Source organism: Pseudomonas sp. BP6 (genome assembly GCF_017875935.1).
Classification (GTDB): Bacteria; Pseudomonadota; Gammaproteobacteria; order Pseudomonadales; family Pseudomonadaceae; genus Aquipseudomonas; species Aquipseudomonas putida_Y.
Map to the genome: position 1 here is coordinate 2,215,715 of NZ_JAGINI010000001.1, position 56,267 is coordinate 2,271,981.

Consider the following 56,267-nt stretch of genomic DNA (forward strand, 5'->3'; position numbering starts at 1 on the left):
ATTGGTCACAAACCCGATAAAGGGTGGATTATCACGGACTCGGGTTGGATGGCCATGAGTCGTGACCGAGGTACTCAAGCTCAGCAATGCGACTTCGGGTACGGCTTGGTATGTGATTCGAACGGAACCCTCATTGACGGCCTGCTGTTGCGCTCTGCCAACCAAGAGCACGGAGTGGCATCCTTTGAAGAGGGTATGACTGTAGACGTAGAGAAGCTGTATCCAATCGGCACTCAGCTGCGCGTCCTTCCTAATCATGCTTGCGCAACTGGTGCCCAGTACCCGGCCTATGGGGCGCTGCAACCAAACGGTGAAGTGGCCCAATGGTCTCGTGTGAATGGCTGGTAATGGATCGTCGAGGGGCTAAGGATTGAATGGCCTCTCGTGAACGGCGAGTAAGGTTCGGAAAGGATTCTGATCCACCTCACCTTCGGCAATGTCCTGTACAAGCGGAAACTCCGGTATCCAGCTGGCCATACCAGTCCCGTAAAGCAGGATTTTTTCACTGGCCAGATTCGCCAAAATCGAAGACTTGCGAGCCTCAACTATCTGATTTTGCATTTCCTCATTTCTTCGATAATGCTCTAGTTGGCGCTCACGTTCCGAAGGCTGCATCTCGCGGATGTGCTCGTCTCCAAGGCCATCCAGATACACCTTCAGTTCTCCCAATGCTTTCTGGACTGCCACCGACACTGGGTCAGAGGAGTGTGCTGCGATTGCATCCAGGTAATCTGCTCGCAAACCCTGAGTAGTTGATCAGCACTGGATCGAACAGCAGGCCCCTCAGTGCACTTGATGTTGTATGCGTGGCATTGCGCATCAGGCTGACGATGAGGGAGGCAACGAAGACTTGCTTCGAGAAGAAGACGCCTACCCGGTACCAACTGAATATGGGCTCAACACAATAGCGGGTGTTGGCATGTGAGGTCAGGCAGTTCTTGCGTCCGACCCAATCAAACGAGGGCCACAGGGCCCTCAAATTCGCTTCTGAATGTCGCACAGTGAGCGAGCCAGCTGTGAGAGTGGAATACACCCTTTCCGAGCGACGAACGCTGTGTCTTCAGCCTCCTCCGGCACCATGTACAAGATGTCGAGCGGGAGCTCAGCGCCAGCGGCTCTCAACTCGCTTTTCAGTCGAACCAATAGCGCGCCAGAAGGGCCCACTACCAAGATGTCGTAATCGCTGCCGACGCCGCGGAGCGATGAGCCAAACATGAAGGCCTTGTAGTACTGCATTGTCGGGCAGGTTTTGAGGAGAAAGCCTGCCACTTCCGCAGCTGTCATCAGCCCTTCAGCAAAATAGGTCTCAGCTCGTCCCATTTCAATACCTTACATCCCAGCTGCCGCCCTGCCTCAATGGCGCTTGGAGCGGGCGATCCATTGGGGTTGGTATTCCACGCAACGTCCACAGCACCACAACTGTCCCAGAGGCTGCGAACAGCATCAGCTGTCGGCTCATACTCCCAGATCATACCTACCCTGAGTGAGCGGCCCCGCGAAAGGGTCAGAGAGAATACACGATCGAACTCACGGCGGACATTCGAAACGTAACCTAGCTGCAGAATCAAGCGGTAAGGGAACATGTAGTTTTTATGGGACGCCTTCCTCGCCGAGCCTTTTGGAATTGCTGTCCCAAGTGATCCGTAGTTTCCCCATCCTACGGTCTTGTCTTCTAGGAAGGCGATCGCACTACCATCCCATAAGCACTCTTTGCGATAGCCGCAGAGGAAATCCATTTCTGGGCATTGCTCGTAGTATCGAGCAGCCAACTCGGCGTCCATTTTGTAGGCGTCACTGATGACAGCCAAAACGTCAGGCTGCTCACGAACCGAGATGCGAATAGCATCGCCCCCAGCGTGTTCTACCGAGATGACTCCGCTTTCACGCCGGGCATTCTCCAACGCATATTTCACTTGCCACTTCATGCAAAGATTCCGTCTAGCTGTACTGGATAGCGAATAGCACGGCCGGAGACACCACAGACGTGTCGTTCGACCAGCCCTCGGACATGCTCCTTGTACTGGGCAAAGGCCTCGTGCTCGGCCTCGCTCATGTGCTGCTGGTTCGCCATGATGATGCGTTGGATACGGAGGTGATTGGGCAGGATGACATTACGCATCCTGTGCGACCAGGTTTTCGCGGATTCTGACTCAGGGTCGTACTCAAAATCTGTACCTTCGCAAGGCGCGAGCCTTTTCCAGATCGCCTTGTTCTCCGCCATGGCTGCGGTAATGGCGTCTCTAACCTGCGGGCGCTCCTCGTAGGCGCATACGCCTTGCTTATGGGCCAGTGCCGCTAGGTGGTTGCTCTTCCACATCAACAGCGTGGTTCGATTGTACGAAGGGGAGTTCTTGTCGATCTTCGTATGGCAGGTCGGGCACAGGAGCAGGAGGTTCTCGAAAGAATCGGCTTCGAATTCGCCATCAGGGCGCTCCTCGTGACGTGGCCCTTTTTCACCATGGGGAATCACGTGGGCCATCTCAGCGATATGCTTGTCACCCCCCATTTCAGCGGGGAATAGGGGTTGTAGGCAGTCCGGGTGCTGGCAATGGCCTGCGGCCTCTGAGAAAAGCCGGAGCTTGGTTTCCTGTGGAATGTGCTTTCGATCTGCCATGGTCGCGCCCTGATTTTGAGGTGCGTAGAGTAGCGGCAGACAGCGCAGAGTCATAGACCAACCTTGGGCGAGTCCGACATCAAATGACGCAGTCTGAAGGGATTTTTCCGGACGCTGACAACTGGTGCGGAATCAGCGCTGTTAGCCTGCATGACCTGCGCATAGCCAAGCGTCGGAATCCGTGCGGTAGCGACAGCCATGGATTCAGTAAGGTGCTGCTCATTGCGCACCTTGTCAGCAGTGATGCCCTTCACACACTTATCGCGGAACCTGTCTGAACGGGCTCAAACTCTATCAGGGTGGGATGTGCTTCTGGTTTTCGAATTGGCAGCAATCCTACCGGCCAATTTGCAGCTCAGATCCCCGTTTCCCCACAGCCAGTCCCGCAAAGGAAGCGCTTGCGTCGATGTAGCGCAACGCCGATTGCATATCCTTCCACCCCACGTAGCTCATCAGCGCTTTGATGTCCCACCCATTCGCCGATGCCCATGTTGCGAAGCCTCTCCGAAGCGAATGGCTGCTGTACATGGCAGCAGGCAAACCCGCCTCTGCAAGGATTCTGCGCAACATCGGAATCAGGCTGTGAGGATTGATTCTCTCTGTTGAAAGATTGCCCCAGCGATCAATCCCCCTGAACACCGGCCCGCTGGCCAGGCCAGCAACTGTGATCCAATTCATGTAGGCCTCCACAGGGCAGAGCATCTTTAGCGCCGGTGTGTGGTAGGTCGCACCCTGATGCTCGCGATCGCCCTTGGTGTACGGAAGAAAAAACGAAATACCTTCACCAGACGCCGCCTGGGTGTGCTCGATCTCCAGACGAGCGAGCTCGTCGCCTCGGAAGCCACGCCAGAATCCAATCAAGACCAGGGCGATTGATCTTCTGTGCCGAACCTCACACTTGTGATCACCTCGATGGTGAGCGCCATTTGCTTCGGTCTCTAACCAGCCCACAACTTGCTGAAGCTGGCTCAATTGAAGAGGGGCAGCTTGCTTTGTCTTGGCAGGATGAACAGCTCGAATACCTTTGAGCACCCGTCGCACGTCTGGCGTCTTCGTTGGATCTGGAAAGCCCTGAGTGATGTGCCATTGGGATAGCGCCGCGAGCCGCTGCTTGAGTGTATTGATCGAGTGATGCCCGGCGTAGTTGGCCAGGTAGCGGACGATGCCATCACACGTGGTAGGGAGGTAGCCACCCCAGTCCATCTCGAAGTGCTCAATGGCTGCTCGGTAGCTTTTCCGAGTGTTCTCCCGGGTGCCAGCCTTCAGGTACAGATCGGCTTTGTCCATGGGATGACCTCCAGATCGGGGGAATTTGGCATTCGTACTGCCTGGGTGTACAAACAACCGATCTTACCGAACTGGGAAGCCATAATTCTGTATTACTTCATACCAGTTGTCGGCTTTTTAGCTGCACGTTCAAGTATTTTCGTATCATGTAATTTCATGACATGTGACATGACACGAAATAGTACGGAGGGCGTATGGCCCGGGGCGGCGTTAACCTGGCGGTGGTGCAGAAAGCGCGGAACAGCCTGCTGATGCGTGGGGTGTACCCCAGCATTGATGCGGTGCGGGTCGAGATGGGAAATACAGGCTCTAAAACCACGATTGCTCGTTATCTGAAACAGCTGGAAACGCCCGGGCCAGATGCAACCACGCGTGATCGCATGAGCGGTGCACTGCGCGGGGTGGTCGAGAACTTGTTGGATCAGGTGCAGGAGGAGGGTAATCAGGTCTTTCTTGAGGCACGGGCAGAGTTCGAGCATGAGCGCAAACAGTTGACCGCCCGCACAGAAACCCTTGAGAACGAGCTTGCAGAACTTCAGCGCCGTCATGAGGCGCAGGCGTCCGCACTGGCGATCCAAGCTAAGGAGCTCAAGACCACTCATGCTTCGCTGCAAGCTGAGCTCACACGCAACGCCGGCATATCCCAGCAATGCGCAGACCTTAAGGTTCGCCTAGGCGAGCGGGACGCCCAGATCCAATCCATCGAAGAAAAACTGCTTCATAACCGCAACGCTCTGGAGCATTACCGTGAGTCGGTGAAGGAGCAGCGCGATCAGGAGCTGCGTCGCCACGAGGCACAGCTTCACCAGCAGCAGGTTGAACAGCGCAAGCTGCAGGAGACAGTCTCGGTCAAGCAGGATGAGTCAACTCGGCTCAATCGAGATAACGAGCGCCTGCTGGGTGAGGCTAGGCAGCATGCCAGGAAGTCCGCCGACCTGGCGGACACTGTTCAACGCATGACCTCCGATGCTCAGTTTATCCAGGTGGCGCTGGCGCGAGCGGAAGGTGTTCAGGAAGCGCTCAAGGAACAACTACTTGATCAGAAGCAGGACACTGAGGCATTGCGCCAAGCCCTAATGGCAAGCAGCACCGCTGTCACCGCGCTGCAGCAACAGATAGGGGCAGTGGAAGCTGAGAACGCCACTCTCCGGCAAGCCCTAGAGCAGGCAGTGGATGCATCAGAGTCAGCAGATCATTCGAGCGAGACGGGCGGGTGAGGGTGGTCACCCAGGGCCCACCCTGTGACTTTGCGAATTTCTAGCACACCCCTTGGGCAGTCGCAGCCTCCTCGTCAGCCATCAGGGCCTCGGCCAGCGCCTCGAGCGCATCTGCCAAGCGTGCGTCCTCCCTGGCATCGCCACTTGCCGGCACGAACTCCTTGCAGTGGCGAAGCAGTGCTTCCCTGTCATTGTGGTTAAGGTTAAACGAGATGTGCATGCACGAACTACGAGAAGGTAATAGGGGTCGCTGCGTTCAAGGCGCTAAGGGTGGTCATTGATCGCGAACATTTCAATCCGTCGACGACCGGATATCTCATGATCCGGGAACGCCTGCGCTTCCATCTTCGAAATGAGCTGCTCCGCCGCCTGATGGAAAAAGGTGTGGTCAACGCAATGCTCCAAGATGCACTGATAGCGGTTGATTTGGGGATTTGAGCTCTGTAATCCTGATAGATTGCAGCCCAAATATTTGTAAAGATCGGGGAAGCGCCGCGCTCGAGAGAATGGCATTCCCTATCGACAGAAGCACTTTCAAAGGAGTGACTACGTGATAGACCGGGACTTATTAAACGAGTGGCAGTGCAATTTTGTTGCCGAATTCTCCTCTTCTACCAGTCCCCGCAACACCCTAATTGCAGGCCCCGGCCAAGGAAAAACGGTAGCATGCCTGCACGCGGCTGCCGAAAAAATGAAGAGCGGAAATACAAAAAATATAGCCTTCCTTTCAGGCTATAGATTCACTGCCGACCTATGGGCCAAAAGTCATTTTCCCAATTCTCCTATTATCGTTGATCAACAGTCACCAACTTTGTTCAGCGAGTCCAGCAATAGCGTAGCTCTAACATTCAAATCATTGGAGCAGCGCGAAACCCATGATTCACTCCTCAAACAAGCTTCATCCGGCGAGCTTCTGTTGATCGTCGAAAGACACGGATTTAACGAGTCCTGCATTTTCGAAATAAGCGAAGAGATCTTAGGTCTGAACGCTACGAATCAAATATTACTCATATCGGATACGCCGGGCACCTACCCCAGTAGCTGGAAACACCTGGGCCCTTCGCACAGTTTCGGCAGGGAATTCATTTTTGAGCCTGAAACACTAATTCTTCCAAGCACACAAATTCTCCTTGCGGAGTATTCTCCGAGCCTGACCATTCTGTCCAAATTGCAAAAAAGAATCCAAACCCTTGATCAACTAGATTGGCGCGAATTTGAGATTCTTATATCTGAGCTTTTGGCGTCTGATGGTTATGAAATAGAGCTCATGCGCGGAACCAAGGATGGAGGCATGGATGTCGTCGCGACGAAGGATCTGGGAGAAACGGGCATGTTCAAAGCTTTGTGGCAGGCCAAAAAAAATAACATAACTAGGAAAGTCGGACTTTCCACGATCAGAGAGCTGGCTGATGTCCGAAACGAAGAGAAAGCCAATAAAGGCATTATCGTTACCACAAGCTTTCTCACACGCGATGCCTTGAAGCGTGTCGCACGTGACCGCTATTGGCTGGGCAAGGTCGACAACAATGATTTGAAGGTTTGGATTGATAGAAAGCTTCGTGAGTAGTGCCTGCAGTAAGTAGGGCCGTGAGCGATGCTCCGGCCCGAGCACTTGTGTCCACGCCGTAGGCCTTCTCGCCGCGTTGGGTCGCGCTCATGGTCGGTACCCACCATCCTCGCAAGCCAAGCCTGGGTGCTGAGATTGCTCGGGCTATGCCGTAATGCCACTATCACACGATCAGTTTGCGTGAACCTGCAGGCCAGATACGCCCGGCCGTCACGTCATTTTCGTTGGTAACCTGCCACTAGAAGGGATTCGCATGTATCTACGGCAATTGGATGTCACTGGATTCAAATGCTTTGGTGAGCCGTTCACCATCGAATTTCGAGACGGGCTGAACGTGCTCGTGGGAGAGAATGGGGCCGGCAAGACTGGCGTGGTCAGTGCAGTGCGCCAGCTCTTCAACGACTCGGAGTCAGGCAAGCGAATCATTAGTGAGCGCGATTTTTACCGGGGTTTTGAGCCGGGCGCGGTCGCTGCTGAAAGCATCCAGATTCAGGCGACGTTTTCAGGTCTGGATGATCAGGACGCCATTGCGTTCGAATCCTGGTGTGGAAATCACGACGAGGCCAAGCTGACTTTTGAGGCCCGCAATCAAGAGTCTCGCGGGCGCTTCAGGCACCACACCTACGCGGGTCACGAGCATGCCAAACCGTTTGAGTCCGAGACGCTGGACTACATCCATTGCATCTACCTGCCTCCGCTGCGTGACGCCGAGAACAAACTTCGCGAAGGACGCCAATCCCGCCTTGCCCGACTAATGAAGGCCCTCTGCCGCAAAGAGCTCGCTGAGGCCAGGAAGGCACAGACACTCCACCCACTGGAAGAGCATGTCGGGAACTTCAACCGCGAGCTTTCTCAGAGCGACGAATTTGCGATCAAACAAGCCAATCAGCGAATCGGAGACAACCTGAAGGCAGCGCTGGGGCTCAATCTCTCTCAGGGCACCATGATTCAGTTCTCCGAGGTCAGCTTCTCCCGGATCGTGGAGGGATTGCGGCTTCTGTACTTCCCTAATCTCAGCGAGGCTGACACGACCCAGTTCCGATCGCTGGAGGAGAACAGCCTTGGCTACAACAACCTCCTGTACATCGCATCGATCCTGGCTGAACTGATCCTAGAGGAAGAGGAGGATCGAGGCGAAGAGACCTATCTGCGGCTCCTGTTGATCGAGGAGCCAGAGGCGCATCTTCATCCTCAGCTGCAATTGCGCCTGCTTCGACATTTGAAGACGGTGGCTGAAGAACGTGGCATCCAGGTCATCATCACCACGCACTCAACGGTCATCTCTGCCGCCGTCTCCCTGGATCACCTCATCCACATTTCAAATGACGCAAGGCCAGTAGCAATACCGCTCAGCGCGTGCGGCCTTCCTGAAAACAGTCGCCGCTTTGTGGATCGCTGGTTGGACGTCACAAAATCCAACCTCCTTTTCTCCAAAGGGGCACTGCTCGTGGAAGGAATCGCTGAGGCCATGGTGCTGCCAGAGCTGGCGCGTATTGTCCTGCGCTCCTACGGCGAGGGGAAGAACTGCCTGGACGATTACGGCGTCTCCGTGATCAACCTCGGCGGCATCTACTTCAATCATTTCATGCAGCTGTTTTGCGATGTCACAGGTGACCAGCCGGGCGAGAATGTCCCGATCAGGTGTGCAGGGCTTACCGACAATGACCCTCCGAAATCTATCCGGTCGGTTGCGGGGGAGGACGGTAAAGAAGCTCCTGTTCCGTTCCTTCCTCATGATGAAGACCTCCAGGTAGGGGACAATCCGGCCTTGGCGTTGATAGCGCCGATCAGTCAATCGCAGTTCGGCAGATTGTTTGCGGGTAAGTACAAGACCTTTGAGTACGACATCGCGATGGAGGGTAACAACCTCAGATTGATGTCGACAGCTGCGGCCAGTCTCTGGCCTGTGCAAGGTGGGGGAGTGGTGAGGGAGCTGACAAGGCGGGCTGGACTGGACTACTCGACCATGAGCTCAGCGGAGAGGGCGCCGTACGCGAATGACATGCTTGATCGAATCGAAACCAAAGAAATTGGCAAGGGGTTCTATGCGCAGGCGTTTGCAGACGCGCTGGCGAACGTGAGGGATGACTTTATCGTGCCGGAATACATCCGCTTAGCCGTCCTCTGGGCTTGTGGGATCGAGGAACAAGCCGAATGACCCGGGTCAGGCCTGAAGGCTCGAGGCCGAAGGATACCGGGCGATGAACTTCACCAAGGAGCAGTTGGAATACATCGCGGCGCCGCTTGATCAGCACAGCTACCTGAAAGCATGCCCAGGTAGTGGCAAGACCGAGGTGGTGGCCGCCCTGGTGTCGCAAACCATTCAAACGTGGTCTGGCTCCCCCTCCGGCATCGCTGTTCTCACGTTTTCTAACAGTGCGACCGACGAGCTCCGGAGTAGGGTGCACAAGTACTTGGGCGGGCCTATCGGCTTACCCCACAGTATCTCTACCTTCGACAGCTTTGTTCTCAATAGGTTGGTGGCCAGCATCGCCAGCGAGCTGACGGGCTATCCAGGCAAGGGTGGCGATTTCCGTATCCGTATCCTTGAGAAGGAAGCGAATATCTTCCAGACCCAGCAACGGATTTGTGGTCGCCGCATCTCAGCCTGTCGGTACAACTATGACTTGGAGGCGGGGCGCTTCAAGTTTTCGACCGGCGATCGAGCGCTCGATCATCAGCTCAACGCCGTGGGGGTTACTGACAATATGCATCGGGATCTCGTAGCCACGAAGAGGCGGTTCTGGCTCGGTGGCTACGCTACCCATGGTGACATCGATATGCTGGCGCTTATGGCCTTCAAAGACCACCAGTTTGACCACTACTTCTCCCGAGTTGCCCGTCGGTTTCCCGTTGTGATCGTGGATGAGTGCCAGGATCTCTCCGCTGAACAACTGCAAATAGTGAGCAAACTCAGCGGCTTTGGGATCAAGTTTCACTTCGTCGGTGACCTGAACCAATCGATTTATGGGTTCCGCAAATCGAACCCGGCCAACGTCAACAAGCTCATGGGCGTACTGCAGTTCAAGCAGTACGAACTGACCACCAATTGGCGCAGCGGCCAGGCCATAGTCGACCTCTGCAGTAACATCGTCGGTACCGGGAAGGTTTCGGGGAATCCTGAAATCGCATCCATCCAGCCCAAAATTCTCGAGTACGAAAGTTGTCCATCCGAGCTGCTGCCTACGATCCGAAACCTGACAGCTGCATACAATGAGGTGGTACTGGTTGCCCGAGGGCATGCAACCCTTCAGCGCCTGCGCAACGGGAAGACCTTTGAAGGCATTGAGCTGCTTGCAGTCGCCTGCATTGGCGCCAGCTCAGGAAGTCTGAGCGATCTCAAAGTGAGTCTCAGGACATTCGCCCAGTGGCTGGCAGAGAAGCTAAAGCTGGAGGTCACCAAGACGGGGCCCTATTGCCCAACCTCAATGGAGTCGAAACTGGCCTGGCGTAAATTCATCCACCAAAGCCTGAGGTTCATGGTTGCCAGCGGCGCCGGCAACTCCGATCAAAATTGGTCAGCGTGGGTACGCTGCGCAAAACTCGCACTGCGACAACTCCCTGACCAGGCGTTCGTGCCCGATGAAATTCTTAATGAATTGCAGGAATTGAGAGGACTCAACCTCGTCACCAAGCGTGGTCAAGGTGATAAGCCAGTGTCGATCCGTCTCTTGAGTCAGGATATCCAGGATGGCGAATCGGAGACATTGCGTTTCGAGACGATTCACCAAGTCAAAGGTGAGACTCACGATGTCACTGTGGTTGTGTCCTCTCGTAAACGCGGCAAAGGTGAATCACACTGGGCCGACTGGCTACAGAACCGTGAGTCTGAGGCCGCCCGTTTTGCCTACGTCGCGAGCTCAAGACCTCGGCACATGCTCATTTGGGCAGTCAAAACACTGAAACCTCGAGAGCGTCCAACCCTGGTCGATTTGGGCTTCCAACTGCCGTGAAGGACTTGAGCGCGCCTTCAAAGATCGGAAACCTGTTCAATCCCACGGGCAACGAGCGCCCTATCATCGACGATTCAAAACAACTGATTGAGTGGATCTGATTTCAATGACGTTATCGAGCGCGGTGTGCTTTAAGTGCGTACACGACACTTTTCTCAGTAGATGGGTCACTGAAAACGGGGCTCTCCACCACTGTAGCCTCTGTGGTGATATGGCCCAAAGCGTCGCACTCGTCGAGATCACTGCGCGAGCGCGTGCCGTTCTCGATCCATACATCTGGGAGGCGCGGAATCATCGCTATTGGGGCTCCGACGGTTCAAGACTGGAATCACCCGGCGAGCCATTGAAATATTGGGTCGCCGAAGTCTTCGCTTGTCCCCCTGGGGCACCTATCGTTCAGGCAGTTTGTGGTGGACTGAGTGAGGAGGGCGGAGCAATGCCCGTTTTTTCCACCACCATCCGCTACAGCATCCGTCCTGCTGGGGTTCGCAGTGCGCTTGATCGGTGGTGCGACATTCAGGAGGCCATGCGCCACAGCAGTCGATTCTTCAACGACGATGCCAGGCAGCTTCTCAGCTGGCTGTTCGACGACCTAGACCAGTACGCAGAGTCAGCCGAGGCTGACCAGGTCGTGCAAATCCTAACGCCGGATGATTGCCCCGCAATCTACCGCGCGCGACGCAGTAGTGCTGAAAAAGTCGAGAAGATTCGTGACAACCCCAACACTGAATTAGGTTCACCACCTAAAGAGGTATCGGGCGAGGGCAGAATGAACCCTGCTGGAATCCCGGCGTTCTACGGTGCATTCGATCGTCAGACATGCATCGCAGAACTGCGCCCGCATCCACAGGACAGCTTCATCAGTGGGCGATTCCAGCTCACCCGCGCTGTTCGAGTACTCGACTTCGAACGCTTCGAAGGCGCTAATCTAGGGCCGGTTCCAAGCTTCTTCGACCCAGAGTACTTCAAGCACGTTGATCGCCAAGGCTTTCTTCGCAAGATTCACGAGGGAATCAGAATTCCAGTCGATGAGGAAGAAAAACGAAACTACCTGATCACCCAGGCTGTTGCCGAATACTTGGCCCTCAAGTGCACGCCACGCTTTGACGGCGTCATCTTTCGCTCTGCTCAACGCGCGGAGGGACGGAACCTTGTGTTGTTCTCGCATGCCGCCGTCAAGCCAACCTCATCCACGGTGCGCTTTGCAACCGGATACCGGGTAAGCGGCCCAAAGGCGAGCGATCCATTGAGTATCGAGTACGTGGCCGGCAGCATGATTCTTCACACCATCGATGAAGACAATGTCGGCACGATGGATGAGGTACTGGAAGAAATCGAATCTGCCAACGCCAATCGAGAGATTGATGCTTCGGAGACACCTCTCATGGACTTACCCCGCCAACACCCTACTGGCGCATAGACCTTTTGCTGCAGACGCATCGCTGAAATGGACTAGCTGTGTGAACCTTGAGGGTGAGACCTAGTAAGCCCTCAAAATGAAGTGTCAGGTACAATGTGGCCCATACGTCAACGAAACTGAAGGGAATCATGGCTGAACAACGTCCAAATGTGTGGGTCGACGCAAGTTCGTTCGATGAGCGTTGGGATATCCAAGGGAAGCCGGTTGGGAAGGGTGGGCAAGGCACTGGATACCGAGCCACTCGGCGCTCGGACGGTAAGGTTGCGTTTATCAAAGAGATGGACAGCGACGATAGTGAACGACGCGCCAGAGGTTACATAGAAGCTTGCGCATACGAGAGCCTGGTAGGCTTGGACGTCCCACAGCTTATAGAGTCGAATGCCCATCAGCATGGAGATAAATCTGTCCAGCTGTACATCGCAACTGAGTTTGTCGAGGGGCCGACACTAAGGCGATGGCGGGACAAGACTAAGAAAGTAAGCCTCACCGAAGCAGTTGATATTACCCTGCACCTTCTCGGCACGGTGGCTCAAGCCCATGAGGCGGGTATCCTGCATCGAGACATCAAGCCCGAAAACATCATCATGCGTGGAGGTGACGTGGCTCACCCCGTATTAGTGGATTTTGGCATATCGTTCCACCGACTGAACATACTTAGCAAAGCTTTGACGAGCGATGGTTCTCAGTTGGGTAATCGCTTCCTGTGGCTCCCGGAATTTTCCCCTGGCAGTCGAAAAAAACGCTGTCCGACCGCAGATCTAACGATGGTTTCGGGCATTTTTCTTTACCTGATCACAGGGATCAATCCAGTACTTCCCAGAGACGGGGACGGCAACCTTCCTCACCAGAGGGATAGGATCAGATCAAGGATGAGCGACGCTGAAAAGAGTGGCGTTCTTTCCTTCTTTGACAGAGCTTTTCAATTCGAAACAGCAGCGCGGTTCCAGTCAGTCGAGGAGGTGAAACGGGCGCTGCTGAAAATTCGGCAACGCATTGCAAACCCAGGCCCCGTCGATGACCTACCTGGCTTACAGGAAACCCTTTACAACCCTATTTTTCAAAGTCGCGGCGTTGTATCCGCACAGTTGCGTATGGCACTGGGTTGGGCGATGGACTGTTACGGAACCGTGAAACAGACGACATCTGGGAACCTGCTAGCCCAGCAGGTCGATTTAAGTGGCGGTGTAAGCCCTGGCCACATCAGCGTCCGCTGGGATCTGTACGGGAACTATGCTGCGTGTACTCATGTTTGGGTAGAAATTGTAGGCAGTGAATTCGTCTGGCATACGGTGAAGGGCGAAGTATTCCGCGCGCCTACTAATAGCCCCTTGGCCGAAGAAGCGAAAGCAGAATTCATCAACCGGTCGGTTCTGCCGGACATCAGAAGAGTTCTAGCGAACGACTCATCTGAATTTTCAGTGGACTTCAGTGGTTACTTCTCTCTGCGCGATCACTTCGCGCTTTCACTAGGCGAGGCCGAGCAAAGGGCGCAAGCGCAACAGTTGCCTGTCTACGTTTTGGCTTACGACGAGAGTCAAACCATCAAGGACATCCAATTCTTGTGTGAGCGGGTGCTGGGTGATGCTCGAGTCCAGGCGATCATTCTTACCAGCTTTATTGTCCTTGTCATTGGTCGCTCGAAGCTGCCCTCGACTATCAACGCGCCTCAAAATTGTGATTTTCGGGCGATCTTTCACAAAGGTAATTGGCTGCACGTTCACCACCTGGCAGCTAACAGGGGGGCTGCCGTAATGGATTTTGGAGCTCTCCAGCAGCAGTTCGACGCTGAGCCTTGAGCAAGCCAAGCACTTGCATCTCAAAGGAGCCCAAGCCTTACAGAGCGGACGGTCGGTAGCTTACAAGCTACCGACCTCAAAATTACGCATCAGCGATGAAGCCGCGCGTTCTCCACGTAGCACGGACATAGTCCGAGAATTTGTAATCGTCACCGAGAGACAGGCGGTCTGCGTGATCGGAGACGATGATCTGTGGGGTGACCCCGGTTTGCTCGCCAGTTTCATCACAGAATTTAGCCAGTTGGGTGAACATGTTGGTCACCGCAGCCATGTCCGCATCAACTGCCTCTTCACGCTTGGCCTGTTTTGCCAGCTCCTTGGCGTCAAAGGTTTCTGCGTCGTCCAGAGACGCGGGGAAATAGACTTGAGTAGGCTGGTCAAGGAACAGGATCGGAGGAATCTTGCATCCTTTGTCCGAAAGCGCTGCGAATTGGTAGTGGAGCGACATGAACAACGCCAGGTGCGAGTAGAGCCAGTTTGCACCACTGCCCATGGAGCGAAGATACACCCTGGTGCTGGGGTTCTGCTGGTACCAGAGGTCGAATGATTCGACGTCAAAACGGAGCTTCGATGGCTTGTAGGTTTCCTCGAAGTCGAATTCGCTGCCAATCTCGCACATCTTGGCATCAATATCATTGCTCAGGGTTTTCAGCCTGTCCTTGATATTGTATTTCGCCAACTCGCCCGCCAGACGTTCGACTTCAGCGCGCAAAGTTTTTTCCAGGGCGAGGAGCTCTGACTCCGGCTTGTCCACCTGCTCTTGAATGGCGATTTCAAGACGCAGCTTAGCCTTCATGGCCTGTTCATCGATCGACTTGGACGTCTTGAGCTTGGCAATTTCTTCATCAAGAGGCTGGATGTCGGCCTGGATACGGCGCAACTCAGCGTTCACCTTGTCGAGCGACTCCTGGATGGTTCGGCGCTCGGCTGCAAAACTTTCCCTGGCATAGGCAGACAGCTTGAGCTCGTCATTCAACCAATCGATAGCGCTTACAAGCTTGTTGGCCTCCATGGCAGGGGTGCTTGTGGGGGCCTCACAAAGGGGGCAGTGGGCTTCGGACAGCTCGATGGAGTCAGGCAACGATTCAGCCGTCATGCTCAGGCTGAACTGTGTCGCAGAGGACAGGGACTCGTTGACCAGCCTCATCTGCCCCTGCAGCTGCCGCTTATCGATGAGCTGAACGATTCGTTGCGCATGGAGCTCAGTCCGGCGTGTTTCGACCTGGTCTGAGAGCACATCGATTTTGACAGCCCGGCCAGAAATCATCTTCAGCATGGTGGCGGGTTTGCTGTAGATCTCTTCAGCCGTGGCATCAATCAGAGGGATGCCCGCCAGCGACTTGAACTCAGTCAAAAAACGGTTGTATCGAGCGATAGCAGCTTCTTTTCGCTGCTCCTGCTTCGGAATTTGAGCCTGGATTTTCTTCAGCTCGTACTTGGCGACCTCATGATCCCGATACAGATCAAAATAGGCCTCATCGACGAGCCCCATCAGGACTTTGAAATGGTTAATCGCCTGGTCACGTTTCTCCTTCTGATCGAAACGGTAGAAAATGGCGTGTTTGTTGGCTACCAGGTTCTGATGCTGAAGCATGAAGGAGGAGAAGCTGCGAACTGACGGGGTCGCGGATTTGTTGCGACCTGCTGCTTTCAGGTACGGGTCTTCATCGACGTTTTCAAGCGTGATGGCAAAGTAACGACCGAGGCTTTTTTTGAAGTCGGCCAGGGGCATGTAGTGCTTGGGGTCGAAGAAGGCCTTGGGTTGCTCAATGAGCTTAAGCAGCCGCTCCGGATCAGATCCCTGCACTTCAAGCAGGAAGCATCGATCGGATTTCTTCTTCCGTGCCGCTACGACAAAATAGCTGGGGAACTGCAACGCGATGAAGAACGTCTCAGCCCGCTCGGTGATCGTACCAACCGGAATGGTGTCTTCGGTGCTGCCAAGGCAATAGTCGAAGATCTCCAGAATCGCGCTTTTCCCCGTGGACGATTTCCCAGTGATGACGTTGAGTCCAGGCTCCAAACGCACCTGGTGAATCTTGTCTTGGGTGTCAACTACGCCGATGTACCGCAGAAAGCATTTCATAGCGACTTGAATCCTAACGTCCTGTAGATGGTGACGACGTCTGCCTCTGCGCAGACCATGGAAAGCCGCCGTGCGGCTTCGAGGTGTTTGGGATTGGCATTCGAGGCCCTGACATCCTTGATGGACTTCACAGTCAAGTCGTCGGTGAGTTCGATGCATTGTTCGGCCTGAAGGATCAGCAGGGCCGCATTGGTGAGCGGTTTGAATTGCTGGGTGTTGTGGGTGAGCCCAACCAGTCTCGACTGATCCTTGCAGAGTGTACGCAGGTTACTGGTCTTCCTTACGCCCAGCAGGGCTGTCTGCATGGCCGGGTAAAGCACCATGGGCAGTACCAGGTAGCTCAACAGCAGGTCACGCTCTCGAGGCAACGAATTGGCAAAGAAATTGTGGATCACCGGCGCCAGGGCGATGGGGGAGCGCTGAAGGGTGAACAGGTGTTCGATGGGCTTCTTGACCACTCTCTCAGGCACTTTTTCGACCTCTTCCCCAATCATTTCCACAGCCTCCAGTGAAATTCCTTCGTCGGGCTTGCAGGAACCTCTTCCGCGAGCATGTGGTAGATGCCATTACGGAATTCTGCTGGCGTATCTTCGTAGCTACCCAAGCCAACGACATCCATGCCGCAACGTGAATGGTAAAATTTGAGGGATGCTCGCTTGGTCTTTTCCTCCGACCAGGTTTCGTCAATATCAGCCATGAGCGCTGACCTGCTAGCGCTATGGGTACGCATATGGCTTTTGCTGTAGCTTTCCACGTCATCTTGTGACGTGGTGCAGTCCTTGATCAGCTCGACGATGTATTTGTGGGCGTGAAGCAAGTCTACGGTAGCCTCAAGGATTACGTCCTCATCGCCGCCGATTTCATCCAGCTTTTTGGCATAGGTACGATCACGCACGTTCAGTGCCCCAGCATCACGCTCGATTTCGTCGGCGTTGACCCGAGGAAACTTCACCGAGCCTTTCATGTAGCGCGCCGTCAGCTCCGTGAATTTCCTGTCGAACTCTGCCGTGGTGAAACGCCAGCCCTCCGTAACCTTCACCGCACTGGTCATGAAACCAAAAAGGTCATTCAGAAAGTCGTCCATGCGATGCTCATGGATACTTTTGAGGTGCGCTCTTTTGTACCTGGCGATCAAGCCGACCAGGTCAGGCTGCTCGGTGATGATCTTGACCTTCGGCAGCGCATCGATCAGGGATTCGCGCATGGCTTGCGCCATTACCTTGCGCTGCAAGGTCAACGCTTTCGAGGGCCCGGAAACCTTAGCCCCGCTTTCATCGCTTTGATCAGCGGCCGCTTCTTTTTTGAGTGCAGCGGCCTCGAAGCGAGCCTCGCTATCCTTCAAAATGGCCTGAAGCGCAGCCAAGCGCTGATCAGCGTTCCACTGATCCCAATCCTTGATAGCCGCCCGCTCACCATAGGCCTGAGTAGTCAAGAGAATCAGGTTTGCGTACTGGCGGTGGTTGAAATCAGCCTTAAGCCAATTATTGAGGGTGTTCCAGAAGTTTTCATGGCTGTCGGTGAGGCTGTCGCTGTACTCCTTGACCTCAATCTGGTCACGCCCTTCGACGGTGACATCACCGAAGACCTCGATCCAAAGGACATCGTCCTTCTCAAGGGTGTGGCAGTACTCCATTGCGACATGGATCTGGTACTTGAGGGCTTCGTAGAGCTTTGTTGCGTCAAAATCGAGCTTGGCGTTCACAGCTACTCCAATCTTGGGAAAGCAAGATCGGCCAGTGAGTAGCTAACGTCGCCATCCTGGCCGGGAATATCCACGATACTGTATGAATATACAGGCTAAATATGTTCAGCCGGCAATAGTACCAACCACCGGTGGCCAAGCGCCATCCAAGGCGTGTCACGTCTTGAGTTCAGTTAATGGAACGCTTGCCAAAGGGTCGCCTTGAGCCGATCTACCGCTCATCGACAAAACCTACATGTTGGGTTTTTAATATATTGAAAGCACTACATATTGGGCTAGATTGTGTTTGGGAGCCTATATCTGGTGTTTTGCCATGAACGAAGCCCATATTGAGAAAGCAGCGACAGACCTGCTCATGCAGATATACCGTGATCGCCGGTACCTCTGGCCTGATCAAGAGATGCCGCCGATGATGATGCGCAGCCCTCGAATCGCTGCCTTGGTCTGTGGCTACGATTACCATGTGCATCCCACGCTTGGGGACACCCAGTTCAACCGGCACAACACCGGCACTCGCATCGCGGGGTTGATTGATCGTCAATCAAACAAGATCGCGGTGGCCATTGAGTTTGGTGACAAAGTGGAGCTCTTTACTGGAGCTCATGAGATCGGCCACCTCGTGCTTCACGAAGAGACCGTAATGCACCGTGACCGGGCCTTTGACGGCAGTCCTTTGCAGACACCTCGGCCACCTGTGGAACGTGAGGCCGATCGCTTCGCGGCCTGTTTCCTCATGCCCCAAAAGCTGTTGAGAGAACGGTTCGAGTTTATGTTCTGCTGTAAGGGTCAATTGCGTTTCAGCGATGCGATTGCCTTCCACCTCGACCCCATCAACCCTGATCGCCTGCTGTATGCCTCCAAGGACTCAGGGGAGCGCGAGCTCGCCCTGGCGAGGTGCACCCGGTTCAATAATCGCAACCTGGTGTCGCTGGCCCAGCAGTTTGGGGTCTCGGACTCGGCGATGTGTATTCGAATCAAAGAGCTGGACTTGGCGCGCTGGCCTTGAGCAGAAGGTCAGTGGCTACCCCATCAGAGCTTTAAATCATCCGGGTACTCGGACACAGGGAGCTCCACCACAATTCGTTCGTATTCGTCATCGTTCTCATCCTGCGAACCGGATTGTGATTCCTGATGGTGCATGGCCAGGCAGAGATAAACCAACGTAGCTCGGGCCAATCCCATGATCAGCAGAGACTTGGCGGCGAGTTCCTCTCGGTCGATCACGACTGCTAATTGATCAGCGTCGAACTCCGATGCCGGGCCGCGCCAATGGAATGCCTCAACGACCTTGGCATGCTTGTGTTCAAGGTGGTTTCTCAACTCATCCAGGGCCTTTGCATCAGGTCGTGCGACGCTCTCGAGCACCTCGGAGAAGATGTCTTGGGAAAGCCAATAGAGTGCGCGGAGCGGGAGGTTGTCGGTCGACAGGAACTCATGCCGCACTGTCCATTCCCGCACTGGAGCACCTTTTTTTCGCGGTTCAAACCAGAGCGTTCGAAAGCTGACGGCTCGTTCGGGAATCCCTAACTGCCAATAGCCGTTGATGAAGTAGGCCACCTTGTCGAGCAATGAGTAGGCGCTTCTGTACGCAGTCTTGATCTGCTCCAGCCCCATCGAGTACAGGGCATAGTCGCAGTTGAAGGCGAGCGAGACCTTCTTGTCTGCATAGTGGACGGAGCGAGCATGCGTGCCTTGGAACAAGCAGTGGCGCGCATACGCATACTCCTGCTTCATCTGATTGAAGAAGGCGGAGTAAGTGATGCCTACCCGGGCGTCATGGTTGGGCAGCCTCAGTGTGTCACGACTTGCGACGGGTAGGGCTCCCAGGTCGTTCATAGGATTCAGGAAAAGCTGGTGACTCAGGCACCATTGACGGTACTCACGCTCCGCCTTGGACTTCCCTAGACCATGCTTGTACAGCTCAGCGTCACCAACGAGCTCGACATGCTGTTCAAGCTTCCCCAGATACCACTTGAATGCTTCTATGGCGTCAGTGGTGGTCGCGCCATCCCGGCCGATACCGCCCTCAATGGCGGATGCGAGATGCCGCCGTGCATGGATAAAAAACCAATACCTGTTCTCCAGGTCGTAAAGTGATCCGCCATAACGTGTCAGTCCAATCCCTAAATTTCCAAGTGCCATGCCGAGTATGGGCTGCTCCCTCAGTGCCTTTCGCCACTCGGCGAATGCCTCGATAAAGCGCCCGCAAGCACTGAGGGCATTGCCGAGATTGCAGTGGATCTTGGCTCGTTGCTGAGCAGTGATAACGGCGAAACCCTCATGCTGGATGGAAGCACGTAGGAAATACAACTCGTTGAGCAGAGCAGGGTGGTTAACAATGGTCGCCTGCTTGTCTTGATGCTCGATGCCATGCAGGTGTGACCAAGCATTGGCGCATGAATACAAGACCAAGCAGGCAGGAGCGGGGGGGCTTAGCGCCACAACCTCACTTGCAAGCTCAGTCGCTCGCTTCAACAGCGCGGCATCCTTCGCATCCCCGGACGAGTCCACGAGGCAGTCATAGGCATTCTGCAAACGGTCGTGGTGTTCGGCTGATCCGACAAGCGCTTCTACCGCCTTAAGCCAAGCATACCGATCCTCGGCTTGAGGCTGGTAACTCTTTGATGCCAGGCGTTTGCTGAGGTCTTCCATTGAGGCCGTCCAGGTGCGTTGGGATGATCGAAGATTACGATTTTCCACAGTCACTGTGCGCTGCGCTCGACTGCTCGCAGGCTAGCGTTTTTAGGCTACTTACTCGTCCGGCGGAGCGCGGCGTTTGGGGGCGTACGCGGGAGGAGCAGAGGGCATTGAATGTGCGGTTGCCGGGAGCGCTTGAGGCAAAATCTTGCGCTGAGCACAGCCGGTACTTTGAGAACCTTTGCCACAAAGCCGAGGTTGTGTAGCACGGCCATTACATGGCGTTCAAGAGCTTCTCAAGCTGGGCATGCTCCCATGTGCTTAGGAGCTCGATGGGGTCGATACCGTACTGTTGAATCGAAGTGAAAATGTTCGCGGATAGCTACCAGCAACGTTGCATTTTTTGACCAGGTTTCACTGCTGCAAAACCGATTAGTAAACCTTGGTTTGATGATGTCCCACGTTCAGTTGAAGGCGGATTCTCACAAGTACGCCCGACAAAGCCTGACGGAGCTTGCCACCGACATCGCCAGCCTCAACGCTTCACGGGTAAAGGCTCTGTCCAACGATCGCCGTATTGCGTCAACGAACACTCATGAGCAATTCGCGGGTCTGACTCGTTTCCTGCAGGACGGAACACAGATGACGCCATCTCTGACCTACCAAGCTGATCTCATTGAGCTTGAAGTGAAACATCCTGGGCTGCTCCAGCATGCGACCGAGGCGCGGGAAATTTTGCTGATAGCCGCATGAGCTATTAATCCGGTCGCCGCCAACGAAACGCGATGCCCGAAGCTGCCAATGCCGGGGAGGGCAGTTGCGAGCGGAGCGCGCAGGCCTTTGGCCGTAGGCACGAGGATGGAAGCCCGCAGGGCCAAAACCCCGACTCAGTCGGGGCTTGGTTCACAACAGCCGTGACGCAGGCCGTGCCCAGCCTGGGTTCCTGCGTGTGATGTCACAGGTGTTGCTTGGTCGCAGTCAGAGCGACGGCCCACCTGCATGCTTACGCAGCCACTGGGACGCCGGCATATGCTTTCGGATTCCAATGTCCGGCCAAACATCTTCATCATGATGTGGCATAGCGATACTCACTGCTTTGGAGGCCCACCCGGTCTTTTTGGCCGATTCCCTCAACTCAAGGAATGTGATCGAGGCTCCAGCCTTAAGATGACCGCAGTCGCGCCAGTGGGCCTTCGCAGACAACGGACTTTGCTGCAGTCGCGTCAAAATGGTGGTCGTGAACCTGCTGAATAGATCGATCATTGTATGGCTCGCGTAACCAGCACTACCATCCATCAAAGGCAGCAGCAAGCTTTGCGGGGAAAGATCCGAATTCTGGCTGTGCCTGAACTTGGCATAACGGCGGAAATAGGCAGCGAACTCAGAAGCCAGCGGATAGCGTAGGCGAGGGTAGTGAGGGCTTTCAAACCATGCTGGGGAAGTCTGACTTGAGCCTGCCTCTAGAGAGCTGGCCTCGTCGGCTTTGAAGCTTGAAAATCTCAATTTAAGGGCCGATGTTGACCCTAGCGCACGCAGTGGAACGTCAGAGTAGATGGCCACGGCCGCGACGAGGAGCCATGGCTGCCACTGATTATCATTCTGTGCCAAAGACGTGGCTATTGACATCAGATCAGCCAGTTGTACCGGTGTGAAAGTCGTCCGGGTTATCCCTTGGCGAACCTCGAAATCTCTAGGCTTTAGGGCACCGAACGGATTAATTGGGATTGTAGTCCGCAGGGCACATAGGTAGTCGAAAAAATCCCTCCCACCATGCAGGAAGATAGTGCGGTGCTGATCAGTTCCGACTGCGAAAGTCGACGCGGAATTGTCCGCCAGCTGCTTTCTAACTATCGGACGCCAATTGCCATTAATTGGCTTAACAGCGAATTCCGTCTTGGTCTTCAGCAGGTAACGTGACCCGCCAGTCTTCGAGATCCACAACATCGGTAGGCGCATGACGAAGTCCATGAACTTCCTAGCATCCGTTTCTTGCCATTCTTGGATCCGCTTGCGCCGAATAGACCAGCTCCAATGCATCATCGTCTCGAGCACCGGACACACCATCTTGTAGTGCCTAGGGGTGAACTCCGGCCGTTGGCACTGCTTGGCCAGAAAGTCGATGCCGAAGCGCCAGGTTTGAAATACTTCCAGTGCGGGGTCTAGGGTATCGAGCCGCGCGCGGACATCATTATTGATTGGGCGCTCCAGGCCAAGGTGGTCGGTTAGGAGCACAATCGGCGGGAATAACGGATACGGCACGAAGGAATCCGTGGGGTCGGCTGGCTCTGGCGATTTGCACGCCGGGCTCGACGCAGGCTTAGGGCGTGGTTTGCGCGCCGGGTTCTTAATCGATGTCCGCGCTGACTTCATCATGGCGCAAAGCTCCTCAGCCGCCGGTTGAGCGACTGGTAAAAGACGGCCTTAATCGTGGTGGTGGCCGTAAACACGCTGAGGCCACCAGGCACGCAACGTGGTCAGGGCACCGGCTGCGGCTGCCTGCAGGCGATCTAATCGGCAGCATAGCCAAAGCTGAATAGACAAGACGCCAGAGCTCGGCCGTGGAGTGCCAGCGCATGGATGTAAATTGTAGACGGCGAAGGATGTTGACGGATGCGGAATCAGATGAAGGCCGCTTGAGGCGCGGGGATCAATAGCGAATAGGCTTGGGCTGACTTGAGCGCTGGCTTACGCGGGAGCGCCGATCGTCGAGCAAAGCACCGGAATGACAGGAGAAGACTAAAATGGGACAATCGTCGGCTCAGTTTCAGTGAAGCTTCAGTTTCACCCGTAGATCGAGAGCGTTGGCTGAACTAGACGATAGAATTTCCGATGGGATCTCTAGCTGCTGGATTATGGTTTTCAAACCGGCCGATTAGGGATGGTGGGGCTGGTGAAGCTGAGGAAGTACTGGAGAGATGGAACGTAACGGGTTGATTCGAGGGGTGTTGTGCCCGTCGCGTAAATATGAGAAAAGCCCTATGGTAGATGTGGCGCGCCTCCTGAAGATGCCCTGCGATATAATGAGAATTACCTAGGGTTTTTCTCATAATTAAGCATTATTTACATGGCATTTCTCATAATTACTGCACATGCACCAATAAGCTACGACCGCTCAGGACGTCCTCCCGCAGTACCTCTCTCTGCTAATTAAGTCCGCGTTAACTCAAGGCGCTAGGCTCTGTACGAAATCCCGAAAAACCTAATCGCCGCTTCTCCAGCGCTGAGATGTTGTGGAGTCACGCGCCATTAATGGAAGGAATTCTGTGATGGCAAGGCGCCTCAAACTCACGGGCGAAGCCTGGGATGTGGTCTCCGATCTCTTCATCGAAACCCATGACCGGGGCTGGCCCCGACTGAGCGACCGACTGATGCTCGATGGCGTGCCGTGGGTTTTCTGCTCGTGTGCTGCATGGCGAGATGCCGCCATGGTCTCACTGCTTGCTCCATGCGGTGTTTGCGACATCTTTTTTCGTACAGAGCCTAGGTAACAAACCATTGGCAGCCTTGTATAGGTGAGCTGCATGGCTGCTTCAAGGCTGGGCCGATGAAGAGTCGACTCGATGGGAGAAGATCCCAAAGGACTGAAGGCATCGAAATATTTTTTGGCTAGCTAAAAATCAATTATTTCGATAAATCTTCGTTGTGATCTCACGGAACCGATAGATTTTCCTTCTCAAATTACCATTTTCATTATGGCGCTTTGGATGGCTGTTCTCACATTGTGGACTATTCTTCGCACGCCGAAAGTGCCATAACGCCATGCGACGTTCAGTTTTTGACAGACAAGTCAGAATGGTTGTGAATGAAGAAACCTGAGTTCAGCTTTATGATCTATCAAAAGCAAGGGGTCGTTTTGGTTTGCACTGTACTCAAAAACCCGAGGCGGGTGCGCTAAAAAAAGAAATTGACAGAGCGTGAAAATGGAAGTTAAAAATGGAAATAGATTTAAGGTCAGAGGCTTTCGGCTCAATGAAGATCGTCTTTAAATTTGTATTGGAAAGTTCAATGATGAGTGTTCTTATGTAGATAAAAGTGAGGGATGGATTTGGTTGAAGTTGACGGTTCTAGCACCCAAAATGAAATAAATAGGCATAAAATTGGAAGTGAGCGTTTTGCCATAGCATCTCGCTTCCTGAAAAAAGAAATATCGGCAATTGATGGGGCAGAGGCTTTAGGCTTGAGTTTGCCTCAGTTTTACAGAATAGCTGCGAATTGTCGTGGAGCGTGCGAATACACGAAATTAGTTCCGGAAAAGCGCGGTCGTAAGGTCGGACATGCTGCATTGGAACGAGCGGTTGAGCAGCTGATTGAAGATATGTTCCACGAGCATTACCAAGGGCCAGCGGCGACTTATGCGACGGTGTGGCTAGCTTGTCAAGCTGAAGCAGATGCAAGGAAAATTTTTAGGCCTAGCTACTACAGCGTCCGGCGCAGAATTATGGCAAAGGATGCAAGGCAATTATTCGCACTGAAGTACGGAGGCGAGGCCGCGAACCAGAGGTTTGGCGTTAGACCTGGACACAAAAAAACACACAGGCCACTGGAATGGGTCCAATTCGATCACACTGTTGTGGATATTTTGGTAGTCGATCATCGGGATAGAACGAAGATAATCGGGCGGCCTTGGATCAGTCTTGCAATATGTTTACATACTAGAGTGGTGTTGGGCTTTTACCTATCGCTACTACCACCAAGCGCCGTGAGCGTAGCAATGCTTATCGAGAATTGCGTGATGCCAAAGGAGGATATGTTAATTAGGTTGGGCTTGGATAAAAACCTATGGCCGGTCCATGGTTTAATGGAAACAATTCATACAGATAATGCTAAAGAGTTTATATCTGACGTTTTGGTTCTGAATTGCGCCGCATATAACATTTCAGTTAAGCATCGGAATGTAGGAAAAAAACACCAAGGCGGCCACATAGAAAGTTTGATAGGAAAATTCATGACCAAAAAGGTCCATTTTCTTCCAGGCACTACCGGGTCGAACGTTTTGATGCGTAAAGCGCTTAAAAGTGAGGCTCGGGCAGCCATGACTTTTCAGAAGCTGAGAAGTTTTTTTATATACCAGATATGTGCATATCACGAAACTAAACATTCCGCTCTCGGGTGTACGCCGATGGATGCTTGGAGTAATTATTTTTGTGAGGGTGTGAAACCTAATGAGGTACCGGAAGCTGATCGTAGAGGGTTCAGGATTAAGTTTTTTCCCGAAATCCCTAGGAAGTTAGTGGTGCCTGAGGGGATTGAACTATTTCGTAGGTTCTATTACGCGCCATGTCTAAAGGATTGGGTAAGAGAAAGAGTTCTGGTGAAATATGATCCGTATAATCTCGAAGAGCTAAATGTAAAGCTTCCAGACGGTAGTTGGCATGTTGTGCCGTGCGTGAGGAATAATCATGAAAGGAGTGCTGACTTCGAAGTATTTCGGCTGGAACGGCAAATTAGGGGCTCTAGAGACGGAACAATAACGCAACGCGGCGGCGAAGCTTTGCTAAATGCGAAAAAAGTAGTCTATGAAGAAGTTGGTGCTACCGCCCGAGCGCGGCGAGAGAAGAAGAAACAGGGTGTAGCAGAGCATAATGCGTATCAGAATTTGCTGAGCGCCGGAGATGAGGCTGCCATGACCAAAACCAGTAAGGGGCGTAGTGCTAGCGCTAAAGTAGATAGTAGTTTGATCAAATTGATGAATAATGTACCCGCTGGCGAGCCAATAATTGGTCAGATTCAAAACCCAACCAAGGTAAATTACGATGAGGAGCCAGTTCTGTACTAGGCAACTATTCTTTTTGGCGCGGAATTCTGCCTTGTACGCTGCGGTTATCGGCTAATTTGAGGATAAAATGACGGACTATAACCATGTCCACCCTACCAGGCTGGACTGTTTTTTATTAACAAATCACCAGCGGATGCTTGCATGTTCCGAGGATATCTGGGTACCCCACCCATCAGCAGAGAAACTTATAAACCAAATGTATCTGATGATGCAAATGAAAAATAAGATCAATGCACCAAGTATGGTGGTGATTGGTCCTGGTGGCTCAGGCAAAACAAGCCACATCGATGAGTTGAAGCGGCGAAACCAAAGTGCACAGGAAAAAATGGTTTTTGTGACAATGCACCAAAGCCCTAATGGCTACTCCCTAAAGGAGTTGATACTTCAGGAAATAGGTATTAAAACCTCTCGCCGCGCCCGCCAAGCAGACAATATATCTACTGAGCTTCAGTATTTAATAAAAAGCCAAAATATTCGGGCCATTGTGATTGATGAGATTCATGACGCACTCACGCTAACCGAGTTTCAGCAGCGCATAAATCTTTCACTTCTGAAAAATCTATCAGGTTCTAGCTATGGGTTGTGTGTGTTCGCCTTTGGAATTCCCGATGCAGCAAGAGTATTAAGACGAGATCCCCAGTTGGCAAGGCGGTATGCAGTTCGGTCACTTCAGCAATGGGGTAATGATGGTGAGTTTCGAAGCTTCGTTGCGTCATATATACACAGATTGCCTCTGAAAAATCCTACTAATTTCAAAGATCAACGATTGTTTCTCAAGATAATGGAAAAGGGTCAAGGTCTAACAGATAATATTGTGAAAATTCTTCAGGCGGCAGCGATGACGGCTGTTTTGGATGGCAGCGAACATATCGGACATCACCATCTAGACAACATTGATTGCATTATGGAAGACCTGTGCCTCACACTTAGAGATGTCGATGAGCTTGAGCGAACGTTGGTGGAGGCATGAGTACGCATGCGAAGGAAGTTGCGTTAAAAAAAATCAATGATTATATTTTTTTTGGTGAGGATTATCATTGGTTTTCTAATGTTCTAAACCCACAATCTGTCGATAAAAACCGCACTAAGATATACCGCATTGACGGACTGCCGGGATCTGGTATTTCAACATTTTTGAGAGCCCAGAGAGAGTTACTTGGTGATGCAGCAGTTGAGGTAGAATATATATTTAGTATGAATGAGCTTACATTGATAGACCATTTTTCGGCTGCATTGGGGCTTAGGTCTCCCCATGAGCGGTTGACTACAGTTCCTCAGTATATCAATGAGTACATTAAATATGTCGGTTTGAAAGTCGTGATTATTGATGATGTTGATCGTTTTGTGACAAAGCCTGACAGGGGGCAGTCGATTGTAAAAGCCTTGCAGGCTATTTGCACGGCCGGTAGCGGGCTTATAATTCTGTACTCCACTAGGAATTGCATGATTTCAAGTTTGGCATCACGGGTAAGTGTAGATAATCACCAAGAATTTTGGATTAAAGGTTTTTTAAATGCGGCGGATATTTCGGCCGTTGTGAAGGATTTCTTAAATGCGGCTAATGTTATCTGCAAACAAGATCTGAGGATAGCAAATGCTTGTTACCTACAAGCGGCAAGTGGCAGAGTCCTAATCGGTGAGCTCGTAACCTTGCTGAAGTCCGTGTATACGCATGCTACACGACTTCAAATGGATGAGATACGTTTAGAGAATAAGCTTTTGGATTTCTTGCATGCGTAAACTCAGGTTTAAGAGTGTTGGCTCGCACGAGAAAGCAAGATGCTACGGTGGTGAAAGCCTTTCTTCTTGGTGTTTTCGACTAGCTCAATTTCCAGAAGTGCAACAGTATCTACTGGCGAAGTCAACGCCAGGCATCATTAGTTCCATGACGCATCTATCCATCTTGGAGTTCGAGCAAAGCTGCAACAATGCTGATTTTGATTTTATTTATGATGAGCCGAGAAAGCTGATGTTGATGCCGATAATAGGCGGAAATTATAGAAAATTTTTAGTTCCTTCAGTTTGCATTCAACCCGTGATTCCTTGGCAATATAGAAGGTCTTACTGCTGCTCATGTATCTCCGAGGCGCTTCGCGTAACTAGGGCGCCTATTTTGAAATCTTCTTGGCGTAATGTGTTTGAGCCATTTTGTATAAAGCACGGTGAGTTGCTCAGAGATGCTCCGCCGCATGTTGGCCGTTTGCTTGATGGGCCTCGGGCCATTTTCAAGTGGCATCATATGAGCCCAAATGACTGTTCTTCTCATGAAGAATACACGTTGCAATGGGCTGCATTTCTTAGATCAGCTGAAAAAGTTCAGAGGAGAATCAAAAGGCTTTTGAGTGGTGACGAAGCCAATGTCCTTGATGTGAGCAACACGATTTTAGCTCTGATGCGTGCTCTGCTTAATCCTGGGTCGTTCCTTTATGATCATCTTGGCGCTCGAAGACTACCTGATATCGTAGCGTCACAGTACGAAACCATGAATATATCTTTGCGTCTTCAGGTTTTTAGGTCATCATCAGCCACTCGGGCGCGTGCACTTTTTTACGTAGGAGTAGTATTGGGTTGGATCAAGGAAAAGGAGATTGAACAAGTGTCAGGTGACAATTATTACGCGCCGAAGAGTGCTTCTGACGTGTGGGGAAGTGTTTGGGAGGCTGATTCAAAAGTGTATGCGTGGCTGCGTTCAAATCTCCATATTCATCAAAATAACGCTCTGCGCGTCTCATTGCCAAACTGACGAGGTTAGTTTTTGTTTACTTATATCTTCCCGCTGTATCTGGTATTAGGGCAGCGGATGAAAATCTCGGGCCCATATATGAAAAGGCATCCATTTATTTGCTTCCTAGTGGATGCGCGAACGGGCAAGATCTTGGATTTTATTTTTTCTGCGGGGCGTGCAGGTTGTGATATGTACTTCAGGGCGATGATGGCGTTGAGGTTTAAGGTCGTTAGTGATAACGGCTCTAGGTTGGCAACCCTTGAAGCTATGTTAAATAATTCGCCATTTTATTTTGCGGATAAGCCAGACATGGTCTGTGATACAGATCGGCCGGACATACAGAGAACCTTTAAAGAGCGCAAAATTTTGACCTTTATAGATTCTCATAAATATGGTGCGATTGTGCTCCATCACGTGTATGAGCTATTAGCCCAAGGCGCGCTTGATAGAGGAGACTCGATGTCGATTGCTCCTAACGCTTTAGCATTATTACTACAAGAGTCTGTCGGCCAAATCAACGCATACGTTGCAATCAATCCAAGCCGGATCGCAAAATAAAAACCAATCCGGCTTAGAGTCGACTGTTTTTTCGGCGATAAAGCGGACTGACTATGGGATTGAATCTAAGATCGCGCCAAAACCGCCTCAGACTTCTCATTCAATTGGCGCTATAATTAATTCGAGCTTATAGAACGTTTACGAAAAAAGCTATTCGTCGACAGCAAACCACCCACTCGGTTGTGGATGTATCATGGTCACTCACCAGACACTGCACAGCGTAAGGCTGTGTCAGGCTGCACGCTTGAAAGCTCTAGGCTTAAGATGTCGAGGTCGCGTTTTTTTGTTACGATCGTCGCAATCGAGATTATTTTCTTCACCTAGTAAAGAAAATCTTCATTTTTGAGGTTTTTCTACAATTTTCCTTCATTCGCGTGTAACTCACGCGTCGTATCCCAAGCCGCATCCCCGTGATTTTTACAGTGTCACTGCGGATTAAGGCTTTTAGAGTACGCTGCCATGATCGATCAAAAAGCCCCCCTTACTGCCCATTCGAGGTTCGTTTTCCACTCTTGCTACGATACTGTGCTCAGAACGGTGGAAGCCCGCTACGATGTTCGCGGTTACGTATTGTCTCAGATGATCAAGCTTTGCCTGCAGAGTCGCGGTACTCTATCACTCGCGCAGCGCAAGTTTTATGGGCAATACGCCCAATCTGAGGCGATTGCATTCTTGGAAATGTGTGTCACCCACTTGTTGTTCGGTCCGGCAGGTCGCTTTTCGCCTCAGGAGTATCACTACCGGGCAGATGCGCACTTGGAACCGGGCTAACCCTCTAGCCGGTTCAGCAGCAATTAGACCCTCACGTGTAAACATCGTATTCAAGGCGGTAGAGGAAGGCCCATACCTGCGCGTAGCTCTCTTCATGCCAAAGCAGGGTGCATGGGGTATGATTGCCAAGACCAAGCGCAGGGTTGATCATCCAGCGCTGCGCCAGTTCTTCTTTGCCTAGCACTTCGATAGCTTTTCTAAAAATTTGCCCCTGCCTTGTCAAGAAAGCCCCATAAGCAGGGGTCCAGCAGCTCATTGAGGGCTGCTCGCTAAGTCCGTGGATCGTGATACTGTTCATGGCAAGTGTTCCAAAGGCGATAGCCGAGAGACTCCAATGACACTATGACGTCAAGCGGGGTTGCACGCCACCGATCTCGTAGGTAAGCGCAGCGACTGCGGACTGCTCTGTGAAAATACCCTGAGTTTATCAAGTTGCCGGGAAGTGTCGGCTAAGGTCAGTCTGCCAAGCCGCTGAACCCACCCATGGAAGCCCCGTCTGAATGGCGCCCATAGAGCGCACCCGGCACGCCTGCAGCCCTTCAGAAGCGGACGACTGCTGGCTGCTGTGCCGACGGCGAATCATGTCTCTGCAGCAGTGCATCGCGTCTATTAGCATCAGCGATTGGGCGAGGGGGGTCTGTACCGGCATTGTCAATTTCAGCTCGCTCAACGCTGTAATTGGTGCGGATAACCTGTGGCTTATCAGACCTAATGTAACCAATAGCAGGACATGGCGGTAATCCGTGACCGGGATCGCTCGACCCAACGCCGCCCTTGGCGTGAGGCAGCTAACGACCCATAGCGGCCGTTCGCAGAGGGCCGCGAACGGCCAGCAGCAGACATTCATCAATCGCAAAAGGCAGGCCTCATAGCCCTGTTCGATCAACGCAAGCTCGCCTCTCTGCGCCCACAACGGACCGATTGCTGCCTATCGCGACGAGCAGCAAACGGCCCGAGACGGTTTTCCATTATCAGCGCTAGGCGGTCAAGGAGTTAAAGATCGTTCAGATCCTGCCGATTTCACAATGACGTCTCATTATCTGGCGCTAAATCGGCGCGGCGTTCGAAACCTTGTTAAGGGTGCTCCATGCTTCCAATTGTTCCTTGTTTCACCCCGCAACGGCTTGACCTCCTCGTTTCCACAACGAGAAAAGCGACTTCATTTGATTTATTGAGGGCGCATCAATGATTGCTGTACCGCCTACGCCAGTAACCGAACCAGTAAAGCAGCCTCAAGCACCTGACGAACCCCCAATGAAAAAACCAGACAACGCGAACTCGGGAAAAGGATGGGGCGCGGATGTGTGGGAGAAAACGGTAACAGATCTACTTTCCATTCCGTTCTTTGCAGCGTGGTCAGTTTTTCTATGTGCGGGGGTAGAGTACGCATCAAATACTAATCTAAATAAATTCTTCACTGATGCATTGGGTGAAGGTATCGCTTTGAAAACCATGATTTTACTGGTACTTGCGTCGGTGCTTTCCTTGTCGATCGGTTTGATTTGCAACCCAAGTCCAAGTGGATACATGATGAAAATACTCAGCGCGCCATCTAGGGCTGGTCGGACGATCTGTATGTCAACTGGCGCGTTCATAATAGGTGCTGTGCCAGTTCTGGGCTACTCAACGTGCGCTGCAAAAGCATTCGATCTGCTTTTGAGTGTAGTGGCGGTGATTTTTGTTGTGTGGTTTTTGCTACTTGCTATCGAAACGATGTTGAGTGATGCCCATTCTATTCATAACGGCTGCTCAGGGGGCGCAAGAGTCATGGGCGTAGCTTTACTCGTCATGTCTTGCTTCATCATGTGCCATTTCTATCATCAAATTTTGGCTGGGGAATTTCTTCAAAAAGAACCTACTCATAAACAAACCGTTCAGTGTAAAGCTAACTAGCGCCATCCAATGAGTCAATATTGTTCGAATTACCTGAATGCCGATCAGCCAGGCTTCAACCTGATGCAAATCTGGAATCCTCAGATAACTGGAGGTCCTGAAGTAGAAGCCTGCTAATTGGCCGTTTGCTAACTGTAGTGACCGGCCGCTTTGGGTCGGTAGCAGCCCCTTGGCAAAGGCAACAATCTGCCATCATCGAACCGTCTTGCTGCCATGATCCAGTTTGTTCAGATATACAGCGACCTCATGCGTCAGCCAACTTGAGAACACCTGCTGCTTTGTTTCCGAACGCTCGCGGTTGGGTAATACCAGCCAATACGGGTAGGGATAGGGAGCGATCACGGGGGAGAGTTGCACCAACTCCCCTCGTTGGATCGCGTCGTGCACAAGGCTGCGGCGCTCCAGGGCGATCCCCTGGCCCAAGCGCACCGCTTGAAGTACCAGGTTGGAGTCGTTGCTGCACAGGCCGATGCGTGGGACTTCCCTATCCAGCCCAGCCGCTTGACACCACGGTTGCCATGATTCCATGTTGAAAATTATGTTGCTGCCGATGATCTCTTCAGGGGTCTGTGGTAGCACCCCGCCGTTGAAGTGCGGAGCGGCAACCACCAGCGTCTCGTCATGAAAGAGCAGGTGCTGCTCCATCCCATCCCAGTCGCCCTTGCCCATGCGGATCCCGACGTCGACAGATTCCCGCGTCAAGTTCGATAGCGCCAGATTGGCCTGCAGCCGGACGCTGATGTGCGGCTGTAATTGCTGGAAACGTGGCAAGCGGGGCAACAACCAGCCGAATCCGAACGAAGGGAGAACGGCGACCACCAGTTCCGTTGACTTAGGTTGCGTCTTGATCAGTCGCGTGGCTTCGGCGATTCCGCTTAAGGATTCGCGGATCTGCAAGGCATACAGTCGTCCGTCCTCACTGACCCGCAGACCCCGTCCCTCACGGACGAACAGGGTGACGCCGATCATCTCTTCCAACACCTTGATCTGCTGGCTGATGGCCGAATGGGTGACATGCAGTTCCTTGGAGGCTGCGGTTACGCTCCCCAGCCTTGCAACCGATTCGAAGCAGCGTAGGCAGGTGATTGGAGGAATAGTCGACATGTAAGTATTTCTTACAAATAGTGGAAAAAAAAACTGATTTATAAGTGGCAAGGCTCTCATTAATGTAAGTGACGGTAAAGTCTTCGACTAGCAAGAGGACTGGAGCCATAGACGATGCGTGGGGAGCACGGCAAATGACAACGGGTAATCCTGACTGTGAAGACCACCAGTGGTTGCAGATTTCATTGACCAGCGCGCAATTGGTTTCGGTGCGGTGTACTCAAGACATCTACACGCGTGCGGTGAGCGGCAAACATTGGATCAGCGCGGACGGTGTCGACTTCGCGATTGGGCCCGGCGAGCGCGTGAAATTGTCTGCCGGGCTAGCGCTGATTGATGGGGAAGGTCTTCTACAGTTGGAGCCAGCCAGGGCACAGAAGCAGCACCAGGCGTATCCGTTCCCATGGCCGCTACCCCAGCTATTCAAACGCCAGATAACGGCATTAGAGATCAACATCAATCAAGGAGGCTATCGATGAAACTCATTGGGATGCTGGATTCACCTTACGTTCGCCGGGTAGCTATATCCCTGGACCTTCTAGGCATCGAGTTCGAACATGCCCCACTGTCGGTGTTCAGCACATTTGAAGAGTTTTCGAGGATCAATCCGGTGGTCAAAGCGCCGACTCTGCTGCTTGATGACGGCTCCGTACTGATGGACTCGACGCTGATCATCGATTATTTCGAGACCCTCAGCACACCCGAGAGCAAGCTATTGCCAAGCGAACCACAGGCGTTGGCCAGAGCTTTGAGTACATTGGGACTGGCGCTGACGGCATGCGAGAAGACCGTCCAGATCGTCTATGAACACAATCTTCGACCGTTGGAAAAGCTTCATCAGCCCTGGGTCGAACGCGTCACCCGGCAGTTGCTGGCGGCGTGCGCGGAGTTGGACAAGCAATTGGCAGCACAAGCGTCGCACGGCGTGCGCCCAGACCAGGTTGAGGTCACTTGTGCGGTGGCCTGGTCGTTCATGCAGTTGATGCTGCCCGACGTAGTCAAGGCCAGCGATTTCCCGGCCATCAATGCCCATGCGGCCCGCCTGGAACAGACCGATCTGTTCAAGCGTTATCCGATTGCCTGAGCCCTGGCGTAACGGACCGGGCTCAACCGCGCCGATTGCCCCCCCGCCACTGATTGGCTTTTGCGAGCCGTATCCATGTACACACTTTATTTCGCACCGACGGCCAATGGTCACAAGATCCTGATCATGCTAGAGGCGCTTGGCGTGCCTTACCGGATCCGCCGGATAAACCTGGCGCAGGGTGAACAACACCAGCCAGACTTCGCCCGCCTGACAATCCACCGAAAGATCCCGTTGTTGGTCGATCACGATCAGGCGCTGATCCTGCCCGAGTCCGGAGCTATCCTTCAATATCTGGCGGAAAAGCACTCGCGATTCCTACCGTGGGTAGGGCCCGAGCGCTATGCGGTGCTCCACTGGCTGGCCTGGCAAATCAGCAGCCTGGGGCCGATGGCCGGGCAGAACTATCACTTCATTCATCAAGAGGCCGAAGACAACCAGTACGCAAGATCGCGCTATCAGGAACAAACCGTCCATTTATTCAACACAGTGGAAAAGGCTTTGGCCGGACGCGATTTCATTGCTCGGATGTACTCGATTGCCGACATGGCCATTTATCCCTGGCTGCACATCCACGCTCAATTGCAGGTTGATATCCGGACATTGCCCAATGTGACCGGCTACCTGAAGCGAATGGCGGCCCGTGAAGAAGTGCTAACCGCCTATGTCAAGGGGGCAGGGTCGACACAGCCGCTCCCGGGATGATGCACCGAGAGTCTCCCTGCAATTTTTTTATGAACGAATTATTGACTGAAAAGGGGACAGATTTATTCCCCCTAGCCCAGACGTCCCCTATGGGTCGAAAGCCGCCGCTCCGGACTGACCGCTCCCGACCCATAGCGGACATCGCTCAGAATGCCCGCCATGACCGACAACGCTACTTCGGCATCAACACCGTATCGACCACATGAATCACGCCATTGGCCTGCATCACATCGGCGATGGTAACTGCGGCCTTGCCACCCTTGGCGTCCATCACCCAAAGCTCACTGCCATGGAGCATGACGGTCAGGGGTTCACCCTGGACGGTTTTCAGCATGATCTTGCCGCCGTGCGCCTTGGCCTCGGTCATCAATTGCTTGGCGGTGAGGGTGCCGGACACCACGTGGTAGGTCAGAATCTTCGTCAAGTCCGCTTTGTGCTCGGGTTTCACCAAGGTATCGACTGTGCCGGCAGGCAGCTTGGCGAAAGCTTCGTTGGTCGGTGCAAAAACGGTGAACGGACCTTTGCTATTGAGGGTGTCCACCAGCCCCGCCGCTTTGACCGCTGCCACCAGTGTGGTGTGGTCTTTGGAGTTCACCGCGTTCTCGACAATGGTCTTGTTGGGGTACATCGGCGCACCGCCGACCATGGGCGGGCTGGCGGCGAAGCCGGGGGATGCGGCCAGGCAGAGGGCAGCCAGGCAAGTCGCGGCAATGCGTTGAACAAAGGTAAGCATGATGCGTCTCCTCGATTCTTCGGCCTTCGGATGAAGGTGAGGAATATACGGAGCAGCCACCCAGACGGATGCATCACAACGACGATATTTTTCCTTGGGCGATGACCGGCCCGGTCGGCAACCCGGTCGGTGAACCTTCCGGCGGTTCTAGCGATACCGCCAGCACCGCGCCGGCGGTCAACGCGCTGGCCAGTTCCGAGGGCACGACCAAGGCGGTGGCGACATTGGCCGGTAGCAGGCCAAGCGAGTGCGCTGTTCCATCGCCACCGATCAGCCAGACCTGGGCACTACGGTATTGCCAAGTAGTAGTTCGGGTGGGGATGAACAGCACGCTGGTACCGCCGGCTTGAACCGTTGCGGCAAACAGCGTGTTCCCGTCGCTCTGCTCCAGGCGGGCCAGCATGGCAGGCGGCGTTGGGCTGGGCGGCTGCAGGAGCGTGATCATGCTGACCAGCAAGCCGGCCGCCAGGGCCGCCGAGGTCCAGCGCCAGAACCCAAGGCCACGCCACCAGGCCGGTCGTTCTCTCACCTGCTGGCCGCTTACCGGGAACAGTTGCTCCTCAATCGCCTGCCAGACATGCTCTGGCGGGCTGGCCTCGGGCAGCTCATCGAGCCAGCAGGCAAAGTGAGACTGCCACGCGGCAATCGCCGCCTGGGCTTTGGGGTCCTGAGCAGCCATGGCCTCGACCTGGGCGCGCTCATCGGCGCTGAGTACGCCCAGCACGTATTCGGCAATCAACTGATCGCGTTCGTCGGGTGGAGCGCCGTGATCGGTCATAGGCCTAGGCACCCACGCAAGACCAGCAGCCCGCGACGGATCCAGCTTTTCATGGTGCCCAGCGGAATGCTGTGGCGTTCAGCCAGTTCGGCATACGAGCAGCCTTCGAAGAATGCCACGCGGATATAGCGTTGCTGATCCTCCGCCAGTGTTGCCAGGCAGCGATCGATTGCATTGCCCTGGCGTTCGCGTTCGACGCTGTCTGCAACGTCATCCTTCGCGTCCCATTGCGCGACGCTGTCGAGTGGTTCGTGGATATGCCGGGCGCGTCGCCGGTCTATGGCTTTGTGCCGAGCGATGGTCGCAAGCCATGTGTAGGCACTGGCGAGCCCGGGGTCAAAACTGGAAGCCTTGAGCCAGATGCTGGTGTAGGCCTCCTGCAGCACCTCTTCTGCCTCGGCGCGATTGCCCAGATAATACAGGCAGATCCCGAACAGTCGGGCCGAAGTGGCGCGGTACAAGGCTTCGAAGGCCAGGCGGTTGCCGCTGCCGCAGGCCTGCAGCAGTACATCCTGTGCCTGGGCCTCGGTTTGCCCTGGGGCGGGCTGCGCAGTGTTTGGTCTGATAGGCAAAGAGGGCGGTCTCCTGCGGCGCATTCATCCACTCTAGCCTGCTTTGCAGCCGCTGCCCGGGTGGCCATGGCGCAGTTTTTTTCCATTCAGTGCATCCAGTCCGGCGGTTGGCGGGTATTGCTGAATGGGCTGCTTGTGACTGCCCAGCCAAATGACCTATCAGGAGCACTGCCCATGAACCTCAAATCCCCCGCCTGCTTGCTCGCTTGCAGCCTCGCCTTGGCCCTGCAGCCCGCCCACGCCCAGCCCGCGCTGCCAGACGCGATCAAGGTTCCCGATGGCCATCGCGTCATGCTCGAAACCGTCGGCGTCGGCGAGATCACCTACGAATGCCGCGACAAGGCCAACACACCCGGCCAGACCGAATGGACCTTCGTCGGCCCCAAGGCAGTGCTCAATGATCGCGCCGGTAAACAGGTGGGCGATTACTTCGGCCCGCCCGCTACCTGGCAGGCCAAGGATGGCTCGAAAGTAACGGGCACCCAGCTGGCGGTGGCACCGGCGGACAAAGGCGCCATACCCTACCAACTGGTCAAGGCCAACCCGGCCGAAGGCAAAGGCGCCATGCAAGGGGTCAGCTATATCCAGCGCCTGGCCACCCGCGGCGGCGTGGCGCCGACAAGCGACTGCACAGCGCAGAATAAAGGTGCCAAGCAGGACGTGCAGTACCAGGCCGACTATGTGTTCTGGACAGCCAAGTAAGACGCACTTGAGCAGACACCTTGCAATCGTTCATCTACGCTCGTTGGCAAGCCCCCGGCTGGATGGCCGGGGTACCTTGCATGACACAAGGAAGCTGCACACGTTGAATTCGCCTGTCCCCCCCTTCGACTTCCACCGCTGCCTGGAGGCCTGCGCACAGGGCGATCGGCGTGCCCTGCAGGCGCTTTACGACCACGAAGGCGCACGCCTGCTGGGCGTTGCTCGGCGCATCGCGCGTGACGACGCCAGCGCAGAAGATATCGTCCACGACGCGTTTATCCGCATCTGGACCCGCGCCGCTAGCTTCGACCCGGCGCGCGGCTCGGCACGCGGCTGGATCTACAGTATCACCCGCCACCTGGCATTGAATTCGATCCGCGATTCCCGCCGCGAAACGGTGCTGGACGAAGCCGATATGGATACGACGCCCACATTGCACGGGGGATTCGATGACATTGACCTCTGGTCAGGGTCGGCGAAGATCTACCGTTGCCTCGAAAAACTGCAGCCTGCACCGCAGCGTTGCATCCTGCACGCCTATGTGGACGGCTGCAGCCACGCCGAAATCGCTGGGCTTCTGGGGGCGCCCTTGGGCACCGTCAAAGCCTGGATCAAGCGCAGCCTCAAGGCATTACGGGAGTGCCTGGAATGAAGCCGGATACTGCCGAGGAACTGGACAGCCTCGCCGGCGAGTTTGTGCTGGGAACCCTGTCGCCACAGCAACATGCCACAGTGATTGAGCGCCTGGGCAGCGATCCGGCTTTGCGCGCCGCCGTGGATGCCTGGGAGGCACGTTTGCTGGAGCTGACCGCGCTGGCTGCGCCGCAACCAGCAAGCGCTCGCCTGTGGGGCCGTATCCAGCGCAGCCTGAGTGAACTGGCCGCACCCGCCGTACAACAGCGAGTCAAATGGTGGCGACGCCTCGGCCTGTGGCAAGGGCTGAGTGCTGCGGGGCTGGCTGCAAGCGCGGTCCTGGCGTTTACATTGCTTACTGCGCCCCCGCCCAACACTCAATTCGTGGTGGTACTGGTGGCACCGAGCAGCCAGACCGCCGGCTGGGTGGTGCAGACCAGCGACAGCCGCATGATCGAGCTGATCCCGCTGGGCCAGGATGCGGTCCCCGAAGGCATGGCCCTGCAGTTCTGGACCAAGGGCGAGCAGTGGCGAGCACCGGTTTCGCTGGGCCTGGTCAAACCCGGTGAACCCCATCGTGTCCCGCTGCAGAGCCTGCCACCGCTGGAGGCCAACCAGTTGTTCGAGCTGACCCTGGAAAAAGCCGGCGGCTCGCCTACCGGGTTGCCGACGGGGCCGGTGAAGTTCATTGGCCGCGCGGTAAAAGTGATTTGACCAAAAAGGTCTGCAACCACTGACCGCTTTGGGTCGACAGCAGCCGGTCGCTCCAGACTGCTTTCGACGCCTTGCCAGTTACAGCTAACAATGCAAAAACATCTCGAAGTTTTTTTAATCGACAGGATCGACTCAAAGCCAGATCAGGAGAATTACATGTTCTAGACCGACCTCACAAAATCTGGCGTCTGAGAAGTGACAATGCCAAGCATTGGCCAAAATATCTAACATGTGTTCACAGTACTCTTTCACTTCTCGCCTACATACATGCTCTGGCAGCTTCTTCCCAGCGTTCCGCTCGGCCTTGTGCCGTCGGCAAGAAGACTTCGACGCTGATCCCCGGTGTCTGCTCACGAATCACAGCCAATGCGATGGGGCCGATATGCAATGCGGACACTTCCAGGGTGTAACCAGTAGGCGTCTTAGTTTTTGAAAGCGAGGTGGCCGGTGCTTGCCACTTGGGCTCCAAGCACTGCACGTACGCCTGCGCGGTCTTTTCACTGTCGCCAGTGAATCCTGTGGAGTGGGACTCCAAAAATCCCCTTGAGCACCCTGCCAGTGCCAGGGCTGCGAGGAGGGCTGCGAGTGTTTTCATGGCGTGCGTCCTGTCGGGAAAAGGTTACATGTTGGGATAGTTGGGGCCGCCGGTTCCTTCCGGGGCAACCCAAGTGATGTTCTGGGCGGGGTCCTTGATATCGCAGGTCTTGCAGTGCAGGCAGTTCTGCGCATTGATCTGCAGGCGCATATCGCCATTTTCTGCCGCGACGATTTCATACACGCCCGCGGGGCAATAGCGTTGAGCGGGCTCATCGAAAAGGGGCAGGTTGTTGTTGATAGGCAGGTTAGGGTCGGCAAGCTTGAGGTGAACCGGCTGGTCTTCCTCGTGGTTGGTACTGGAAAGAAACACCGATGAGAGCTTGTCGAAACTCAGCTTGCCATCCGGTTTCGGGTATTCGATCCGTGGTGCCTTGCTAGCCGGTTTGAGGCAGCTGTGGTCCGGGCGGATATCGCGAAGGGTGAACGGGAGTTTGCCGCCGAACAGGTTCTGATCAATGAAGTTGAAGGCGCCGCCTGCGATCGCACCAAACTTGTGGAGGGCGGCCCCGAAGTTGCGACTGCGCAGTAGTTCGTCATGTAGCCAACTGGCCTTGAAGCCTTCGACATACTCAAACAGTTCGTCGCCGCTACGTCCTGCCTGTAACGCTTGCGCGATGGCCTCTGCTGCAAGCATGCCCGACTTCATTGCGGTGTGGCTGCCCTTGATCTTGGCAAAGTTCAAGGTCCCCAGATCACAGCCGATCAGTGCACCGCCTGGGCAAACCATCTTGGGCAATGCGTTCAACCCACCCTTGCAGATAGCCCGGGCGCCGTAACTGACACGCTTGCCGCCTTCCAGATACTGGCTGATCACCGGGTGGTGCTTGTAGCGCTGGAACTCGTCAAACGGTGACAGATGGGGGTTGCTGTAGGACAGGTCGACGATCAGACCAACCACCACCTGATTGTTTTCCAGGTGGTAGAGGAACGAGCCGCCGGGGTTCTCGTCATTCAGCGGCCACCCGGCCGTGTGCACCACCAGGCCAGGCTCGTGTCGCGCCGGATCGATGTCCCAGATTTCCTTGATGCCAAGGCCGTAGTGTTGCGCATCAGCCTCGCTGTCGAGGTCGAAGCGCTTGATCAGTTGCTTGCCGATATGCCCACGGCAACCCTCCGCGAACAAGGTGTATTTGCCGCGTAGTTCCATGCCAGGTGTGTAATAACCTGCCTTGGGTTGGCCGTCACGATCCACGCCCAGATCACCGGTGACGATCCCGCACACTCGGCCATGTTCATCGATCAGCGCTTCTTGAGCGGCGAATCCGGGGTAGATTTCCACACCCAAGGCTTCGGCCTGTTGTGCCAGCCAGCGGCACAGGTTGCCCAACGAAATGATGAAGTTTCCTTCGTTGTGCATGGTACGAGGAACAAAGAAATTAGGGACTTTGCTGGCCCGCTCTGCGTCCCGGAGAAAGTAGATGTCGTCGCGCTTTACCGGTGTGATCAACGGCGCGCCGAGCGCTTGCCAATCGGGGAAAAGCTCATTCAATGCGCGGGGCTCGAAGATGGCACCGGACAGGATATGGGCACCAACTTCAGAGCCCTTTTCGACCACGCAGACATTGATCTGCTGGCCCGTTTCCAACGCCTTCTGCTTGAGTCTGCAAGCCGCGGCCAGGCCCGATGGGCCGGCTCCGACGATGACTACATCGAACTCCATTGATTCCCGTTCCACTGCTCGACCTCTCTGTAGCGATTCGATATCCACCCAGGCATGCCCAGGCACTGCCCCATGGGTCGAATGATTCGGCAGGTGATACAAGAATTCAATTTATGAAACGCCAAGTGGCACTTCCGATTCGTTGAACAGAACCAATGCGCATGCCAGGTCATGGGTGGGCCATGCGTGGCCCTGACGATTGATGAATTGCAATGCGGATTCACCGAGGAGGCACTTTCGAATTCGTAAATTGAATTGGAAGTTCGCTTGCTGAAACATCCCCTCAAGTCATGAACAGCGACAAGAACAAGGGGATGGCATCATGCCCATCGAGATTGAAAAGCTGCTTGATTATCCGATCCCTGTGGTCCGCCAAACCCTGACCCGACAACAGACGGCGCTCTATGCACTGTCTGTCGGGATGGGTTGCGACCCGTTGGACGAGCGGCAATTGGGCTATGTCGACTTCCGTCGCGACCTGAACGCCATGCCTTCGATGGCACTGGTGCTCGGGCACCCTGGCTTCTGGCTGGGCGACCCACGTTCGGGCGTGGACCCCAAGTGTGTGGTGCATGGCGAGCAGGAAATTACCCTGCATGCCCCGCTTCCCGTGGAAGGGCAGGTGATCGGATCGACCAAGATCCTCGGGGTGGCTGACAAAGGGCCGGGGCAGGGCGCCTTGCTCTACACGCAAAAAGAAGTGCGTAACGCTGAGAGTGGGCAATTGCTGGCGAGCACGCTGAGCACGACTTTCCTGCGTGGTGGCGGAGGCTTTGGTGGAGATAGCACGCCACTGCGCAGCAGCCACCAGGTGCCGGACGCCGAGCCCGACTTCTGCGTGGACCTTCCCACCCGGCCGGAGCAAGCCCTCTATTACCGAATCAATGGCGACGACAACCCGTTGCATGCAGACCCTGCCGTGGCCCGCGCGGCGGGCTTCAGCCGGCCGATTCTACACGGGTTGTGCACCTTTGGCGTGGTGTGCCACGCCCTGCTCAAGACCCTTTGCAATTATGACGCCGGCGCCTTGCGCAGCATGGCGCTGCGTTTTTCTGCGCCGGTGCTGCCAGGGGAAACCATTCGCAGTGAGATTTGGCGCGACGGCTCCTTCCGTGCGCGTGTCCTGGAACGTGACGCCCTGGTGGTGAGCAACGGCCTGGCGACATTTGCCCCGACCTCTACCCAGAACTGAATTCATTACCAGGCTATCAGGAGACCGAGATGCATTCGTCTGAAGAACGTTTGGAAAACATCCGCATGATCCGCGACAGCGCGGTGGCGTTCGCCCCGGCCAGCGAGCTGGCCCGAGTGCGCGGCCTGCGCTACCAGGTGCCGGGGTTCGACGGCGCGGTATGGCGCGAGATGGCCGACAACGGCTGGCTAGGCTTGTCGTTGCCCGAAGCTCAGGGCGGCATTGGCCTGGGCATGGCCGAGTACTGCGCCTTGCTGGAAGTGTTCGGCGCCGCCTTGCTGCCCGAGCCCTTCGTACCGGCGGTGCTGGCGGCGCGCCTGCTCGATGGTGAACAACTGACTGCACAACTGAGCGGTGAGCGCCTGCTGCTGCCAGCCTTGCAAGAGCAGATCGACAGCCTCGAAGCCGCTGAAGGCGGCACCCGACTGCACAACGGCAAGGTCAGGGGGCGCAAGCTGTGCATCCCCATGGCCGCTAGCGCCGACGGCTTTTTGGTCAGCACCCCCGATGGCCTGGCCCTGGTGGACGCCAAGGCCCCGGGCGTGAAGTTGGAAATCGTCACCACTCAGGACGGCGGCCACTTCGGCCACCTGCAGCTGGATAGCGCCCCGGCCGAAACCTTGCCACTGCAGGCCCAGGCCCTGGCCGACGCCCTTGACGAAGCCGCCCTGGGCACCGCCGCCTACCTGCTGGGCGCCGCCGAACAGGCCTTCGCCCTGACCCTGGAGTACCTGCGCACCCGCAAGCAGTTCGGCCAGACCATCGGCAATTTCCAGGCCCTGCAGCACCGCGCCGTGGACTTGAAGCTGCAACTGGCCTTGTGGCGCGCCAGCCTGGACGCGGCGGCGGCTACCTGTGACGCAGGCGCCCCGGCCACCCAGCGCCGCGCGGCCGTTTCCCGGGCCAAGGCCCGCGCCGCCGATGCCGCCTTGCTGGTGACCCGCCAGGCCGTGCAGTTGCACGGCGCCATTGGCTACACCGACGAGTGCGACGTGGGCCTGTACCTGCGCAAAGCCATGACCCTGGCCAACCTGTACGGCTCATCCGACCAGCACCGTCGTCGTTACGACGCCTGCATGCCACGCCTGGCCAGCGCCTGAGGACCCGACCATGAGCGACACACCACAACTGCCCGATTTCAACGCCCTGAGCGACGATGCCTTCCGCCAAGCCGTACGCGAATTCCTGCATGCGCACTTTCCCGAAGCGCTGCGCGACTTACCCAAACGCCTGCATTGGGAAGAGGTCAAGGACTGGTACATGACCCTCTCCGAGCACGGCTGGCTTTGCCCGGGCTGGCCCCGTGAGTTCGGTGGCATGGGCCTGTCGGCGGCCAAGCAGCTGATCTATACCGAGGAATTCGAGAACCACGGCGTGGCCCGTACCCCGGACCACGGCATCATGTTGCTCGGCCCGCTGCTGATCCGCTACGGCTCACCCGAGCAACAGCAGTACTTCCTGCCGCGCATCCTTTCCGGCGAGCACATCTGGTGCCAGGGCTACAGCGAGCCCAACGCTGGCTCCGACCTGGCCAGCCTGCGCACAGAAGCGGTGCTCGACGATGACGAATGGGTAGTCAACGGCCAGAAAATCTGGACCACCCTGGCCACCGACGCCGACTGGATCTTCCTGCTGGTGCGCACCGACAAGACGGCGAAGAAGCAGGAGGGCATCAGCTTCCTGCTGGTGCCGATGGACAGCCCCGGCGTGACCGTGCGGCCGATCCTCAACCTGGACCTGCACGACGAGCTCTGCGAGGTGTTCTTCGACGATGTGCGCGTGCCCAAGGCCAACCTGGTTGGCGAAATGAATGCTGGCTGGACCATGGCTAAGGCGCTGCTGGGCTTCGAGCGCATCTTCCTCGGCTCGCCCAAGCAGTCCGCCAATGCCCTGACCCGCCTGGAAGTGCTCGGCGAGCACTTGGGCCTTCACGACGAGCCGGGTTTCCGCGACCGCCTGACCCGCCTGCGCCTGGACCTGGACGACCACAAGCTGCTGTTCGAGACCTTCGCCGAGCGCCTGCGCCGGGGCGAGAACCTGGGCGCCGACGTGTCGCTGCTCAAGGTGCACCAGACCGAGCTATTCCAGCGCATCACCGACTACATGCTGGAGATCGCCGGGGAATACGCCGCCTATCTGGAGCCGATCGAGGGCAACGGCAACCTGAACCCCACCGGCCTGTTCCTCCAGGCGCGCCCCGCGACCATCTACGGCGGCAGCTCGGAGATCCAGCGCAACATCCTGGCCAAAGCGATGCTCGGCCTGTAACCGATCGACGGAGAGAACGACATGCTCGACAACAAAGTAGTGGTGGTCACCGGTGCCGGTGGCGGCATCGGCCGGGCCATCGCCGTGGAAATGGCACGTGCCGGCGCCTCGGTGGTGATCAATGACGTGGGCGTGTCCCTGGGCGGCGAGGGCGGCTCGTCCACCCCGGCCCAGGAGACGTTGAAACTGATCGAAGGCTTCGGTGGTCGCGCGGTGATCAACACCGACAGCGTGGCCGACTGGAATGGCGCGCAGAACATCATCACCTGCGCCATGGACAGCTTTGGCCGTATCGATGGCGTTGTGAACAACGCCGGCATCATCCGCGACGTGATCTTCCACAAGATGAGTGTGGAGGATTGGCAGTCAGTGATCCAGGTGCACCTGAACGGCAGCTTCTTCGTCAGCCGTGCCGCCGCCGAGCGTTTTCGCGCACAGAGCAGCGGGGCCTTCGTGCACATGGTCAGCACTTCGGCGCTGATCGGCAACGTCGGCCAGGCCAACTACTCGGCGGCCAAGCTGGGGATGGTGGCACTGAGCAAATCCATCGCGCTGGACATGCAGCGCTTCAACGTGCGCTCCAACTGCCTGGCGCCATTCGCCTGGAGCCGCATGACCAGCGCGATACCGGATGTGACGGCGGAAGAAAAGGCCCGGGTCGAGCGCTTGAAGCAGATGACGCCGGAAAAGAATGCTCCGCTGGCGGTGTACCTGCTGTCGGACCAGGCCAAGGACGTGAACGGCCAGGTGTTCACCGTGCGCCGCAACGAGATCTTCCTGATGGGCCAGAACCGCCCGGTGCGCTCGGTGCAGCAAGGCGAAGGCTGGACTGCCCAGGCCATCGCAGAGCATGGCATGCCAGCGCTCACCGGCTCTTTCACCTCGCTGCAGGTCAGCGCGGACGTCTTTTGCTGGGACCCGGTTTAACGCGTTCATGAGGTTGAGTTTTATGACTGCCACACACACCCAACAGCACTACCAAGACATCCGTGAGGGCGTCCGTGCCCTGTGCGCGGAGTTCCCCGCCGAATACTGGCGCAAGATCGACGAGCAAAAAGGTTTCCCGGAAGCCTTCGTCACGGCCATGACGGAGGCGGGCTGGCTGTCGGCGATGATCCCGGAAGAATATGGCGGCTCGGGCTTGGGACTCGCTGAGGCATCGGTGATTTTGGAGGAGGTCAATCACTGCGGTGGTAACTCCGGCACCATCCATGGGCAGATGTACAACATGTTCACCCTGCTGCGTAACGGCAGTGAAGAGCAGAAGCGCCATTACCTGCCAAAGCTGGCCAGCGGCGAACTGCGTTTGCAGTCGATGGGCGTGACTGAGCCGACCACCGGCACCGACACCACCAAGATCAAGACCACCGCAGTGCGCCAAGGCGACAAGTACATCATCAATGGGCAGAAGGTGTGGATCTCCCGGGTGCAGCACTCGGATTTGATGATTCTGCTGGCTCGCACCACGCCGTTGGCGGAGGTGAAGAAGAAGGTCGATGGCATGTCGATCTTCCTGGTCGACCTGCGCGAGGCCATTGGCAATGGCTTGACGGTCCAGCCGATCGCCAACCTGGTGAACCACGAGACCAACGAGCTGTTTTTCGACAACCTGGAAATTCCGGCCAGCAGCTTGATCGGCGAAGAGGGCAAGGGCTTCCGCTACATTCTCGATGGACTCAATGCGGAGCGCACGCTGATCGCCGCCGAATGCATCGGCGATGGTCGCTGGTTCGTCGAAAAGGCCAGTGCGTATGCCCGCGATCGTGTCGTCTTTGGCCGCCCGATTGGGCAGAACCAAGGTGTGCAATTCCCCATCGCCGAAGCCCATATCGAGATCGAGGCCGCCGACCTAATGCGTTGGCGCGCGTGTGAAGAGTACGACAGTGGCCGCAATGCCGGTGCGGCGGCCAACATGGCCAAGTACCTGGCAGCCAAGGCCAGTTGGGAGGCAGCCAACGCTTGCCTGCAGACCCATGGTGGCTTCGGCTTTGCGAACGAGTATGACGTAGAACGCAAGTTCCGTGAGACACGCCTGTATCAAGTTGCGCCTATCTCTACAAACCTGATTCTCAGCTATGTCGCCGAGCACCTGCTCGAGATGCCGCGCTCTTTCTGAGGACAAGGTGATGAGTGAACTCGATCTTGGACAATTGCAGGGATGGGTAGGGCGACAGGAGCGTTGTTCGGCGGTCATCAGTCCTCAAATGCTTGAGGCCTATCGTGCCACCTTGGGTCCGCATCTTTGGGACGCCGATGGGTATGCACCGCCAGGCTTGCATTGGTGCCTTGCACCCAGTCCAGCAGCGGCGAGCATGGCAGAGCTGGGAGAGGACGGGCATCCGCGGCGAGGAGGGTTTCTGCCGCCAGTATTATTGCCGCGTCGCATGTGGGCGGGTGGCGAGGTGCAAACGCTTGAACCGTTGCCCATTGGCAAGCTGATTCGTCGACTATCGACAATAAGAGACATCCGTTTCAAAGAGGGCCGTAGCGGCAAGCTGTGCTTCGTGACCGTTGACCACGAACTTTCCTGTAAAGGCAGGGTAGCGATCCGAGAACGGCAGGACATCGTTTACCGCGCCCCAGCGGCTCCGGGCCCCGCACCCAAAGGCGGCGTCACGCAGGTAGGAGAATGGGAGCATTGGATAGAGACGCCTCCCACGCTGCTTATGCGGTATTCGGCGTTGACCTTCAATGCCCATCGCATCCATTACGACCTGCCCTACGCCACCGAAGTGGAAGGTTATCAAGGCTTGGTCGTACAGGGGCCATTGCAGGCCAGCCTGCTCTTCAACCTGGCGGCACGCCATGCGGGCAAGGTGCCGTCGCACTTTGATTATCGCGGTCTGGTACCGCTTATCGCCGGCCCGGTGTTTCGCGCCGCAGTATCCCGTAGCTCGCTGGGCGAGGGGTTACGTGCGTGGACGCAAGACGCAGATGGTAATGTGAACATGGAGGCAACTGCGACATGTTGAAAGAATATCGCCCGCCGTTGGCGCCCCTGTTCGTGCCCGGTGATCGCCCTGAGCGTTTCGCTAAAGCGGCCTACAGCGGGGCTGATGCTGTAATCCTTGACCTGGAGGACGCCGTAGCGCCTAACGCCCGGTCATTGGCCAGGGAGTCGGTAGCCAACCACGGGATCGATAATGTCCCTGTCATTATCAGAGTGAATGCCAGTTCAAGCGCGCATTTCCAGGAAGACCTCTCGGCACTGCGCGATGTCAGTTTCGATGCGTTGATGCTGGCAAAAGCCGAAACGGCCGCAGACATTCGCCTTGTGCATGCCTTGCTAGGCCGCCAAGTGCCGATCATCGCCTTGATCGAAACCGCTGCGGCTTTCGAGGATCTGGCCTGGTTGTTGAGAGAGCCCGGCGTTGTCCAGGCAGCGTTCGGCTCTTTGGATTTGGCCCTGGACTTGGGCTGTCATCCCAGCCGTGAAGCGTTGAGCTACTTCCGCAGTGCCCTGCTGCTGAAGTCTTGCCTGGCAGGCCTGCCATCCCCGCTGGAGGGGGTCACGACAGTATTCGATGAGCCGAATGTGGTTCTGCAGGATGCTCAGGTGGCTGCCGAAATGGGCTTTGGCGGCAAGCTGGCGATCCATCCCCGCCAAGTAGCCCCAATCATCGAAGCGTTCCTGCCAGACGCGCAGTCCGTCAATTGGGCGTGCCGCGTTCTGGAGGCCATCCGCGATGGTGGCGCTGTTCAAGTTGACGGCGCAATGGTCGATCGCCCCCTGATCGAGCGAGCACGTCGCATTCTTTCCCGTTCCAGCTCTGTTGGAGATGTTCAAGCATGAAAGTCCTCGTAGCAGTCAAGCGCGTGGTCGATTTCAACGTGAAGGTCCGCGTCAAGGCGGACCAGTCCGGCGTTGAACTGACCAGTGTGAAAATGGCCCTCAACCCGTTCTGCGAGATCGCAGTGGAAGAAGCCGTCCGGCTCAAGGAGCAAGGCATCGCCAGTGAAGTGGTAGTGGTGAGCGTCGCTTCGAACGCTGCTCAGGAGCAGTTGCGCACGGCCTTGGCCCTGGGCGCCGACCGCGCCATCCTGGTGGAGGCGAGTGACGATCTGAGCTCGTTGGCCATCGCCAAGGCGCTCAAGGCCGTGGTCGACAAAGAGCAGCCTCGGCTGGTGATCCTTGGCAAGCAAGCCATCGACAGCGACAACAACCAGACCGGCCAGATGCTGGCTGCGCTGACCGGCTATGCCCAGGGCACTTTCGCTTCCAAGGTGGAACTGGCAGGTGACACGTTGAACGTCACCCGTGAAATCGATGGTGGCCTGCAGACCCTGGAGTTGACCCTTCCAGCGATCGTGACCACTGACCTGCGCCTGAACGAGCCGCGCTATGCGTCGCTGCCAAACATCATGAAGGCCAAGAAAAAACCACTGGAGACCCTGACGCCTGAGGCGCTGGGCGTCACCATCACCTTGACGGTCAAGACCCTGAAAGTCGAAGCGCCAGCGGTACGCAGTGGCGGCATCAAGGTGAAAACCGTGGCCGAGCTGGTCGAAAAACTCAAGAACGAAGCGAAGGTGATCTGATGGCCGTCCTGGTAATCGCTGAACACAGCAATGGCGCCCTGGCCGCCGTCACACTGAATACCGTGGCCGCTGCCCGGAAAATCGATGACAACATCGCCGTTCTGGTGGCCGGCCACCAGGTCGATGCGGTCGCGCAGGCGGCAGCCAAGGTCGAGGGCGTCAGCAAGGTGCTGGTCGCTGACAACGAAGCCTATGCCAACCTGCTGGCCGAGCATGTAGCGTCCATGGTGGCGGCGCTGGGCAAGGGCTTCAGCCATGTGCTGGCCCCGGCCACCACCAATGGCAAGAACTATCTGCCACGCGCGGCGGCGCTGATGGATGTGGACCAGATCTCCGAAATCATAGAGGTGGTCAGCCCGGACACCTTCAAGCGCCCGATCTACGCTGGTAATGCCATTGCCACCGTGCAGTCCTCGGCCCCGGTCAAGGTGATCAGTGTGCGTGCCACGGGCTTTGACCCGGTAGCGGCCGAAGGCGGGAGCGCGAGCATCGAGACAGTCGAGGTGAGCCTCCAAAAGGGGTTGTCCCGCTTCGTGGGCGAGCAACTGGCCAAGTCGGACCGCCCCGAACTGACCGGAGCCAAGATCGTCGTTTCCGGTGGTCGGGGCATGCAGAGCGGGGACAATTTCAGCCTGCTGTACACCCTTGCGGACAAGCTCGGCGCCGCTGTCGGTGCCTCGCGCGCCGCAGTCGACGCGGGGTATGCCCCCAACGACATGCAAGTCGGCCAGACCGGCAAGATCGTCGCGCCGCAGCTGTACATCGCCGTCGGTATCTCCGGCGCGATCCAGCACCTGGCGGGCATGAAGGACTCCAAGGTGATCGTGGCGATCAACAAAGACGAAGAAGCGCCGATCTTCCAGGTCGCCGATTACGGCCTGGTGGGCGACCTGTTCGAGTTGGTCCCGCAACTGCAAGACGCGCTCTGAGGAGAGGCAACGATGAGAAGAGCAGCGATCGTGGCACCGCGCCGAACCGCGGTTGGGACATTTGGCGGCAGCCTGCGCGGCGTGCCAGTGGAGCGCCTGGGCGCGGAGGTGGTCAAAGCCATCCTGGCGCAAACCAGGCTGGACCCTGAGCGTATCGATGATGTGGTGTTCGCCCAGTCCTATGCCAACTCCGAAACTCCCTGCGTGGGCCGCTGGATTGCCCTGGAGGCGGGGCTGCCGGTGAGCGTGCCGGGCATGCAGCTGGACCGCCGTTGTGGCGGTGGCCTGCAGGCCCTGGTCAGCGCCGCGATGATGGTGCAGACCGGCGCCGCCGACGTGGTACTCGCCGGTGGCGTAGAGAGCATGAGCAACATCGAGTACTACAGCACTGACATGCGCTGGGGCTCCAAGGCCGGCTCCGTGACGCTGCACGACCGCCTGGATCGGGGCCGCGAGCGTTCGCAGCCGGAGCACCGCTTCGGCCGTATCTCGGGAATGATCGAGACTGCCGAGAACCTGGCTCGCGAATACGGCATCAGCCGTGAGGCGTCCGACGCTTTTGCCGCACGCAGCCAGCAACGCGCTGCCGCCGCCTGGGAGGCCGGGCGTTTCGATGACGAGATCGTACCGGTCAGCGTGCCGCAGAAGCGCGGCGAGCCGCTGTGGGTGACCCGCGATGAGGGCGTGCGTGGTGACACCACGCTCGAAAAACTGGCCGGCCTGCGCACGCTGAGCAAGGGCGGTACGGTCACCGCCGGCAACGCCTCCCAGCAGAACGACGCCGCGGCAGCCTGCCTGGTGGTGGCCGAGGATAAGCTGGAGGAGTTGGGCCTGGAGCCGATCGGCTACCTGCACAGTTGGGCGGCGGCCGGTTGCGAGCCAGCGACCATGGGCATCGGACCGGTACCGGCGGTGAACAAGCTGTTCGCCCGTACCGGGCTTGGCTTCGAGCAGATGGACCTGGTGGAGGTCAACGAGGCCTTTGCCTGCCAGGTGCTGGCGGTGCTCAAGGGTTGGGGTTGGAACGACCCGGACCGGCTCAATGTGAATGGTTCGGGCATCTCCCTGGGGCATCCGGTGGGTGCTACGGGCATGCGCATCATGACCTCGGTGCTGCATGAGCTGCAGCGTCGCCAGGGGCGCTATGCCCTGGAGACCATGTGCATCGGCGGTGGCCAGGGCTTGGCCGCCATCTTCGAACGTGTGGGGCGATAGGCAGCGAGCTTGTCGAGACTCACGAAGAACGGTTTGCCACGCGGATGGGACGGCCTTCTGGTCGGTACCTATCGAACAACAAAAACAATTACCTGAAATGTTGGGCCCGGTCCTCCTTGTCGTTGCGGACATGGGAGTCCGTGCCTGGCTGGAGGCAAGCGCAATGAGGCAAGCAACGGTTTCAACACGAAGCGGGCTGCTCGTGGTCATCCTGTGTTTCCTGACGATCGTGGCTGACGGCTACGACCTGATCATTTATGGGGCGACTGTCCCGAGCTTGATGGAAGAACCTGGCTGGAATATGACACCGGCAATGGCCGGGATGATTGGGGGCTGGACGCTGGCCGGTCTGATGGTGGGCTTCCTGTTGACCGGGTGGCTGACCGACCGGCTCGGTCGTCGCAACCTGCTCATGATTGGTGTCCTCTGGTTTTCGGTGGGCTCGGCCTTGTGCGCCACCGCGCAGTCGCCGCATATGCTCGGCGTCTTCCGCTTTTTGTGTGGTATCGGCCTTGGCGGCGTGGTGCCGTGCGCCGTGGCCTTGACGATCGAGTATGCCCCACGGCACCGGCGCCAGTTGTACAACGGTATTATGCTGACCGGTTACGCGGTGGGAGGCATCGTTTCCGCACTGGCCGCAATCGCCCTGTTGCCGGAGCATAGTTGGCGCACGCTATACGCCTTGGGAGGGTTGTATATCGTGGTTCTGCCGGTGATGTACTTTTTGCTGCCTGAGTCGGTGAATTTTCTAGTTGGCCGAGGTCGTCTCGAAGAGGCTAAAGCGCTGGCACACCGTTACGGGATGGATTTCGAACAGGTTCTCCAGGAGCAGGCCTTCCAGCACAAGGTGCAACCCGTCGCAGAGGGGAAAATTGGCTACAGGTTGCTGTTCTCCAGTGGCTTCCGAGGTGTGGCTGTACTGTTCATCTGCGGGATGTTCTGCACCCAACTGATCATTTATGGGCTCAATACCTGGTTGCCGCATCTGATGCGGCAAGCGGGCTATGCGCTGGGGTCGTCGTTGCAGTTTCTGTTGGTGCTACAACTGGGCGCGGTCGTCGGCAACCTGGCCGGTGCTGCGTTCGCCGATCGCATCGGCTCGAAGAAAGTGCTGGTGCCGTACTACCTGATTGGCGCCTTGTCGCTATTGGCGTTGAGCCAGAAGCTCGATGCGTTCTGGCTGATGTGCGCGGTGTTTGGCGCAGGTCTTGGTACCATCGGCTCGACCACTTTGCTGTATGGGTTCCTGGGAGCTTATTTCCCGACCTCATGTCGCGGCGCGGCAGTAGGCGCTGTATTGGGCATCGGGCGGGCGGGTGCGATCCTGGGGCCGATGATCGGTGGCTGGATCGTAGGCGCCAACCTTGATCATCAATGGAATTTCTATGCCTTTGCGTTGCCAGCAGTGATTGCGGCGGCAGTCGTGTCCTTTATTCCTAACCCGGTTTCCAGGTTCGATACGGCAGAAGCAGTGGGCAAGAATTGCCAGGAAGTCTGATGCCTGCAACGCCCCAATGCCCCGATGATTTGTAGTTCTTCGCGAAATCGGAAATGGCTGACAGCGCCGCCCGGGCGGCGCTCGATCGCCAGTGCAAGGGGGGCACTCAAGACCCGGCTTGGGGGCCAAACCATTGCTCATCAATGGCCTGCAACATCTGTTCGGGCGTGAGTTGCTGCGTCATGCGCCCGCGCAGCACACGCTTATGCTCGAATGACCGAGCACCACGCTCCATCACCTTTGCCTTGAGCTTGACGATGTAGTCATCGCCGATGTGGCTGTTGAAGGTGTTGAAGAGCACCACGCGTTGGCCGTCGAAGCGGTTGTGCTCGACAAACGCCCAGATCGGCGGTGCGGGGCTATAGAGCCACACGGGCGAGCCAAGCCAGACCGTATCGAACGGTTTCAGGTCGATGGTGCGCGGGGTGATGTCCGGCAGTACCTCAGGCTTCGATCTGCGTGTGTTCGCGTCCATGACGGCGTGCGCCAAGCCACCCATACCTAACCGGTAGTCGGGCGCATCCAGGGGAACCAGTGTCGCATTGAGTCGTTGGGTTACATGGCGCGCGACCAATGCAGTGTTCCCCGAGCGCGAGAAATACACCACTGCCGTTCGTGAGGTGGGCGAGATGTCCGCGGTGACCGATGCGTTGGGGTACTTGCGTTCGAACTGCCGAGCCTGGCGGCTTTCGATCCAGGTCACAGCATACAGGTAGGCGAACATCGACAGCAGCGCGAGCGCCAGCGCGGTAAGAATCCAGTGCAGTAGGGACATGGGCTATCTCATGCAGTGACCATTGGTGAATAGAGCCACCGATGACCCGATTTTCTGGCCCGGACTATTGTCCGAGCCGAAACAGTCGAGTGGTCGATCGCGTCGAGCAGAACGGCTCGCTTAGACGAAGGCAGGCTTGTCGCCATCGGTGTTGGGCTTGTTCACCCCCACGTTGGCACGCACCAGCAGGCTGGGGCTCATCACCAACTCGCTCACCAGTGCGGCCACGCTCTTGCGCGACACTTCGGTGCCCTTGAAGGGCTCATCGCGGCTGGTGACCTCGTAATCCACCTCGTCCTCGTCCTGGAGCCAGGCGGCGCGCAGGATGGTGTAGTCAGTCTCCGAGGCCTCGATCAGGTCCGCGGACGCACGGTACGGCGGCAGGTACTGTCCAATTTCATTGCGGTTCCATTCGCCAAACTTGCCTGGCACTTCGTCGTAAATGCCCAGCGAGTTCACGAAGATCAGACGCTTGACGCCCTTGGCCTTCATCACCGCCAAGATGTGCGCGGTCTGCTGGTCCACATCGCCCGCCAGGTTGGCATAAACCACATCCTGCCCCTCCATGAGCTGGGGCAGCAGCTTCTTGTCCATCACATCGCCGATGGCGATACGGGCATTGGCGGGTTCGGTGCTGGTCAGCTTCTTGGGATCGCGCACAAGCAGCGTCTGCTCGACATCCTGACGCTCGCCAAGCATCTGCACGGCATATCGCGCGATCTGGCCGCTGGCGCCCAGAATCAATACTTTGGTCATTTCAGTAACTCCTTCATTCATTGGCTGAATGCTTTGGTGACCATCTTGCCTCTCTCGCTCAGAGGTTCTGCTGATAGAACGGGATCACCTTGGCCAGTGCCTGGCCGACAGGGGCCGGCTGGTCGTACAACTCGTAGTGCGAAGTACCCTCGACGACGACCAGTTCCTTGACCTTCGAAGCGGCGCGCGCGTAGATCTCCAGGCCATCGCGATAGGCGCCGAAGCCGCCCGGCTTGTCGCCGACCACCACCATCATCGGCGTTGTCAGCAGCGTTTCGGCCAGATGGAAGGCATCCCAGCCGGCGGAGGCAGCGCGGCGCGAGAACAGCCCGCGCGTGCCGGCGTTGTCGTTGACGCAGCGGTTGCGGTAGTAGTCCGTGGCACCGAGAACATCGATGTCCGTGATCCCCGCCTGGGCGACCGCATCCATGGAGGGCGGAACGAACAGGTCAACCTTGAGCGCCTCGCTCCGGGCTTCGGCGGTGCGTTGCTGGGCCACAGCTTCCATCTGGCCAATCGGGTCGAAACCGCTGAAGCCTTCGCGGCACAGGCGGCCGTAGTTGACACCGGTGATGCTGACCAGGGCCTTGATGCGCCGCTCGATCATGGTTGCATTGATGGCATAGCCACCGCCGCCGCAGATGCCCAGCACACCGATGCGGTCGGCATCCACGTAGGGCAAGGTGACCAGGTAGTCCATGACCCGGCTGAAGTCTTCCACGGCCATGGCCGGGTCTTCAATGTAGCGGGGCTCACCACCGCTCTGGCCTTGCGTGCTGCGGTCGAAGGCGATGACGACAAACCCGGCTTCTGCCAGTGCCTTGCCATAGACATTTCCAGCGGTCTGCTCCTTGCAGCTACCGATGGGGTGGGCGCTGATGATCGCTGGGTGCTTCTTCTTCTCGTCGAAGTTTGGCGGGAAATGCAGGTCTGCTGCGATGTCCCAGTAGGTGGTCTTGATCTTGACGCTTTGCATGATGGGCTCCTGGTGGCCGTTGATAGGCCGCTGAGTGAAAATTGCCGGGTCGCATTCCTCAAAAGGACGTGCGGCCAAGCAGCGATGGAGCCACTTTAGGCTGGATCATTGATTCGTCATAGCCATCAATCTGTACTACAGTTGTATTTTAAAATTGACAATGAGCAACGCATGGATCCGTCATTACTGCCTTCCCTGGCCTGGTTTGCGCACGTCGCCCATCACCGCAGCTTCACCAAGGCGGCGGCGGAAATGGGCGTCTCACGGGCCAATCTGTCGCAGAACGTGAAGGCGCTGGAACGGCGCCTGAACGTCAAGCTGCTGTACCGCACGACGCGGGACATGTCGCTGACCGAGGAAGGCCAGCGGCTTTATGACGTGTGGTATCCGGCGCTGATTGCGGTGGAACGCACGGTGCGCACCATGCATGACGCACGCGATGAGCCTTCGGGCCTGGTGCGGGTGAATACTTCCCGCGTGGCGGCTAAAACCCTGCTGGAGCCGCATCTGGAGGAATTCTGCTCCCGCTACCCCAAACTCCAACTGGAGCTGGTCGCCGATGATGCGCTGGCCAACATCGTGGCCGACGGCTGCGATGCGGGCATCCGCGTGGGCGAGAGTCTGGCCGAGCACATGGTGGCCGTGCCGATCACGTCGGCGCTGGAGATGGCGGTGGTGGGCACGCCCGCCTATTTCGAGCGCCATGGGCAACCGGCCACCCCCGCCGATCTGGCGCAGCACAACTGCCTGCGGTTTCGGATGCCGGGTGGTGCGATCCTGCCATGGGAGTTCACTGCACCGGGAGAAGACGGGCATGCCTTCACAGTAGAGCCGC

55 protein-coding genes (2 of these 55 running past the window's edge) are annotated in these 56,267 nt (G+C 56.3%); 34 read left to right on the top strand and 21 right to left on the bottom strand.

Annotated elements, in window-relative coordinates; all coding sequences use genetic code 11:
• Window positions 1-348: the end of a DSD1 family PLP-dependent enzyme gene (locus tag J3A98_RS10115; protein ID WP_209965760.1), read on the top strand. 789 nt of this gene lie to the left of the window's left edge; only the last 348 of its 1,137 coding nucleotides appear in the window; the start codon falls outside the window, past its left edge; it ends in the stop codon at window positions 346-348.
• Between the two features lie 15 nt (window positions 349-363).
• Here J3A98_RS10115 and J3A98_RS10120 read toward each other — a convergent pair whose 3' ends face one another.
• From J3A98_RS10120 to J3A98_RS10135, 5 genes are all read right to left on the bottom strand, one after another.
• On the bottom strand, window positions 364-687 hold the full coding sequence (locus J3A98_RS10120) for a hypothetical protein (RefSeq protein WP_209965762.1): 324 nt from the start codon (window positions 685-687) through the stop codon (window positions 364-366).
• Between the two features lie 288 nt (window positions 688-975).
• Window positions 976-1,320 carry a nucleotidyltransferase domain-containing protein gene (locus tag J3A98_RS27150; RefSeq protein WP_348635620.1) on the bottom strand — a complete coding sequence of 115 codons (345 nt, stop codon included), beginning with the start codon at window positions 1,318-1,320 and terminating at the stop codon, window positions 976-978.
• A complete protein-coding gene (locus J3A98_RS10125) occupies window positions 1,284-1,925 on the bottom strand; it encodes a hypothetical protein (RefSeq protein WP_209965764.1) in 642 nt (213 codons plus the stop codon). Before J3A98_RS10125 ends, J3A98_RS27150 begins: the two co-directional genes overlap by 37 nt.
• Window positions 1,922-2,668: an HNH endonuclease gene (locus J3A98_RS10130; RefSeq protein WP_245355162.1), complete on the bottom strand. Its 747-nt coding sequence runs from the start codon at window positions 2,666-2,668 to the stop codon at window positions 1,922-1,924. Before J3A98_RS10130 ends, J3A98_RS10125 begins: the two co-directional genes overlap by 4 nt.
• Window positions 2,669-2,950: 282 nt before the next feature.
• Window positions 2,951-3,901, bottom strand: a complete 951-nt coding sequence (locus J3A98_RS10135; RefSeq protein ID WP_209965767.1) for a site-specific integrase — start codon at window positions 3,899-3,901, stop codon at window positions 2,951-2,953.
• Window positions 3,902-4,095: 194 nt separating this feature from the next.
• Here J3A98_RS10135 and J3A98_RS10140 point away from each other — a divergent pair, with 194 nt between their 5' ends.
• Window positions 4,096-5,118 (top strand): DNA-binding protein, encoded by a 1,023-nt coding sequence (locus J3A98_RS10140; RefSeq protein WP_209965769.1) that lies wholly within the window; start codon window positions 4,096-4,098, stop codon window positions 5,116-5,118.
• A gap of 40 nt (window positions 5,119-5,158) precedes the next feature.
• Here J3A98_RS10140 and J3A98_RS10145 read toward each other — a convergent pair whose 3' ends face one another.
• A complete protein-coding gene (locus J3A98_RS10145) occupies window positions 5,159-5,338 on the bottom strand; it encodes a hypothetical protein (protein WP_209965771.1) in 180 nt (59 codons plus the stop codon).
• Between the two features lie 50 nt (window positions 5,339-5,388).
• Between J3A98_RS10145 and J3A98_RS10150 the strand changes: the two genes are divergently transcribed.
• From J3A98_RS10150 to J3A98_RS10175, 6 genes are all read left to right on the top strand, one after another.
• On the top strand, window positions 5,389-5,556 hold the full coding sequence (locus tag J3A98_RS10150) for a hypothetical protein (RefSeq protein ID WP_209965792.1): 168 nt from the start codon (window positions 5,389-5,391) through the stop codon (window positions 5,554-5,556).
• Window positions 5,557-5,668: 112 nt separating this feature from the next.
• Window positions 5,669-6,685 carry a restriction endonuclease gene (locus tag J3A98_RS10155; protein WP_209965794.1) on the top strand — a complete coding sequence of 339 codons (1,017 nt, stop codon included), beginning with the start codon at window positions 5,669-5,671 and terminating at the stop codon, window positions 6,683-6,685.
• Between the two features lie 253 nt (window positions 6,686-6,938).
• On the top strand, window positions 6,939-8,843 hold the full coding sequence (locus J3A98_RS10160; RefSeq protein ID WP_209965796.1) for an AAA family ATPase: 1,905 nt from the start codon (window positions 6,939-6,941) through the stop codon (window positions 8,841-8,843).
• Window positions 8,844-8,886: 43 nt separating this feature from the next.
• Complete coding sequence (locus J3A98_RS10165; protein ID WP_209965797.1) at window positions 8,887-10,638, top strand: ATP-dependent helicase; 1,752 nt, start codon at window positions 8,887-8,889, stop codon at window positions 10,636-10,638.
• A gap of 436 nt (window positions 10,639-11,074) precedes the next feature.
• On the top strand, window positions 11,075-12,058 hold the full coding sequence (locus J3A98_RS10170; protein ID WP_245355160.1) for an RES family NAD+ phosphorylase: 984 nt from the start codon (window positions 11,075-11,077) through the stop codon (window positions 12,056-12,058).
• A 128-nt stretch (window positions 12,059-12,186) separates the two neighbouring features.
• Window positions 12,187-13,854, top strand: a complete 1,668-nt coding sequence (locus J3A98_RS10175; protein ID WP_209965800.1) for a hypothetical protein — start codon at window positions 12,187-12,189, stop codon at window positions 13,852-13,854.
• A gap of 82 nt (window positions 13,855-13,936) precedes the next feature.
• On the opposite strand, the gene J3A98_RS10180 is transcribed toward J3A98_RS10175, so the two are convergent.
• The 3 genes from J3A98_RS10180 to J3A98_RS10190 are packed head-to-tail and all read right to left on the bottom strand — an operon-like array spanning window position 13,937 to window position 17,642.
• A complete protein-coding gene (locus J3A98_RS10180) occupies window positions 13,937-15,940 on the bottom strand; it encodes a DUF3732 domain-containing protein (protein WP_209965802.1) in 2,004 nt (667 codons plus the stop codon).
• On the bottom strand, window positions 15,937-16,434 hold the full coding sequence (locus tag J3A98_RS10185) for a three component ABC system middle component (protein ID WP_245355158.1): 498 nt from the start codon (window positions 16,432-16,434) through the stop codon (window positions 15,937-15,939). Before J3A98_RS10185 ends, J3A98_RS10180 begins: the two co-directional genes overlap by 4 nt.
• Window positions 16,431-17,642 carry a hypothetical protein gene (locus J3A98_RS10190; protein WP_209965804.1) on the bottom strand — a complete coding sequence of 404 codons (1,212 nt, stop codon included), beginning with the start codon at window positions 17,640-17,642 and terminating at the stop codon, window positions 16,431-16,433. Before J3A98_RS10190 ends, J3A98_RS10185 begins: the two co-directional genes overlap by 4 nt.
• Window positions 17,643-17,955: 313 nt before the next feature.
• Between J3A98_RS10190 and J3A98_RS10195 the strand changes: the two genes are divergently transcribed.
• Window positions 17,956-18,648, top strand: a complete 693-nt coding sequence (locus J3A98_RS10195) for an ImmA/IrrE family metallo-endopeptidase (protein ID WP_209965806.1) — start codon at window positions 17,956-17,958, stop codon at window positions 18,646-18,648.
• Between the two features lie 23 nt (window positions 18,649-18,671).
• Here J3A98_RS10195 and J3A98_RS10200 read toward each other — a convergent pair whose 3' ends face one another.
• On the bottom strand, window positions 18,672-20,294 hold the full coding sequence (locus tag J3A98_RS10200) for an LA2681 family HEPN domain-containing protein (RefSeq protein ID WP_245355156.1): 1,623 nt from the start codon (window positions 20,292-20,294) through the stop codon (window positions 18,672-18,674).
• Window positions 20,295-20,732: 438 nt separating this feature from the next.
• Between J3A98_RS10200 and J3A98_RS10205 the strand changes: the two genes are divergently transcribed.
• Entirely contained in the window at window positions 20,733-21,032 is a 300-nt protein-coding gene (locus tag J3A98_RS10205; RefSeq protein ID WP_209965809.1) for a hypothetical protein, read from the top strand.
• A 225-nt stretch (window positions 21,033-21,257) separates the two neighbouring features.
• Here J3A98_RS10205 and J3A98_RS10210 read toward each other — a convergent pair whose 3' ends face one another.
• Window positions 21,258-22,652, bottom strand: coding sequence for a hypothetical protein (locus tag J3A98_RS10210; protein WP_209965811.1), 1,395 nt, complete (start codon window positions 22,650-22,652; stop codon window positions 21,258-21,260).
• Between the two features lie 1,666 nt (window positions 22,653-24,318).
• Here J3A98_RS10210 and J3A98_RS10215 point away from each other — a divergent pair.
• From J3A98_RS10215 to J3A98_RS10235, 5 genes are all read left to right on the top strand, one after another.
• Window positions 24,319-26,055, top strand: coding sequence for a Mu transposase C-terminal domain-containing protein (locus J3A98_RS10215; protein ID WP_209965813.1), 1,737 nt, complete (start codon window positions 24,319-24,321; stop codon window positions 26,053-26,055).
• Window positions 26,056-26,122: 67 nt separating this feature from the next.
• Window positions 26,123-27,025, top strand: coding sequence for a TniB family NTP-binding protein (locus tag J3A98_RS10220; protein ID WP_245355154.1), 903 nt, complete (start codon window positions 26,123-26,125; stop codon window positions 27,023-27,025).
• Window positions 27,022-27,795: a hypothetical protein gene (locus J3A98_RS10225; protein ID WP_209965815.1), complete on the top strand. Its 774-nt coding sequence runs from the start codon at window positions 27,022-27,024 to the stop codon at window positions 27,793-27,795. The genes J3A98_RS10220 and J3A98_RS10225 overlap by 4 nt, the downstream gene beginning before the upstream one ends.
• Entirely contained in the window at window positions 27,788-28,798 is a 1,011-nt protein-coding gene (locus tag J3A98_RS10230) for a hypothetical protein (RefSeq protein WP_209965817.1), read from the top strand. Before J3A98_RS10225 ends, J3A98_RS10230 begins: the two co-directional genes overlap by 8 nt.
• Window positions 28,799-28,810: 12 nt before the next feature.
• A complete protein-coding gene (locus J3A98_RS10235; RefSeq protein ID WP_209965820.1) occupies window positions 28,811-29,338 on the top strand; it encodes a hypothetical protein in 528 nt (175 codons plus the stop codon).
• Window positions 29,339-30,140: 802 nt separating this feature from the next.
• Here the strand turns inward: J3A98_RS10235 and J3A98_RS10240 are convergent.
• Complete coding sequence (locus J3A98_RS10240; protein ID WP_209965821.1) at window positions 30,141-30,407, bottom strand: antitoxin Xre/MbcA/ParS toxin-binding domain-containing protein; 267 nt, start codon at window positions 30,405-30,407, stop codon at window positions 30,141-30,143.
• A 956-nt stretch (window positions 30,408-31,363) separates the two neighbouring features.
• Between J3A98_RS10240 and J3A98_RS10245 the strand changes: the two genes are divergently transcribed.
• On the top strand, window positions 31,364-32,002 hold the full coding sequence (locus J3A98_RS10245; protein ID WP_209965824.1) for a hypothetical protein: 639 nt from the start codon (window positions 31,364-31,366) through the stop codon (window positions 32,000-32,002).
• Window positions 32,003-32,194: 192 nt separating this feature from the next.
• Here J3A98_RS10245 and J3A98_RS10250 read toward each other — a convergent pair whose 3' ends face one another.
• On the bottom strand, window positions 32,195-33,106 hold the full coding sequence (locus tag J3A98_RS10250) for a LysR substrate-binding domain-containing protein (RefSeq protein WP_209965826.1): 912 nt from the start codon (window positions 33,104-33,106) through the stop codon (window positions 32,195-32,197).
• Window positions 33,107-33,240: 134 nt separating this feature from the next.
• Here J3A98_RS10250 and J3A98_RS10255 point away from each other — a divergent pair, with 134 nt between their 5' ends.
• The 3 genes from J3A98_RS10255 to J3A98_RS10265 all read left to right on the top strand — a co-directional run bounded on the left by J3A98_RS10255 (window position 33,241) and on the right by J3A98_RS10265 (window position 34,895).
• Complete coding sequence (locus J3A98_RS10255; protein WP_209965829.1) at window positions 33,241-33,585, top strand: hypothetical protein; 345 nt, start codon at window positions 33,241-33,243, stop codon at window positions 33,583-33,585.
• Window positions 33,582-34,190, top strand: a complete 609-nt coding sequence (locus J3A98_RS10260) for a glutathione S-transferase (RefSeq protein ID WP_209965831.1) — start codon at window positions 33,582-33,584, stop codon at window positions 34,188-34,190. The genes J3A98_RS10255 and J3A98_RS10260 overlap by 4 nt, the downstream gene beginning before the upstream one ends.
• Window positions 34,191-34,265: 75 nt before the next feature.
• Complete coding sequence (locus tag J3A98_RS10265; protein WP_209965833.1) at window positions 34,266-34,895, top strand: glutathione S-transferase N-terminal domain-containing protein; 630 nt, start codon at window positions 34,266-34,268, stop codon at window positions 34,893-34,895.
• A 172-nt stretch (window positions 34,896-35,067) separates the two neighbouring features.
• Here the strand turns inward: J3A98_RS10265 and J3A98_RS10270 are convergent, their stop codons facing one another.
• The 3 genes from J3A98_RS10270 to J3A98_RS10280 all read right to left on the bottom strand — a co-directional run bounded on the left by J3A98_RS10270 (window position 35,068) and on the right by J3A98_RS10280 (window position 36,978).
• Complete coding sequence (locus tag J3A98_RS10270; RefSeq protein ID WP_245355544.1) at window positions 35,068-35,541, bottom strand: fasciclin domain-containing protein; 474 nt, start codon at window positions 35,539-35,541, stop codon at window positions 35,068-35,070.
• Between the two features lie 160 nt (window positions 35,542-35,701).
• Complete coding sequence (locus J3A98_RS10275; protein ID WP_209965838.1) at window positions 35,702-36,406, bottom strand: anti-sigma factor; 705 nt, start codon at window positions 36,404-36,406, stop codon at window positions 35,702-35,704.
• On the bottom strand, window positions 36,403-36,978 hold the full coding sequence (locus J3A98_RS10280) for a sigma-70 family RNA polymerase sigma factor (RefSeq protein ID WP_209965840.1): 576 nt from the start codon (window positions 36,976-36,978) through the stop codon (window positions 36,403-36,405). The genes J3A98_RS10275 and J3A98_RS10280 overlap by 4 nt, the downstream gene beginning before the upstream one ends.
• A gap of 174 nt (window positions 36,979-37,152) precedes the next feature.
• On the opposite strand from J3A98_RS10280, the gene J3A98_RS10285 reads away from it, so the two are divergent.
• The 3 genes from J3A98_RS10285 to J3A98_RS10295 all read left to right on the top strand — a co-directional run bounded on the left by J3A98_RS10285 (window position 37,153) and on the right by J3A98_RS10295 (window position 39,027).
• Window positions 37,153-37,680, top strand: a complete 528-nt coding sequence (locus tag J3A98_RS10285) for a DUF3455 domain-containing protein (RefSeq protein WP_209965844.1) — start codon at window positions 37,153-37,155, stop codon at window positions 37,678-37,680.
• 103 nt (window positions 37,681-37,783) lie between these two features.
• Entirely contained in the window at window positions 37,784-38,332 is a 549-nt protein-coding gene (locus J3A98_RS10290; RefSeq protein WP_209965846.1) for a sigma-70 family RNA polymerase sigma factor, read from the top strand.
• The gene (locus tag J3A98_RS10295; RefSeq protein ID WP_209965848.1) at window positions 38,329-39,027 is read left to right on the top strand and encodes an anti-sigma factor; all 699 of its coding nucleotides are present in this window, start codon (window positions 38,329-38,331) and stop codon (window positions 39,025-39,027) included. Before J3A98_RS10290 ends, J3A98_RS10295 begins: the two co-directional genes overlap by 4 nt.
• 259 nt (window positions 39,028-39,286) lie before the next feature.
• Here the strand turns inward: J3A98_RS10295 and J3A98_RS10300 are convergent, their stop codons facing one another.
• On the bottom strand, window positions 39,287-39,622 hold the full coding sequence (locus J3A98_RS10300; protein ID WP_209965850.1) for a hypothetical protein: 336 nt from the start codon (window positions 39,620-39,622) through the stop codon (window positions 39,287-39,289).
• A gap of 24 nt (window positions 39,623-39,646) precedes the next feature.
• Window positions 39,647-41,299, bottom strand: a complete 1,653-nt coding sequence (locus J3A98_RS10305; protein WP_209965853.1) for an electron transfer flavoprotein-ubiquinone oxidoreductase — start codon at window positions 41,297-41,299, stop codon at window positions 39,647-39,649.
• Between the two features lie 307 nt (window positions 41,300-41,606).
• Here J3A98_RS10305 and J3A98_RS10310 point away from each other — a divergent pair, with 307 nt between their 5' ends.
• From J3A98_RS10310 to J3A98_RS10360, 11 genes are all read left to right on the top strand, one after another.
• The gene (locus J3A98_RS10310; RefSeq protein WP_209965854.1) at window positions 41,607-42,476 is read left to right on the top strand and encodes a MaoC family dehydratase; all 870 of its coding nucleotides are present in this window, start codon (window positions 41,607-41,609) and stop codon (window positions 42,474-42,476) included.
• 29 nt (window positions 42,477-42,505) lie between these two features.
• Window positions 42,506-43,576 (top strand): acyl-CoA dehydrogenase family protein, encoded by a 1,071-nt coding sequence (locus J3A98_RS10315; protein WP_209965856.1) that lies wholly within the window; start codon window positions 42,506-42,508, stop codon window positions 43,574-43,576.
• 28 nt (window positions 43,577-43,604) lie between these two features.
• Complete coding sequence (locus J3A98_RS10320) at window positions 43,605-44,744, top strand: acyl-CoA dehydrogenase family protein (protein ID WP_209969810.1); 1,140 nt, start codon at window positions 43,605-43,607, stop codon at window positions 44,742-44,744.
• A gap of 21 nt (window positions 44,745-44,765) precedes the next feature.
• Entirely contained in the window at window positions 44,766-45,671 is a 906-nt protein-coding gene (locus J3A98_RS10325) for an SDR family NAD(P)-dependent oxidoreductase (protein WP_209965858.1), read from the top strand.
• A gap of 22 nt (window positions 45,672-45,693) precedes the next feature.
• The gene (locus J3A98_RS10330) at window positions 45,694-46,860 is read left to right on the top strand and encodes an acyl-CoA dehydrogenase family protein (RefSeq protein WP_209965861.1); all 1,167 of its coding nucleotides are present in this window, start codon (window positions 45,694-45,696) and stop codon (window positions 46,858-46,860) included.
• A 10-nt stretch (window positions 46,861-46,870) separates the two neighbouring features.
• On the top strand, window positions 46,871-47,716 hold the full coding sequence (locus J3A98_RS10335; RefSeq protein ID WP_209965863.1) for a MaoC family dehydratase N-terminal domain-containing protein: 846 nt from the start codon (window positions 46,871-46,873) through the stop codon (window positions 47,714-47,716).
• Complete coding sequence (locus tag J3A98_RS10340; protein WP_209965865.1) at window positions 47,710-48,537, top strand: CoA ester lyase; 828 nt, start codon at window positions 47,710-47,712, stop codon at window positions 48,535-48,537. The genes J3A98_RS10335 and J3A98_RS10340 overlap by 7 nt, the downstream gene beginning before the upstream one ends.
• On the top strand, window positions 48,534-49,283 hold the full coding sequence (locus J3A98_RS10345) for an electron transfer flavoprotein subunit beta/FixA family protein (RefSeq protein WP_209965868.1): 750 nt from the start codon (window positions 48,534-48,536) through the stop codon (window positions 49,281-49,283). The genes J3A98_RS10340 and J3A98_RS10345 overlap by 4 nt, the downstream gene beginning before the upstream one ends.
• On the top strand, window positions 49,283-50,212 hold the full coding sequence (locus J3A98_RS10350; protein WP_209965871.1) for an FAD-binding protein: 930 nt from the start codon (window positions 49,283-49,285) through the stop codon (window positions 50,210-50,212). Before J3A98_RS10345 ends, J3A98_RS10350 begins: the two co-directional genes overlap by 1 nt.
• A 12-nt stretch (window positions 50,213-50,224) precedes the next feature.
• On the top strand, window positions 50,225-51,427 hold the full coding sequence (locus J3A98_RS10355) for an acetyl-CoA C-acetyltransferase (protein ID WP_209965872.1): 1,203 nt from the start codon (window positions 50,225-50,227) through the stop codon (window positions 51,425-51,427).
• 163 nt (window positions 51,428-51,590) lie between these two features.
• Window positions 51,591-52,925, top strand: coding sequence for an aromatic acid/H+ symport family MFS transporter (locus J3A98_RS10360; protein ID WP_209965874.1), 1,335 nt, complete (start codon window positions 51,591-51,593; stop codon window positions 52,923-52,925).
• A gap of 106 nt (window positions 52,926-53,031) precedes the next feature.
• Here J3A98_RS10360 and J3A98_RS10365 read toward each other — a convergent pair whose 3' ends face one another.
• From J3A98_RS10365 to J3A98_RS10375, 3 genes are all read right to left on the bottom strand, one after another.
• Window positions 53,032-53,700 (bottom strand): hypothetical protein, encoded by a 669-nt coding sequence (locus tag J3A98_RS10365; RefSeq protein ID WP_209965877.1) that lies wholly within the window; start codon window positions 53,698-53,700, stop codon window positions 53,032-53,034.
• Window positions 53,701-53,820: 120 nt separating this feature from the next.
• Window positions 53,821-54,456, bottom strand: a complete 636-nt coding sequence (locus tag J3A98_RS10370; RefSeq protein ID WP_209965879.1) for an SDR family oxidoreductase — start codon at window positions 54,454-54,456, stop codon at window positions 53,821-53,823.
• Window positions 54,457-54,514: 58 nt separating this feature from the next.
• Window positions 54,515-55,432, bottom strand: a complete 918-nt coding sequence (locus J3A98_RS10375) for an alpha/beta hydrolase (RefSeq protein WP_209965880.1) — start codon at window positions 55,430-55,432, stop codon at window positions 54,515-54,517.
• Window positions 55,433-55,603: 171 nt separating this feature from the next.
• On the opposite strand from J3A98_RS10375, the gene J3A98_RS10380 reads away from it, so the two are divergent.
• Window positions 55,604-56,267 carry the 5' portion of a LysR family transcriptional regulator gene (locus J3A98_RS10380; RefSeq protein WP_209965883.1) on the top strand. 287 nt of this gene lie beyond the right edge of the window, so only the first 664 of its 951 coding nucleotides appear in the window; the start codon lies at window positions 55,604-55,606; its stop codon lies beyond the right edge, outside the window.

What these genes read in the sequence shown, in the direction of transcription:
- J3A98_RS10215 (WP_209965813.1), top strand. Translation starts at nt 24,319, where the DNA reads ATGGATTTGGTTGAAGTTGACGGTTCTAGCACCCAAAATGAAATAAAT.
- J3A98_RS10375 (WP_209965880.1), bottom strand. Translation starts at nt 55,432, where the DNA reads ATGCAAAGCGTCAAGATCAAGACCACCTACTGGGACATCGCAGCAGAC.
- J3A98_RS10310 (WP_209965854.1), top strand. Translation starts at nt 41,607, where the DNA reads ATGCCCATCGAGATTGAAAAGCTGCTTGATTATCCGATCCCTGTGGTC.
- J3A98_RS10170 (WP_245355160.1), top strand. Translation starts at nt 11,075, where the DNA reads ATGCCCGTTTTTTCCACCACCATCCGCTACAGCATCCGTCCTGCTGGG.
- J3A98_RS10225 (WP_209965815.1), top strand. Translation starts at nt 27,022, where the DNA reads ATGAGTACGCATGCGAAGGAAGTTGCGTTAAAAAAAATCAATGATTAT.
- J3A98_RS10180 (WP_209965802.1), bottom strand. Translation starts at nt 15,940, where the DNA reads ATGAAATGCTTTCTGCGGTACATCGGCGTAGTTGACACCCAAGACAAG.
- J3A98_RS10140 (WP_209965769.1), top strand. Translation starts at nt 4,096, where the DNA reads ATGGCCCGGGGCGGCGTTAACCTGGCGGTGGTGCAGAAAGCGCGGAAC.
- J3A98_RS10210 (WP_209965811.1), bottom strand. Translation starts at nt 22,652, where the DNA reads ATGATGAAGTCAGCGCGGACATCGATTAAGAACCCGGCGCGCAAACCA.
- J3A98_RS10230 (WP_209965817.1), top strand. Translation starts at nt 27,788, where the DNA reads ATGCGTAAACTCAGGTTTAAGAGTGTTGGCTCGCACGAGAAAGCAAGA.
- J3A98_RS10265 (WP_209965833.1), top strand. Translation starts at nt 34,266, where the DNA reads ATGTACACACTTTATTTCGCACCGACGGCCAATGGTCACAAGATCCTG.
- J3A98_RS10200 (WP_245355156.1), bottom strand. Translation starts at nt 20,294, where the DNA reads ATGGAAGACCTCAGCAAACGCCTGGCATCAAAGAGTTACCAGCCTCAA.
- J3A98_RS10240 (WP_209965821.1), bottom strand. Translation starts at nt 30,407, where the DNA reads ATGAACAGTATCACGATCCACGGACTTAGCGAGCAGCCCTCAATGAGC.
- J3A98_RS10125 (WP_209965764.1), bottom strand. Translation starts at nt 1,925, where the DNA reads ATGAAGTGGCAAGTGAAATATGCGTTGGAGAATGCCCGGCGTGAAAGC.
- J3A98_RS10285 (WP_209965844.1), top strand. Translation starts at nt 37,153, where the DNA reads ATGAACCTCAAATCCCCCGCCTGCTTGCTCGCTTGCAGCCTCGCCTTG.
- J3A98_RS10295 (WP_209965848.1), top strand. Translation starts at nt 38,329, where the DNA reads ATGAAGCCGGATACTGCCGAGGAACTGGACAGCCTCGCCGGCGAGTTT.
- J3A98_RS10355 (WP_209965872.1), top strand. Translation starts at nt 50,225, where the DNA reads ATGAGAAGAGCAGCGATCGTGGCACCGCGCCGAACCGCGGTTGGGACA.
- J3A98_RS10250 (WP_209965826.1), bottom strand. Translation starts at nt 33,106, where the DNA reads ATGTCGACTATTCCTCCAATCACCTGCCTACGCTGCTTCGAATCGGTT.
- J3A98_RS10360 (WP_209965874.1), top strand. Translation starts at nt 51,591, where the DNA reads ATGAGGCAAGCAACGGTTTCAACACGAAGCGGGCTGCTCGTGGTCATC.
- J3A98_RS27150 (WP_348635620.1), bottom strand. Translation starts at nt 1,320, where the DNA reads ATGGGACGAGCTGAGACCTATTTTGCTGAAGGGCTGATGACAGCTGCG.
- J3A98_RS10335 (WP_209965863.1), top strand. Translation starts at nt 46,871, where the DNA reads ATGAGTGAACTCGATCTTGGACAATTGCAGGGATGGGTAGGGCGACAG.
- J3A98_RS10205 (WP_209965809.1), top strand. Translation starts at nt 20,733, where the DNA reads ATGTCCCACGTTCAGTTGAAGGCGGATTCTCACAAGTACGCCCGACAA.
- J3A98_RS10130 (WP_245355162.1), bottom strand. Translation starts at nt 2,668, where the DNA reads ATGACTCTGCGCTGTCTGCCGCTACTCTACGCACCTCAAAATCAGGGC.
- J3A98_RS10345 (WP_209965868.1), top strand. Translation starts at nt 48,534, where the DNA reads ATGAAAGTCCTCGTAGCAGTCAAGCGCGTGGTCGATTTCAACGTGAAG.
- J3A98_RS10185 (WP_245355158.1), bottom strand. Translation starts at nt 16,434, where the DNA reads ATGATTGGGGAAGAGGTCGAAAAAGTGCCTGAGAGAGTGGTCAAGAAG.
- J3A98_RS10270 (WP_245355544.1), bottom strand. Translation starts at nt 35,541, where the DNA reads ATGGTCGGCGGTGCGCCGATGTACCCCAACAAGACCATTGTCGAGAAC.
- J3A98_RS10145 (WP_209965771.1), bottom strand. Translation starts at nt 5,338, where the DNA reads ATGCACATCTCGTTTAACCTTAACCACAATGACAGGGAAGCACTGCTT.
- J3A98_RS10175 (WP_209965800.1), top strand. Translation starts at nt 12,187, where the DNA reads ATGGCTGAACAACGTCCAAATGTGTGGGTCGACGCAAGTTCGTTCGAT.
- J3A98_RS10350 (WP_209965871.1), top strand. Translation starts at nt 49,283, where the DNA reads ATGGCCGTCCTGGTAATCGCTGAACACAGCAATGGCGCCCTGGCCGCC.
- J3A98_RS10255 (WP_209965829.1), top strand. Translation starts at nt 33,241, where the DNA reads ATGACAACGGGTAATCCTGACTGTGAAGACCACCAGTGGTTGCAGATT.
- J3A98_RS10245 (WP_209965824.1), top strand. Translation starts at nt 31,364, where the DNA reads ATGAAAAAACCAGACAACGCGAACTCGGGAAAAGGATGGGGCGCGGAT.
- J3A98_RS10275 (WP_209965838.1), bottom strand. Translation starts at nt 36,406, where the DNA reads ATGACCGATCACGGCGCTCCACCCGACGAACGCGATCAGTTGATTGCC.
- J3A98_RS10160 (WP_209965796.1), top strand. Translation starts at nt 6,939, where the DNA reads ATGTATCTACGGCAATTGGATGTCACTGGATTCAAATGCTTTGGTGAG.
- J3A98_RS10165 (WP_209965797.1), top strand. Translation starts at nt 8,887, where the DNA reads ATGAACTTCACCAAGGAGCAGTTGGAATACATCGCGGCGCCGCTTGAT.
- J3A98_RS10260 (WP_209965831.1), top strand. Translation starts at nt 33,582, where the DNA reads ATGAAACTCATTGGGATGCTGGATTCACCTTACGTTCGCCGGGTAGCT.
- J3A98_RS10340 (WP_209965865.1), top strand. Translation starts at nt 47,710, where the DNA reads ATGTTGAAAGAATATCGCCCGCCGTTGGCGCCCCTGTTCGTGCCCGGT.
- J3A98_RS10220 (WP_245355154.1), top strand. Translation starts at nt 26,123, where the DNA reads ATGACGGACTATAACCATGTCCACCCTACCAGGCTGGACTGTTTTTTA.
- J3A98_RS10315 (WP_209965856.1), top strand. Translation starts at nt 42,506, where the DNA reads ATGCATTCGTCTGAAGAACGTTTGGAAAACATCCGCATGATCCGCGAC.
- J3A98_RS10325 (WP_209965858.1), top strand. Translation starts at nt 44,766, where the DNA reads ATGCTCGACAACAAAGTAGTGGTGGTCACCGGTGCCGGTGGCGGCATC.
- J3A98_RS10195 (WP_209965806.1), top strand. Translation starts at nt 17,956, where the DNA reads ATGAACGAAGCCCATATTGAGAAAGCAGCGACAGACCTGCTCATGCAG.
- J3A98_RS10330 (WP_209965861.1), top strand. Translation starts at nt 45,694, where the DNA reads ATGACTGCCACACACACCCAACAGCACTACCAAGACATCCGTGAGGGC.
- J3A98_RS10370 (WP_209965879.1), bottom strand. Translation starts at nt 54,456, where the DNA reads ATGACCAAAGTATTGATTCTGGGCGCCAGCGGCCAGATCGCGCGATAT.
- J3A98_RS10300 (WP_209965850.1), bottom strand. Translation starts at nt 39,622, where the DNA reads ATGAAAACACTCGCAGCCCTCCTCGCAGCCCTGGCACTGGCAGGGTGC.
- J3A98_RS10135 (WP_209965767.1), bottom strand. Translation starts at nt 3,901, where the DNA reads ATGGACAAAGCCGATCTGTACCTGAAGGCTGGCACCCGGGAGAACACT.
- J3A98_RS10365 (WP_209965877.1), bottom strand. Translation starts at nt 53,700, where the DNA reads ATGTCCCTACTGCACTGGATTCTTACCGCGCTGGCGCTCGCGCTGCTG.